This is a genomic window from Massilia sp. Masssp93 (genome assembly GCF_059491295.1).
Genome location: NZ_CP168502.1, coordinates 2,868,284 through 2,925,704 on the forward strand (window position 1 = coordinate 2,868,284; position 57,421 = coordinate 2,925,704).

Genomic DNA, 57,421 nt, shown 5'->3' on the forward strand with positions numbered 1-57,421 from the left:
CGCCATCGAACTGCTGCTGCCGACCTATGGCGAGCAGCTCGGCCTGAAAGGCAAGATCTGCCGCAACTGGACGCTGAACCCGCACCCCACGCTGATCCCCGCCATCGAATCGGGCTGGGTCGAGAGCGTGCACTGCTTCGGCGCCGAACTGGGCATGGAAAACTACACGGCCGCCCGCCCCGACGTGTTCTTCATCGGCCGCGACGGCTCGATGCGCTCGAACCGCGCGTTGTGCCAGCTCGCGGGCCAGTATGCCGTCGACCTGTTCATCGGTTCCACCCTCCAGATGGATGGCCTGGCCAATTCGTCGACCGTCACCCACGGCCGCCTCACCGGCTTCGGCGGCGCACCGAACATGGGACACGATCCGCACGGCCGGCGCCACCCGACGCCCGCCTGGCTCGACCTCGTGGAGACGGACGATCCGCTCGCGCGCGGCAAGAAGCTCGTCGTGCAGATGGTCGAGACGTTCCAGGACGGCAGCCAGCCGACCATCGTCGAATCGCTCGACGCCGTCGAGGTGGGCAAGGCCTCCGGCATGCCGCTGGCGCCCGTGATGATCTATGGCGACGACGTCACCCACGTCCTCACCGAAGAAGGCATCGCCTACCTGTACAAGGCGCAGTCCCTGGAAGAGCGCAAGGCGATGCTGGCGGCCGTCGCGGGCGTCACGCCGATCGGACTGCGCCACGACCCGACGCAGACGGCGCGCATGCGCCAGCAAGGCCTGATCGCGCTGCCCGAGGACATGGGCGTGCGCCGCGCCGACGCCACCCGCTCGCTGCTGGCCGCGAAGAGCATCGCGGAGCTGGTCGACTGGTCCGGCGGCCTGTACGAACCGCCCGCCAAATTCAGGAGCTGGTGATGACGGCGCGCGCACCCATCCTCGTGCCGGCCGCGCCGGATCTTGCCTTGCAGCTGGCCCACCACGCCGTCGGCGCCCTCGTCGACGAAGCCATGCTGACGCCGAAACCGGGCCTCGTCGACCTGCGCGGCGCCGGCGCCCACCGCGACCTCAGTTGGCCGCTGATGTGCGCGTCGGCGTGCGCGCTGCGGCCCGCGTTCGGCCAGATGGCGCTCGCCGGCGCCCTCATCGGCGGCGACGACCTGCTGCTGCGGCGGCGCATCGGCGCCATCGGGCGCGACGCCGAACACGCGATGATGGCGGCCAGCGGCGGCGTCAACACGCACCGCGGCGCCATCTGGGCGCTCGGCCTGCTGGTCACGGCGGCGGCAGCGACGCCTGAGCGCGACGCGGCCGCCATCGCCGCGCGCGCCGGCCACCTGGCCCGACTCATGGACCCCGGCGCGCCGGTGCGCACGGGCCACAAGGGCGAACGCGCCTGCATCGAACACGGCGTCGGCGGCGCCCGCGGCCAGGCCGCCGCCGGCTTCCCGCACGTGATCGACCACGCGCTGCCGATGCTGAAACTGGCCCGGGCCCGCGGCGCCGCCGAACACCACGCCCGCGTCGACGCCCTGCTCGCCGTGATGGCGACGCTGGACGACACCTGCCTGCTGGCGCGCGGCGGCCGCAAGGCCCTGGACACCGCGCAGGACGGCGCGCGGCGCGTGCTGGCATGCGGCGGCGTCGCCACCCCGAACGGCCGCCGCGCCTTCGACACGCTGGAAGGCCGCCTGCGCCGGCTGCACGTCTCGCCCGGCGGCGCCGCCGACCTGCTGGCGGCCGCGCTGCTGCTGGACCGCATCGAACGCGCGCTCGCAACGACTATGGAGATGGATTGATCATGGAAAGACTGGAATACCAATTCGCCGCCGGCCAGCCGGCGCCAGGGCGCACCGTCAGCGGCGTCGTCAGCTCGGGCGACCTGGAAGTGCTGCTGGAGCCGGCCCCCGCCGGGCGCACGACGGTTGCCGTGCAGACGTCCGTGGACGGCTACGGCGGCACCTGGAAGGCACTGCTGGAACGCGTGTTCGGTGCCGGCGACCTGCCCGCCGCCCGCATCGAGATCAACGACAATGGCGCCACGCCGGGCGTCGTGCGCATGCGCATCGAGCAGGCGTACGAACAAGCCAACGACGGAGGCCGGCCATGAACATCGAGAACCTGCTCACGCGCGACAGCTTCATCGAACGGGGCGCCCGCAGCCGCGCGCAGGCGCTGCTCGATCCGGGCTCGTTCCGCGAACTGGCCGGACCGTTCGCACGCCTGCACTCGCCGTGGCTCGCCATGCAGAAGCTCGTCACGCAGGCCGACGACGGGGTCGTCGTCGCCAAGGGCACGCTCGCGGGCCTGCGGACCGTCGTGCTCGCGATCGAAGGCGCGTTCCAGGGCGGCAGCATGGGCGAGATCGGCGCCGCCAAGATCGCCGGCGCGCTGGAACTGGCCGCCCGCGACAACGAACGCGGCATCCCCACGCAGGCCGTGATCGTGTTCGAGACCGGCGGCGTGCGCCTGCAGGAAGCGAACCTGGGCCTGGCGGGCATCGCCGAGATCCAGTCCGCCATCGTCGCCCTGCGCCGCCACCGGCCCGTCGTCGGCGTCAGCGCGGGCACGGTCGGCTGCTACGGCGGCATGTCGATCGCAGCCGGGCTGTGCTCGTACTTCGTGATGACGCGCGAGGCCCGCCTCGGCCTGAACGGCCCGCAGGTGATCGAGCAGGAAGCCGGCGTGGCGGAATTCGACGCGCGCCAGCGCGCCCTGATCTGGGGCCTGACGGGCGGCGCGCAGCGTGCGGCCACGCACCTGGCGGACGCCTGCGTCGACGACGACACGACGGCCATCCGCGCCACCGTCATCGACCTGTTCGCCCGGGGCGTGCCGGCGACCCACCGCAGCGACCGCGCCGCCGGCTTCCTCGCCTGCCTGGACCGGGTCGACACGACGCGCCAGGCGACGGCGGACGACGTACGCGAGATCTATTCGAAAGGACTGGAATGATGGCCCCTCACACCCACCACGCGTCGCGCGGCGCCATGTGGCTGCGCCTGCTCACGGGCGGCGCCCACCCCGCGCACGACTGGACGACCGTCCACGCCTGCGACGCGATCCTCGCCGGCCGGCCGGCGCGCTACATCGCCGTCGTGCCCGACGCCGACAACGCCTTTTCCCGCGCCCGCGACGGCGAAGTGGGCCTCGTCGAAGGCTGGCGCCTGGCGCAGGCCGTGCGCGAGGTGATCGCCATGGACCGCGACGCGCCCGCCAAGCGCCCGATCGTCGCCGTCATCGACGTCCCGAGCCAGGCCTACGGCCGGCGCGAGGAAGCGTACGGCATCCACCAGGCGCTCGCCGGCGCCGTCGCCGCCTACGCGGATGCGCGCCAGGCCGGCCACCCCGTCATCGGCCTGATCGTCGGCCTCGCGATGTCCGGCGCCTTCCTCGCCCACGGCTACCAGGCCAACCGCCTGATCGCGCTGGACGACCCGGCCGTCGCGGTGCACGCGATGGGCAAGGCATCCGCCGCGCGCGTGACCCTGCGTTCCGTCGAGGCACTCGAAAAGCTGGCGGCCAGCGTGCCGCCGATGGCCTACGACATCAAGAGCTTCGCCTCGCTCGGCATCCTGCACGAGGTGCTGCAACTGACGAACCTCGCGCTGCCGGACGAGCAGGACATCGCCCTCGTCCACGGCGCGCTGGAGGCGGCGCTGGCCGACATCCTCGAGGACCCGCGCCGCGACCTGTCGAGCCGCCTGCGAGGACGGCATCGCGGCGCGTCGCGCCAGGTGCGCGCGCTGCTCGCATCGGAATGGGAGGCCGCCAACTAGATATTCGCCGCAGCACCCGGCCGCCAACAACAATACCCACGGCCGGTCCACCTTTTTTGGACGAAGAGGAGACACACATGATTATCTATGGAACCGCATTGCTGGCCGTATGCCACCTGCTCGGCATCTTCCTGGGCGACCTGCTCGGGACGCTGCTGGGCGCCAAGACCAACGTCGGCGGGGTCGGCATCGCCATGATCCTGCTGATTTGCGCCCGCCTGTGGCTGCACAAGCGCGGGCTGATGCCGGCGCAGACGGAGCTGGGCGTCGGCTTCTGGGGCGCGATGTACATCCCGGTCGTCGTCGCGATGGCCGCGCAGCAGAACGTCGTCGCCGCGCTGCGCGGCGGCCCCGTCGCCCTGCTCGCCGCCTTCGGCTCGGTGCTCGTGTGCGCGGTCTGCGTCTCGCTGATCAACCGCGGCGAACGCCCGGCCCCCGGCACCGAACCCGACGCCGAAGCCCGCGTCGCCACCCAACGCGCCTAACGGAGGCCACCATGCTCGAACTCCTTGAAAAGACCGTCAAACACAACGGCCTCGTGCTGGCCTTCGCCCTCGTGGGCTTCGTCATGATCGTATCGATGCAGCTGTCGCGCCGCCTCACGTTCGGCCGCGTGCACGGTTCCGCCATCGCCATCCTCATCGGCCTGGGCCTCGCCTACTGGGGCGGCATCCAGACGGGCGGCCAGAAGGGCCTCGCCGACGTCTCCCTGTTCGCCGGCGTCGGCCTGATGGGCGGCGCCATGCTGCGCGACTTCGCCATCGTCGCCACCGCGTTCGAGGTGCAGGTCGTGGAAGCGAAGAAGGCAGGCCTCGTGGGGGTCGTCGCGCTGCTGCTCGGCACGGTGCTGCCGTTCATCGTCGGCGCCAGCGTGGCGTGGGCGTTCGGCTACCGCGACGCGATCAGCATGACGACCATCGGCGCCGGCGCCGTCACCTACATCGTCGGCCCCGTGACGGGCGCCGCGATCGGCGCCAGCTCGGAGCTCATGGCGCTGTCGATCGCCACGGGTCTCGTCAAGGCGATCATGGTCATGGTCGGCACACCGATGGCCGCGCGCTTCCTGCGCCTGTCGACCCCGCGCTCGGCGATGGTGTTCGGCGGCCTGGCCGGCACGGTCAGCGGTGTCTCGGCGGGCCTGGCGGCCACCGACCGCAAGCTCGTGCCGTACGGCGCCCTGGTGGCGACGTTCCACACGGGCCTCGGCTGCCTCCTCGGCCCGTCGCTGCTGTACTTCGCAGTCCGCGCGCTGGTGGGCTGACATGCCGGCGCCCCGCCCGCACGACCTGCTGTTCACGCATCGCCCGGACGCATTCACGGCCGACGGCGTGCGGCCGGACTGGCTGGACCCGCGCGCGCCGCTCGTCGTGCGGCGGGCGGCCACGCCGCCCGGCATCGTGCCCGCCGGTGCGCGCGGCCTGCAGCGCAACGAGCGCTGCAAGGGTCATCTCGCACTCGACGCCGTCGCGTCCATCGTCACGCCGCGCATGCTGGCGGCACGGACGCAGGCGGCCACCGGCGACCTGCCCTGCATCGCGGCCCTGCGCGCGCTGGCGCCGCGGCTGGACCTGCTGGGCGTCGACTGGTGCCCGACCGGGGGCGCCGGCTACTGTCTCGCGTGCGTTCTGCCGGTGCTGCGCGCGACGAGCTATCTCTATCTGCTCGTGCGCCTGCCGCGCCGGCCGGCCGCCGGCGTGCTCGCCGCATTGGCCGCGCTGCAGGACGGCCAGCCCTGCCGCATCGACATCCAGCTCGACACGGGCGCGGGCGGCTTCGCGCTCGCGGAACATGCGCGCGGGGGACGCGTGCTGCTCAAGACCGATGCCGGCCCGCGCCTCGTCGACGACCCGTGGGAGGCCGCATGAGCGTCCTGTTCACCTTTCCCGGCCAGGGCGCGCAAAAGCCCGGCATGCTGCACGCGCTGCCGGATCATCCGGAGGCGGCGCGCACGCTGGCCGAGGCCACGACGGCGCTGGGCCGCGACGTCCATGCGATGGACGGCGCCGACGCGCTGCGCTCCACGGTCGCCGTGCAGCTGTCCTTGCTGGTGGCGGGCGTCGCGATGGCGCGCGTGCTGGCGGCACATGGCGCGGCGCCGCAGATGGTGGCCGGGCTGTCGATCGGGGCGTGGCCCGCGGCCGTCGTCGCGGGCGTGCTCGACTTCGCGGACGCCGTGCGCCTCGTCGAACTGCGCGCCCGGCTGATGGAGGACGCCTACCCGTCCCGCTACGGCATGACCGCGATCGGCGGGCTCACGCGCCAGCAGCTGGAACCGCTGCTCGCGCAGGTCAATCGTCCGGATCTGCCGGTCTACCTCGCGAACCTGAACGCGCCGCGCCAGCTCGTCATCGCGGGCCGCGATGCGGCGCTGGACGCCGTCGCGGATCGGGCGCTGGCCCACGGCGCCAACCGTGCGGAGCGGCTGGCCGTGCCGGTGCCGTCGCACTGCCCGCTGCTGGACGCGCAGGCGCGCACGCTCGCCTGCGCCGCCGCGCAGGTCGCGTGCCGGCGTCCGCGCATCACGTACATCAGCAGCAGCGCCGCGCGCGCCCTGTTCGACGGCGAACGTGTCGTCGCCGACCTCGCCGCGAACATGGCGCGGCCCGTGCTGTGGGCCGACACGCTGCGCCACGCGTGGGAACGGGGCGCCCGCGTGGCGGTGGAAATGCCCAGCGGATCGGTGCTGACCCGGCTCGCACAGGACGCCGACTTCGGAGCCGGCCGCGCGCTGTGCGCCGACGGCAACCGCCTCGACACGCTCGTGCAGGCGGCGCGCGACGGCCGGTAGCCTGCGCGGTCCGGCACCTCGACGACGACGGCGCGCGCCCCCGAACTCACTGCGGCAGCGAATTCACGTCCACGGCCGGCGGCGTCGCCGTCGCGGGCCGCGTGAAGTTCTGGTTGATGTTCACGTAATCGGCAAAGAAGCCGCCGTTACGCAGGTAGAACTGGCCGCCGTCGACACCGCCCGCGTAATCCTTGCGCTGGCCGTTCGCGGCCGTCGCATCGCCGGTGAAGCGCGCGGTCGCGATCTCGGTCCACTTCCCGGCCGTGTCGCGCGCCCACTGGTTGCCGAAGCGGACGCTGCGTCCCAGATAACCGTTCGTGTCGATGAAGTTCTCGACGAACGAGTACACGCCCGCGTGATAGGTGGTCGTCTGCGGGCGCTTCCACGTCGCGATCAAACGCCACTGGTTGCCCTTTTCGGGTGCGAGGAACCAGGCGCTGAAGTCCGTGTTGCCGGCGCCGTCCGGCCGGGCGCGCGTGAGGAAGCGGTAGGTGTGGCCCGCGACCCAGTCGTAGACGAGGTACGATTGCCCGCCCGTGCCCTCGCCGCCGAAGCCGTTGTCGACGACGTCCGCACCCTTGTTCACGAGTGTCGTCTTCGCCCCGCTGTCCGCATCCCAGACCGAGAACAGCACGCGCCGCTCGTGCGCGCCGTTCACCTGGATGCCGAGATAGCCGCCGACGAAACCGTTAGCCATGAAGTAGGAGCCGATCTTGTCCTGCCCCGGCGGCACCGTTACCTCGTTGTAGAAGTATTCCGTATTCGCCGGCACCTTGTACCCCATGTGGACCGAGGGGCCGCGCCGCGACCAGTAATAATTCTCGGCGTCGTTCGCATAATTCAACGGGACGTCGGTCGTGACGCGCAGCGCGGCGACGTCGCCGAAATAGCCGCCGTCCTTGTTCGCGCCTTTCAGGTCGACGCGCACATAACCGGGCGCCGCGACGGCGATGGTGCCGATCGGGTACGTCGCCAGGGCGGTGCCGGACAGCGTCAGGTCGTAATCCTTGCCCGCCACCGTCGCCCGGATCCGGCTGGTGGAGCTGCCGGCCAGGCGCGCGTCCAGCGCGAGCGTCGCGCTGCCGGCCGTGGCCATGCGGAACCAGATGCTCGTCACGGTGGCGGGACTCGTCCAGTTGGCGAGGCCGCCGTCGTTGATTTCTTCGGTCGCGTTGGCCGGCGCCTGCGTGACGAACGCATTGCCTGCGAGGGCGACGCGGTAATCCGCTGCGCCGGCCGTGGCCGATACGCCGGCGGCCGCCAGCAGCGCAAGGGTGGACAGCATGAGGCTTCTTCGTTTCATCGTCGATTCCTTCGTCATCGTGAAAAGCCGGCTGGATGGACGCGGCTCGCCCGCCGGCATGGCGGCCGCGGGGTGGGGTCAGAAGTTGTACTCGGCCGTGAGGCGCACCGACCGCGGCGCCGCGCGGCTCGCCACCTGCAGGTAGTAGCGGTTGATGGCGCCGGCATCCTCGCGCGTCTCGTTGTAGCGGTTGACGGTCTGGCGATCGAGCACGTTGAAGACGTCGGCACGGAACGTCAGCCCTTTCACGCGCGCCGGGCTCCAGGCCGCGTTCAGGTCCAGCTGCATCTGCCACGGCAGGCGGCCCTGGCTGCCGCGCGGCGCGCTCTGGCCGTTGCAGTAGAAGTAGGCGTCGCCGTAGTCGCCGTCGAAACGCAGGTTGTCGGGCAGCGCGCCGATGCAGTTGCGCGGCGCACCCGAGACCAGCGCCAGGTTGGCGCCCACCGTCACGTCCGGCAGCACCTGGGCGAAGCCGTATGCCTTGATCTGGTGCCGGTGGTCGCTCGGCAGGTAGCCGTAGGCGTTGTACATCAGTTCCTTGTGGTCGTCGCTGACGGTGAGCGCCACGTCGCCGCCGCCGATGGTGTCCGTCTGCCCTTCCATATTGCCCTTCAGCGCCGACAGCGTGTACGTGACCTTGCCGTACCAGCCGTTGCTGAACGGGTGTTCGAGGAACACGGTCAGCGCCTTGTAGGTGCGCTCCGGCAGCGGATTGCCCCACTCGGCCGCCGTGATGTCGACGCGGCGCAGGCCACGGCCGTCGTTGAAGTCGATCATCAGGCTGTTGTCGCGGCCCGGGTTCATGATCGCGCACTGGAAGCCGCCCCACTGGCTCTCGTCGACGTGGTTGCGCGCGGCCCACGCGTCGATCGGGCGCTGGTCGCACGTGTCGTCGTTGGTGTCGTTCAGGCGCCGGTACAGCAGGCTGCCGCCGGCGACGAGCCGGCGCGCCAACGCGGTCTCGAAGCCCAGCGAGAACTCGTCCTGCGACAGCGGCTTCAGGCCCACGGCCGTCACCTCGCGCGCATCGCGGCCCTGGCCGTAGAAGTTGTTCGCCGAGTACGCGTTGCCGATCGGGTGCAGGCCGGTCGGCGCGCCCGTGGCCGGATCGACGCCCGTGTAGGTGAAGAACTGGCTGGTCGAGAGCAGCGGACTCGCCATGTTGCTGGACAGGTTGGACGGCACCGGCAGGTGGTAGCGACCCGCGTTGGCGAACACCTTCAACGAGCTGTCGCCCTTGACGTCCCACGTGGCGCCGACGCGCGGGGCGATCATATTGCGCTGCGCGATGAACGCGTCGCCCTTGGTCGTGTAGTTGGTGAACTGCTCGCGGCGCAGGCCGAGGTCGAGCAGCACGCGCTGCGCCACCTGCCAGTGATCCTGCAGGTATTGCGCCGACTGCACGCTCGTCGGCCGCGCGAGGTTGGTGTTGACGTCGCGGCTGACGTAATAGCCTTGCGCGCCGTAGCCGCCGCCCTGGGCCGGCGTCTCGGACGCGCCGTTGATGGCGCGGTCCGGATCGCTGGCCTTGCGGTAGGTCCAGCGGTAGCCGCCGGCGAGCGTCTGCCCGACGAGCGATTCGACCTCGATGCGGTCGATGCCGGCACGCAGAGCATGACTCCCCAACTTGTACTCGACGTCCAGGCGCAGGCCTTTCTGGCGGTCTTCCGATGCCGGGTCGACGAGGCTGCCCGTGACGGTCTGCGGGTTGTTGTAGACGAGGCCCGGCACCTGCGTCGACACGGTGGACGACGTTTGCGCGAGGCCCGGGTCGTAGCCGTCCGGGATGCGCCGGTGGGTGGTGCGCGAATCGCCGTACAGCGCGGTCACCGTCAGGTCGTCGCGCAGGTAGCCCGTGTACTTGACGATGTCGGCGTTGGCGCCCGGCGCGGAACCGGCGCCGCAGCAGTTGATGGTCTCCTGGCCCGCGCCGCGCGGCGTGCCGTTGCGGGTCAGGGTCGCATAGTCGAAACCATAGGCCTGGGTGCGGCCGACGGTGCGGTCGTACAGCTTCGTGTATTCGAAATGGTGGTCGTCCGTCAGGTTGTAATCGAGCTTGGCCAGGTAGCGGTTGACCGTCGTGTGCGAGCTGCTCCAGCCCGTCGGCGACGTCGTGCCGGCGCTGCTGGCGGCGGCGATCGCCTCGCCGTCCGTGACGGTGCGCTCCAGTGCGACGAAGGCGAACAGCTTGTTGCGGATGAGCGGGCCGCCGCCGTACAGGCCCGCGATGCGGCTGCGCGTCGTGTTGTCGCGGTTCCAGTACAGGAGCTTGCCGTCCGTGTCCGGATAGGCGCCCGTCTGCGGATAGTACGTGTTCTCGGGCGCCGCGCGCAGGCGGGCCGGCAGGTATTGCAGCTTGCCGCCGAATTCGAACCTGTTCCCGCCGCTCTTCGTCGTGACGTTGATGACGCCGCCCGTCGAGCGCCCGAACTCGGCGCCGTAGCCGCCGGACAGCACCTGCATGTTGGCGATCGCGCCGAACGGCAGCTCGGACGCGCCCACCTGCGTGAGGATGTTCGTGACGGGGAAGCCGTTCACGTAGAACGCGTTCTCCGACTGGCCGGAACCGGAGATCTGCGGCGCGTTGCCGTACTGGCTGTTGGTGCCGCGGTTGACGCCCGGCGTCAGCTGCACGACGGACGCCACGTCGTTCGCCACCGGCAGCGCCTTGAGTTCCTTCGCCGTGAACACGACGCCGTTGTTCGTGTTGGAGACGTCGATGTACGAGCGCGTCGCCGACACGACGACGGTCTGCATGCCGCCCGCGCCGAAGCTGGCCTCGACGCCGGAACCGACGACGGCTTCCACCTCGCGGCTCGCCTCGACTGTGCCGCCGCGCAGCACCTTGACGGCATAGCGGCCCGGCGGCATCGACGTGGCGGCATAGCGCCCGGACGCGTCCGGGCTCACGGTGCGCTGCACGCCGGTGGCCAGGTTCTCGATGACGACGGTCGCGCCGGCGGGCGCACGCACCTCGCCGAAGATCGTGGTGGTGGCGTTCGACTGCGCCCAGGCCTGGCCGCCGCTCGCCGCCAGGGCGATCAGGATGGCCGTGGCATGCCGGATGGTGTCGTGCCGCAGTGTGAAGCGCTTGCTGTTCATGCTTGTCTCCTTGTTTGCGGATGCAGCAGCCCCTCCCTGTTCCGGACAGGGGCTGCTGCTCCTCGTTGTAATGATGGTGTGCTGTGGCGGTCGGCGCGCTCAGCGTGGTGTGACGGTCGCGCCCGGACTACCGGTCAGGCGCGCATTGGCCCAGTCGGCGCAGACCTTGCCCGGATGCGCGCCGCGCGCGCCCAGCGTGCGCAGGCTCAGTTCACGCAGGCCGCGCACGTCGATCTCGGGCTTGACGACGGCGGGCGGTGTGACCAGGCCGCTGTCGTACAGCAGCTTCGACCCGCTCCAGACCTGGAACTGCAGGCCGCCGCTGCCCCGGCAGCTGTCGTCGACGCCGAGGTCCGCGCGCAGCAGATCCCAGTCGCCGCCGAGCGCCAGGTCGATGCGGCTGGCCGGGCCGACGCCGACGCCCTTGCGGAAGCGCAGGCCGTTCATGCGCATCTCCGGTGCCGCATTCGCCCCGACCGCGGCCGGCCTGTCGCGCGCCGCGGACTGCGCCAGCGCGAGGTCGGACAGATAGACCTGCCGCTCGGGCCCGTCGGCGCGGCGATGTTCGAGCACGTGGAATTCGGACACCGCGATCGGCGGCACGTCGGGCGGCACCGCCGCGTCGTAGGCCTTGGCCGGTGCCGGTCCCTGCGCCGCCGTGACCATCGGATCGAGCGCGCTGGCGCCGTCACCGTCCGGGTTGTGCACGCTCAGCACGCGGAAGCGCAGCAGGCGCCCGGCCACGGCCGGGAAGTTGATGGTCTGCGTGCCTTGTACCAGTTGCAGGCGGCCGCGCGCGACCGGCGCGCCCCAGTCGCCGTTCGTATCGCCGACATAGACTTCGTAATCGCGCACCTGCCCGCTCTTCCAGTGCTGGTCGTTGCGCGGCGCGATCTCGATGCCGTCCACGAGGCGGCGCTCGGCGAAGCCCAGCACCCATTCGTGCGGACCGCTCTTCACGGCCTGGCTGCGCAGGGTACGGAACCACGTGTCCGGCTTGCCGTCGAACGCACGTTCCAGGCCCTGGCCCGGTTCTTCCGCCGGACGGTTGACGACGACGATGGCGTCGGCCGGAATCGCGCGGCCCGTTTCCGGCGCGGCCGGGAAGGCGTCGTCGGGGCGCATGGCAAGCGCGCCGCGCACGGCGATCTCCAGCGGCTTGCGGATGTCGCGCGCGGCGGTCTTCACGTGCAGCGTCCCGCGCCGCTCGGCCGCATCGAAGAACCAGCCGTCATCGCTCGCGTCCAGCGCGGCGCGGCTGGCGCGGGCCGGCAGCGCGCGGCCGTCGGCCTGCACGGCATCCGGCGCGTGCGCGGCGAGCATGCGCAGGCTGTAGCCCCGCCGCGCTTCCTGGCCGGCGTAGGTGCCGTCCACCGCGCCGACGTCGACGGTCGCGTCGCGGCCGGCCGCCGTCATGCGGATCGTCTGGCGGCTCGATTCGCCCTGCTGGTAGCGGCGCGTGTTGCCGTCGTCCTCATATAACGTGAACGCCGATTCGCCGGCCTGCGGGTAGACGTCGAACGTCACGCGGTCCTTGGGTTTCTGGCCGTCGTACAGCACTTCCGGATACATCGGCAGGATGGCGCCGGCGCGCACGAACACGGGCAGCTTGTCGAGCGTGACCTTCAGGTCGACGTCGCGTCCATCCGCGCCCGCCGTGGCCTGGTGGCCGTCCCAGTAATCGAACCACGTGCCCTGGGGCAGGTGGATGCCCTTGCGCCAGCCGCCGCTCGCCGCCTGGCTGCGGTACACGGGCGCCACCAGCAGGTCGCGGCCCAGCAGGAACTGGTATTTATACTTCTCGGTCCACGCGGCCGGATCGCGCGGGTAGTCCCACATCAGGCCGCGCACGAGCGGCGCGCCGCTGTCCTCGGCCTCGCGCGCCAGCGTGTACATGTACGGCGTGAGGCGCAGCTTGAGTTTCAGGTAGCGGCGGTTGATGGCGCGGTACGGCTCGTCGAACCACCACGGGTGCTTGCGCTCCGCCGCCGACCAGCCGGACATCCCCATCAGCACCGGCGTGAAGCTCTTCCACTGCAGATCGCGGGTGTACGTCTCCGGACTGCCGCCGAAGATGGCGTCGACGTCGCCCGTCGCATACGCCTGGCCGGACAGGCCCGAGCCGATCAGGGTCGGCACGTGCCAGCGGATGTAGTCCCAGCTGGCGCTCTGGTCGCCCGTCCAGGCGACGGCGTAGCGCTGCGTGCCGGCCCAGCCCATCACGGTCCAGATGAACGGCCGGCTGTCGGAATTCTTCAGGATGCCATCGTACGCGGCCTTGTTCGCATCGAGCGAGAACTGGTAGCCCTTGCCGGTCCACGCGACGTCCAGCTTTTGCACGCGCGTGCCGGCCTGGCCGACTTCCCACGCGATCTTGTCGACGCCGTTTTCCGTCCACAGGCCCGTGCGGAAGCCGTAGCCCGCGAGGCCCTTCACCGTTTCGGGCAAATTGGTGTAGCCGCAGCCGTAGCCGTCGTTCGGCAGGATCCAGCCGCCCGGCATGTCGTGCTCGCGGTAGCGCTTGGCGACGCTGGCGACGACGTCCGGCGTCTTCCCGGTCGGGCCGTCGCTCCAGCCCGGCGGCACCGTGCCCGGCTTCCTCGCGTTGTCGCCGTCGTTGTAGCAGTCGGCGTCGCCGAACTCCAGCGCCCAGCGCGGCAGCAGGCGCGCGCGGCCGGTCCATGCCGTGTAGCCGGCCAGTGCGCCGCGCATGTCCGGCGCGACGAAATAATAGGCATCGAAGCGGCCTTCCGCATGCTGCAGCGCGATCTGATCGTCGCCGCGCAGGTCGTAGTCGCCGTCCGACCACGTGTTGCGCAGCATGGCCCATCCCTTGGAGCTGAGCAGGAACGGCGCCGGGTTCGGCCGGTCGCCCTCTTCCCAGCCGCCCGAGTACGACACGGCCAGTTCGCGGCCCTTGAATTCATAGCGTCCGTTCTGCTGGCCGCCGCCGTAGAAGCGCTCGGCGGCATCCGTCGACAGCACCTGGACCGCCTGCTTCGGCGCGATGTCGAGCGGCTGCAGTTCGCGCCACAGCGGCGCCGCCTCGCCCGCGCGGTACAAGGTGAAGCGCAGCGGCTTGCGGTCGATGCGCAGCGCCAGGGCCGCCGTCTTCACCGTGATATGGTCGGGGTGCTCTTCGAGCCCGTACTTCGCATCGTCCGGCGTGCCGACGACGATGGGCGCGGCCTTGTCGCCCGGTCCCGTCAGCTGCGCCGTGGGACTGGCCTGGATATGCAGCACGTCCGCGCGCGGCAGGCTGATTTGCACGTGGGCGCCGCGGTCCGTCACGATATCCCACGTGTGGCCGTCCGCGGCGGCGGCGATGGACCGCACACTACCCAGCGGCGCGGCGCCGGCGGGGATGGCGGTGAAGGCGGATGTCAGCGCCAGGGCGGCGACGACGGGGCGAAAACGAAAAGGTCTCTTTGTCATGGTGGCAGTCGAAATTACGTTTTTGTTTCACTTACTGTAGAAACAAAAACAAGCAAGGTCAACAAAAAGCCGAAGAAACGCGCAAAAGAAGTGTCCCGCGCTAGATCCGGAGGCGTTTTATCTTTCGTATCTATAAATTTCGACCGCGCCAACTTTCGAAGTGTAGCAAAAACCACACGAACAGCGGACGACCAAGGTTTGCCATGTGTTCGAAACGTTGGTTTCGGATCGATTTTGCGTGGTGCATCTTTCGCTTTAACTTTCGTGTTTGACATTTCGAAAAATATTCCCTACTCTTGCCCTACCCGAACCTTTCGAACACGACGATGACCACCTTACTCGAACGCGATGCGCAATCCTGGCGCGACCTCGGCGGCCTTGCCACCGCGGAGGAGATCGTCCAGCAGCCCGCGGTCTGGCGCGCCCTCGCCGGCGTGCTGGCCGCCGAAGGCACGCGCGTCGCGGACTTCCTGGGCGCCTGCCTGGACGATCCACGCCAGCGCGTGATCCTGACGGGCGCCGGCAGCTCGGCGTATGTGGGCGAGATCGCCGCGGCCGAACTGAATGCGCGCTGCGCAGCGGACGTGCGCGCCCTCGCCACGACCAGCCTGCTCACCCACCACGAGCTGTATCTAGATCCGGCCGCGCCGACGCTGCTCGTGTCGTTCGCGCGCAGCGGCGACAGCCCGGAAAGCCTGGCCGCCGTCAACCTCGTGCGCCAGGTCGTGCCTGGCGCGCGCTTCCTCCATATCACCTGCAACGCGGCCGGCAGCCTGGCGACGCAGGCCGGCGGCGATCCCGCGGCCTGCGTGCTGCTGATGCCGCCCGCAAGCTGCGACCGCGGCTTCGCGATGACCAGCAGCTTTACCTGCATGCTGCTGGCCGCCTTGTCCGTGCTCGGGCGCCACGACGATGCCGCCGTACGCCTGGAGCGCCTCGCGCAACTGGGCGAACGCGCCCTCGCCGACTGGTCCGCCCCGCTGGCGCGCCTCGCGCAACGCCCGGCGCAGCGCGTCGTCTACCTCGGCAGCGGCCCGCTGGAAGCGCTGGCAAAGGAAGCCGCACTCAAGATCCTGGAACTGACGGGCGGCCGCATCCTCGCATTGGCCGAATCGCCGCTGGGCTTCCGCCACGGGCCCAAGTCCGTGCTCGACGAACATTCGCAGGTCATCCTGTTCGCCAGCAGCAAGGCGCTGGCCCGCCGCTACGACGACGACCTGCTCGCCGAACTGCGCCGCGACGGCATCGCCGCCGACGTGCTGACGGTCGGCCAGGGCGGCGACTTCGCGGCCGACACGCCGGCATGGTCGGACGCGTGGCTCGCGCCACTGTGGCTCCTGATGGCGCAGCAGTACGCGCTGCAGCAATCGGCCCGCCTGCAACTACGGCCGGACAATCCGTTCGCCGGCGGCACCGTGAACCGCGTCGTCCAGGGAGTGACCATCCATGACCACGCCGCCTGATCGCCTCGACCGCGGCTGCCACGGCATCGACATCGGCGGCACCAAGATCGAGATCGTGTCGTACGACGCCGCCATGCGCGAAGCCTACCGCGAACGCGTCGCCACGCCCGGCCACGACATCGTCGCGTTTTCCCAGGCCGTCCACACGCTGGTCCGGAGCGGCGACGCGGTGCTCGGCGCCCGCGCGCCGGCCGGCATCGGCCTGCCGGGCATCACGGACACGTTCAGCGGCCGCCAGCTCAGCACCAACGTGCCGGCACTGAACGGCCGCCAGGCGCGCCAGCTGCTGCAGCACACGCTGGACCGGCCCATCGTGATCGGCAACGATTGCCAGTGCTTCGCGCTGTGCGAGGCGGCCGGCGGCGCGGCGGACGGCCTGCCGACGATGTTCGGCGCGATCCTCGGCACGGGCGCCGGCGGCGGCTATTGCGCGGACGGAAAGCTGGTGCGCGGCCAGAACGGCATCGCCGGCGAATGGGGCCACTGGTCCGTGCCCGCGCCGCTGCTGGCCCGCCACGGCCTCGCACTGCTCGACTGCCCGTGCGGCAAGGCCGGCTGCACGGAACGCTATGTGTCCGGCCCCGGCATGGCCGCGCTGCACCGCCACTTCGGCGGCGACGGCGCCGAACCGGTCGCGCTGGCCGCACGCGCGAACGCGGGCGACATCGTCGCGGCGCGGACGCTGGACGTGCACCTCGACCTGCTCGGCCACGCGCTGGCGAACGTCGTCCTCGCGTTCGACCCGCACGCGATCGTGCTGGGCGGCGGCCTGTCGAACCTGCCGCACCTGTACGCGCGCCTGCCGGACGCCGTCCAGCGCCATCTGCAGCGCGGCATCCAGGCGCCGCCGATCCTGCCCCCGCGCTTCGGCGACGCCGGCGGCGCCCGCGGCGCGGCCCTGCTGCTGCGCCAGCAACTCAACGCGACTCCCCATCCATGAACACGCAACCCTCTCCGATCCGGCAGGCGATCCAGGCGCACCGGCGCGGCGAACGCGTCGGCCTCGCGAGCATCTGCTGCAGCCACCCGGCCGTGCTGCGCGCCGCCATGCGCGTGGCGCTGGCGCACGACAGCGTGCTGCTGGTGGAAGCGACGTCGAACCAGGTCGACCAGTTCGGCGGCTACACGGGCATGACGCCGGCCGTCTACCGCGACTACGTGCTGGACCTCGCGCGCGAACTCGGCTTCCCGCCCGAGCGCCTCGTGCTTGGCGGCGACCACCTCGGCCCGAATGCGTGGCAAGGCCTCGACGCAGCCGCCGCGATGGCCCATGCGGAGACGCTGATCGCGGCCTATGCCAGCGCCGGCTTCCACAAGATCCACCTGGACTGCAGCATGCGCTGCGCGGACGACCCGCCCGTGCTGCCCGACGCGATCGTCGCCGGGCGCTCGGCGCGGCTGGCGCGCGTGGCCGAGGAAGCGGCGCAGGCGGCCGGGCTGGCCCCGCCCGTGTACGTGATCGGGACGGAAGTGCCGGTGCCCGGCGGCGAGGCGGACCTCGAAGACGCCGGCGCCCCCACGTCACCCGCCGCCGCCAAACGCACGCTGGACGTGCATTGCCGCGCCTTCATCGAAGCCGGCCTGCACGCCGCGTGGCGCCGCGTCGTCGCGATGGTCGTGCAGCCCGGCGTCGACTTCGACACGAGCCGCATCCAGCACTACGACGCCGCCCGCGCCGCCGCGCTGTCCGAGTTCATCGCCGGCCACCCGGGCCTCGTGTTCGAGGCGCATTCCACCGACTACCAGCGCGAAGCGGCCCTGCACGCCATGGTGCGCGACCACTTCGCCATCCTCAAGGTCGGCCCGGCCGCCACGTTCGCCCTGCGCGAGGCGCTGCTCGCGCTGTGCCAGATCGAGGACGAGCTGCTGCCGGCCAGCCAGGCATCGCACCTGATGCGCGTGCTGGACGACACGATGCTGGCGAAGCCCGACCACTGGCGCAAGCACTACCGCGGCAGCAGCGACGAACAGCGCCTGCTGCGCCGCTATGCCCTCAGCGACCGGTGCCGCTATTACTGGGGCGAGCCGCCCGTGGCCGCCGCGCTGGAAACGCTGTACGCGAACCTGGAAGCGGTCGCGATCCCGTTGCCGCTCCTCAGCCAGCACCTGCCGGAACAGTATGCGGACGTCGTGGCCGGGCGCCTCGCCGCGGCGCCGCGCGATCTCGTCGAACACAAGATCGCCCGCCTGCTGTCCCAGTATGCGAGAGCCTGTACGCGCAACACGGCGGCACCGGTCGGCAGCGCCGCCGCGATCTGTTAAGCTCGGCGTTTTCAGACCGACAACCCCAAGCGACCATGCGAAACACCAGCCAACGCCGCGAAACGATCCTGCAAATGCTCGCCCGCCAGGGCTCGGTCCAGGTGACCGACCTGGTCGACCAGCTCGGCGTGTCCGCCGTCACCATCCGCAGCGACCTGTCGGCGCTGGAGGGCCAGGGCCTGGTCACGCGCAGCCACGGCGGCGCGGTCCTCGTGCGCACGCCGCCGCCGGAACAGAGCATCCGCCAGAAGGATGCGCTGCACCATGAAGAGAAGGAGCGCATCGGCGCGTTCGCCGCCTCGCTCGTCGAACCGGGCGACAACATCGTCATCGATTCCGGCACCACCACGATCTCGCTCGCGCGCCACCTGCGCGACGCGCAGGACGTGACGGTGGCGACGAATGGCCTCAACATCGCATGGGAACTGGCGGATTCGCCCGGCGTGGACCTGATCCTGACGGGCGGCCTGCTGCGCAAGCAATCGCTGTCGTTCCAGGGCAGCCAGGCCGAGGCCTGCCTGCAGGTCTACAACTTCGACAAGCTGTTCCTCGGCGTCGACGGCCTCGACCTGCAATTCGGCGTCACGACGCACAACGAGGCCGAGGCGAGCCTGAACCGCAAGATGGTCGAGCGGGCCAAGCGCATCGTCGTCCTCACCGATGCCTCGAAATTCGGCCGCGTGAGCCTGCACCGCATCGCGCAGCTGGACCGCGTCCACACCGTCATCACCGACGCCGGCATCAGCCCCGAATACCGCGACGGGCTGCAAAAGCTCGGCGTCGAAGTCCTCATCGCGGATTAGCGCATGCTCGGCGGCCGCATCCTGACCCCTGACGGCTGGATCGCCGGCACCCTGACGTTCGGCCAACGCATCGATGCCATCGCCGCCGACCCGGCGGCCGCGGACGGCCCGCTGATCCTGCCCGGCTTCGTCGACCTGCACGTGCACGGCGCGGCCGGCGTCGACATCATGCAGGGCGGGGCCGCGGGCGTCACGGTGGCGCGGGCGCACGCCCGCCACGGCACCACGAGCATGCTGGGGACGACGATGACGGCGCATCCGGCCGCGATCCGGCGCGCGCTGGAAGACCTCGCACCCGGCATCGCCGCGCGGCCGCCGGGCGCCGCGCGCATGCTCGGTGTGCACCTCGAGGGCCCCTTCATCAGTCCGCACAAGCTGGGCGCCCAGCCCCCGGAGACGCTGCCCGCGAGCCTGGAGCTCGTGCGCGCATGGCATCGGCTGGCGCCGGTGCGCGCGCTGACGCTGGCCCCGGAGATCGCCGGCCACCTCGACCTGATTCCGCAACTGGCGGCGCTGGGCATCCGCGTGCAGCTGGGCCACAGCGCCGGCACGTACGAGGATGGCGTGGCGGCCCTCGCCGCCGGCGCGTCCGGCTTCACGCACCTGTTCAACGGCATGAGCGGCTTCGCGCACCGCGCGCCCGGCATCGCCGGCGCCGCCCTCGCCCATGCGGAATACGCGGAAATCATTCCCGACCTCGAACACGTGGCGCCGGGCGCGATCCACGCCGCGCTGCGCGCCATCCCCAAACTGTACGGCGTGACGGATGCGACGGCGGCCACCGGCATGCCCGACGGCGAATATGCCCTCGGCAGCCAGCGCGTCTACAAATGCCTGGGCTGCGTGCGCCTCGCCGGCGGCTCGCTGGCGGGCAGCGCCCTCACGATGGACCAGGCGCTGCGCAACTTCGTCGCCATCGGCCTGTCCGTGGCCGACGCGTCGCGCCGCCTGTCGCAGTATCCCGCCGATTACCTCGGCGAGCCCGATCGGGGGCGCATCGCCCCGGGTGCCTGGGCCGATCTCGTTGTGCTCGACGCGGACTTGCGCCCCACCGCGGTGTACGTCGAGGGCGAACCGATCGCCATATAAAAAAACACCAACCGGAGACGACATGACAGCAGCCTTCCCGCGATCCCCCGCCTGGTCCACCCGCTACCTGCTGTTCATCGCCGGCATGGGCGGGCTGTTGTACGGCATCGACGTCGGCATCATCGCCGGCGCGCTGCCCTACCTGGAATCGACGGCCGCGCTGGCGTGGAAGCTCAACGCCCAGCAGCTCAGCTTCGTGGTGGCGGCCGTGCTGCTCGGCTCCGTGCTGTCGTCGCTGTTCGCCGGCGCGCTGGCGGACCTCATCGGGCGCAAGCGCGGCATGGTCGTCGCGGGCGCGCTGTTCGTCGCCAGCATTCCGCTGATCGCGCTCGCGGACGGCTACGTTCCCCTGCTGTGCGGGCGCCTGCTGCAGGGTATCAGCGGAGGCCTCATCGGCGTGATCGTGCCGCTCTACCTCGCCGAGTGCCTGGACGCGGGCAAGCGCGGACGCGGCGCCGCCCTGTTCCAGCTGCTGCTGACGGTGGGCCTCGTGGCGGCCGCCGTGATCGGCCTCGTGCAGGCGCGCAGCGTGCAGGCCGCGACCGACGCCGCCGCCGCGCTGCCGGAAGCGGCGCGCACCGCCGTGGTGCTCGCGGCGAAGGACCATGCGTGGCGCGGCATCTTCTGGATGTGCCTCACGCCAGGCGTCGTGTTCACGCTGGGCTGCCTGCTGCTGGCGGAATCGCCCCGCTGGCTCGCGCAGCGCGGCCGGCTCGACGCCGCGCGCGCCGTGCTGCTGCGCACCCTTGATGCGCGCGAAGCCACGCGCGAACTGGACGAGATCGTCCGTCCGCAGGCGCAGGCCGCGCGCAGCGCCGAGCCGCTGCTGTCGCGCCGCTACGTGCTGCCGTTTTTGCTGGCCTGCCTGATCCTCGCGTGCAACCAGGCGACCGGCATCAATTCCGTGCTGGCCTATGTCGTCAACATCCTGAACCGCGCGGGGCTGTCGGGCGCCAGCGCCAACCTGGCGGACGTGCTGCTGAAAGTGCTGAACGCCCTGATGACGATCGTCGCCGTGCTGCTCGTCGACCGCAAGGGACGCCGCTTCCTGCTGATGCTGGGCACGGCCGGCATCGTCGTCGCGCTGCTCGCGGTCGGCCTGCTGTTCCGCGCCAACGAAACGCAGCAGCGCGACGTGCTCGCGCAGGTGACGCAGCGCGCGCACGACGACGGCCTGTCCCTGCGCCTCGACGCGCCCACGCTGCGCGCGCTGGGCGCCGATCCGGCCGGCACGCCGCAGGTGCTGACGGTGGCGTACGCGTACGGCCCGTTCACGAACGTGGCGACCATCCGCAGCGACGATCCCGCGCTGCCGCCGCTGGTCGCGCGGCGCGCCGACACCGTCCAGCCGGACAGCGTGCTCGGCGCCGCGTTCCGCCGCGTCCACCTGAATCCATTCCCCGATCCGGCGCTGGCCGCGGGCAGTCCGCTCGTGATCGAAACGGCGCAAGTCGGACCGCTGCCGACGCCGGCCCACGGCTGGCTCGTGGCGCTGGCGATCTGCGTGTTCGTCGCCAGCTTCGCCGTCGGACCGGGCGTGTGCGTGTGGCTCGCGCTGTCGGAGCTGATGCCCACGCGGATCCGCTCGAACGGCATGAGCATCGCGCTGCTGATCAACCAGTTCGTGTCGACGGCCATCGCGGCCGTGTTCCTGCCGACGGTCGGGCGCCACGGCTATTCCGCGATCTTCTTTTTCGGCGCCGCCTGTTCCGTCGTCTACTTCCTCGCCTCGGCCTTCCTGCTGCCCGAAACCCGCGGCAAGACGCTGGAAGAGATCGAAGCCTATTTCGCGCGGCCGGCGACCAAATGAGCGGCCGCCGGCACCCGCCGCGTCGTCCCCGCGCAGGCGGGGACCGCATTTGCACGCGTTATCGACACGCACGTAGAACTTGGGTTCCCGCCTGCGCAGGAACGACGGTGGAATTGCACGCGTTATCGACACACGTAGAACTTGGGTTCCCGCCTGCGCGGGAACGACGGTGGAATTGCACGCGTTATCGACACACGTAGAACTTGGGTTCCCGCCTGCGCGGGAACGACGGTGGAATTGCACGCGTTATCGACATGCGCGCAGCACTTGGGTTCCGGCCTGCACGGGAACGACGACGTCACCGTGTCAGGCGTTCAGCAGTGCATCAGGATATTGAGCAGCCGCCCGAACGGATCGCGCACGAAAAATCGGCGCACGCCCCACGGCTCGAGCGCCGGGCCGTATTCCAGGGCCAGGCCGGCGGCGGCCACGCGGCGCAGCACTTCGTCCAGGTCGTCCACCTCTATGGACAGGTCGGGCACGGGCGTGCCGGAGCCGCCTTCCGACGCAAAGCTCAGCTGGGGCGCCGGATTGCCGCCGCCGCTGCCGGCCAGCGTCACGATCCAGCCGTGGTCCATGACGACCTGCATGTCGAGGATGCCGCCGTAGAACGCCTGTGCGGCCACGGCGTCCGCGGCGTGGATGTTGGCGACGATGCGTTTGACCGCCATGTCAATCTCCTTTCGGGGTGCGGGCGCGGCGCCCGATCACGTCGTCGAGCACCGCAAGAATGTCGGCCGCCATCACCGGCTTGACGAAATGGCGGTCGAAGCCCGCGGCCAGCGCCCGGTCGCGGTCGTGCGCCTGGCCGTAGCCGCTGACGGCCACCAGCGGCACGTCCGCCATGCCCGGCTGCGCGCGCAGCCGCCGTGCCAGCTCGTGGCCGTCGAATTCGGGCAGGCCGATGTCGAGCACGCACACGTCCGGCCGGTGCGCCGCCGCGTACGCGAGCGCCTTGCCGGGGCTGTGCCAGACGGTGGCGCGATGGCCCACGGCCTCGATGTACATGGCGAGGATCTGGGCCGCATCCACGTTGTCGTCCACGATCAGGATGTCCAGCGCTTCGGCCGGCGCCGCGGTGCCCGTCGCCACCGGTTCGTCGCCCGCGTCGTCGGCCTCGCCGCGCAGGCGCGGCAGCGCGACGGTGAAGCGGCTGCCCCGGCCCGGTCCCGCGCTGTCGGCGGACACGGTCCCGTCGTGCAGTTCCACGAGGCTCTTCACGAGCGCGAGGCCGATCCCGAGGCCGCCCTGCGACCGGTCGGCGCTGCGCTCGGCCTGCGAGAACAGCTCGAACGCGCGCGCCGTCAGGTCCGGCGTCATGCCGATGCCGTTGTCGCACACGTCCACCTCGACGCACCCGGCCTCCAGCCGCAGGTGCAGGTCGATGCGCCCGCCGTCCGCCGTGTAGCGGGCCGCGTTGCCGAGCATGTTGGCGAACACCTGCACCAGGCGCTTGCGATCCCCGAGTACCTGCGCGTCGTCGGACGGCAGGTGCAGCTCCAGGTGGTGGTTCTTCGCCTTTACCTGGGGCCGCACCTGCTCCACGGCCTCGGCGATCACGCCGGCCAGGGCCACGGGCGCGCGCTCCAGCGTGATCAGGCCGCGCGTGACGCGCGAAACGTCGAGCAGGTCGTCGATCAGCCCCGTCATGTGGCGCGCCTGGCGCGCGATGATCGTCTGCACCTGGCGGATGCGCGGGTCGGCCGAGTGGCCGACCTTGAGGAAGTCGGCGGCCGCCGTGATCGGCGCGAGCGGATTGCGCAGCTCGTGCGCCAGCATCGCGAGGAATTCGTCCTTGCGCCGGTCGGTCTCGCGCAACGCGCGCCGGGCTTCCTGGATCGGCGTGACGTCGATCATCACCGCGAGGCCTTCCGTGGGCGGATCGTCCAGCGTGACGGAGCCCATCTGCACGCTCGCGCGGCTGCCGTCCTTGCGGAAGTATTCCTTGACGAGGTTCTCCACGCGTCCCGTCGTGCGCAACTGCGCCATCGCCCGCATCGTGGTCTCCGTCCACTCGGGCGGCGTCAGCGTACGGGAGTCGAGGCCGCCCTGCTCGAATTCCGCGCGCGTATAGCCCAGCATGTCGAGGAATGCCTGGTTGGCGTCGATGATGGTGCCGTCCATGCGGTAGCGCACCATGCCGACGACGTTCGATTCGGCCAGGCGCCGGAACCGCGTCTCGCTCGCGCGCAGCGCTTCCTCGTTGCGCTTGTGCTGGTGGATGTCCGTGCACGTGCCCATCCAGCGCACGATGTGCCCGTGCGCGTCGCGCACCGGCAGCGCGCGCCCCAGCAGCCAGCGGTATTCGCCGCTGCGGTGGCGCATGCGGTACTCGATCTCGTACGGCGCGCCGGTGGCGAGCGACGCCTGCCAGGTCGCCCAGGTGCGGGCGCGGTCGTCCGGATGCACCATGTCGCTCCAGCCCACGCCATCCGTCGCGCCCACGTCGGAACCCGTGAAATCGTACCAGCGCTCGTTGTAGTAGTCGTGATAGCCGTCCGGCCGCGTCGTCCAGACCATCTGCGGCATGGCGTTCGTGATCGTCCGGAACTCGGCCTCCGCCGCGCGCAGCCGGGTGGTCTCGGCGACGAGGCAGGAAAAGCCGCGCACCACGCCGTCGAGGTCGCGCAGGGGCGCGAACGCCAGGTCCAGCCACGGCGGCGCGCCGGCGCCCTCGCCCAGCGCGTGCGCCGGCAGTTCGACCTGGAAGGCCGCGCCGGCCAGCGCGCGCGCCACGTGCGGCTGCAGCTCGGCCCAGGCCTCCGGCCAGTCGCGCAGGCCGCGGCCGAACATCGCGGGATGGCGCGCGCCCAGCATCGGCACGGACGCATCGTTGTACAGCACGCCCAGCGCCTCGCCCCAGCCGAGGAACATGGGCGTGGCGGCGTCGAACATGAACCGGGCCGCGTGGGCCAGGGCCGGCGGCCAGCCGGACGGGGCGCCGAGGGGGGAGTCCGACCAGTCGCGCTCGCGCAGGCATTGCTCGACGCCGGCCACGCAGGCACCGCCGGAAAAATCGTTCATGATATCCAGTCAAAGGCGCGGGCGGACACCCGCATCCGCCATTCTAGCCGCTTCTCGCCCCACCTTCGGCGCGCCATCGTCACGCGTAGACCGGCATCCCGGGCAGCAGCTTGTCGAGCGTGACGGGATAGTCGCGCACGCGCACGCCGGTCGCGTTGTAGATCGCGTTCGCGACCGCCGCCGCCACGCCGCAGATGCCCAGTTCGCCGACGCCCTTCGCCTTCATCGGCGACGACATCGGGTCCGTCTCGTCGAGGAAGATCACTTCCTGGTGCGGGATGTCGGCATGCACCGGCACCTCGTAGCCGGCCAGGTCGTGGTTGACGAAGAAGCCGACGCGCTTGTCGACGACGAGGTCTTCCATCAGCGCGGCGCCCACGCCCATCGTCATCGCGCCGATCACCTGGCTGCGCGCCGACTTCGGGTTCAGGATGCGCCCCGCCGCGCACACGGCCAGCATGCGCCGCACCCGCACTTCCGCCGTCGCCGCATCCACCGCCACCTCGACGAAGTGGGCGCCGAACGTCGACTGCTGGTATTTCTTTGCCAGGTCGCCGTAGTCCATCGTGTCCTCGCCGGTCACGTCGGCGTCGTGCGACGCCTGGGCCAAAGGCAGCGCCTTGCCCCCGGCGCGCACCATGCCGCCGGAGAAGTCGGCGTGCGCGGGGTCGAGCCCGAGCTTCTTCGCCACGTTCTCGCGCAGCTTGACGCAGGCCGCGTACACGCCGGCCGTCGCGCTGTTGCCGCCCCACTGGCCGCCCGACCCGGCCGACACCGGGTACGCCGAATCGCCCAGCCTGACCGTCACGCGGGACAGCGGCACGCCCAGCATCTCGGCCGCCGTCTGGCCGATGATGGTGTAGCTGCCGGTGCCGATGTCGGTCATGTCCGTCTCGACCGTCACCGTGCCGTCGCGCTCGAGGCGCACGCGCGCACCCGACTTCGTGTTGATGTTGTTGCGGAAGGCGCCGGCCATGCCGTAGCCGACGAGCCAGCGGCCGTCGCGCACCTGGCCCGGCTTCGGATTGCGCTTGTTCCAGCCGAAGCGCTCGGCGCCGATGCGCAGCGTGTCGACGAAGCGCCGCGTCGAGAACTTGCGGCCCGGCTTCTCCGGGTCCACCGTCGTATCGTTCACGATGCGCAGCGTGACCGGGTCCATGTGGAGCTTTTCCGCCAGCTCGTCCATCGCGATCTCCAGCGCCATCAGCCCCGGCGCCTCGCCCGGCGCGCGCATCGCGTTGCCTTCCGCGAGGTCGAGCACGGCCAGCCGCATCTGCGTGAAACGGTTGGCGCCCGCATAGAATAATCGCGTCTGGTTCACGGCCGTTTCCGGCTGGCCGCCCGGCAGGTCGCCCGACCAGCTCTCGTGCGCGATCGCCGTGATGCGGCCCTCGCGCGTGGCGCCGATGCGGATGTGCTGGATCGTCGCCGGCCGGTGCGTCGTATTGTTCATCATGAGCGCGCGCTGCAGCGTCACCTTCACGGGCCGCCCGGCCGCCTTTGCGCCCAGCGCCGCCATCAGCGCCTCCGACCGCAGGAACAGCTTGCCCCCGAAGCCGCCGCCGATGTAGGGCGAGACGAGGCGCACGTTGTGTTCCGGGATGCCCAGCGTCTTCGCCATGTCCTGCACGCCCCAGTGGATCATCTGGTTCGACGTGTACAAGGTGAGCTTCTCGCCTTCCCACACGGCGAGCGACGCATGCGGTTCCATCATCGCGTGGGTCTGGTCCGGGGTCTTGTAGACGGCGTCCAGCCTGACGGGCGCCGTGGCGAACGCCTTGTCGAAGTCGCCCACCCTGGTCGTCGACTTGTCCTTTTGCTTGCCGGCGGGGCCGGCCGCGTTCATCGCCGCCTCGAGGTCGTACACGCCGTTTTGCGGCGCATAGTCGACCCGCACGAGGCTCGCCGCGGCGCGCGCCTGCTCGAACGTCCCGGCGACGACGACGGCCACGGCCTGGTGATAATGCTGGACGTCGGGACCGGCCAGCAGCCGGGCCGTGTTCTTGTCGCCCTTCCCCAGCTTGCCCGCGTTCTCGTGCGTGACGACGGCGATCACGCCGGGCGCCGCGCGCGCGGCGGCCGTGTCGATCTTCGTGATGCGTCCATTGGCGATCGCGGCGCCGACCACCCAGCCGTAGGCGGCGTTCGGCGCCGCCTTGTGCTGTTCGTAGGCGTAAGTAGCGGTGCCCGTCGTCTTGAACGGACCGTCGATCCGGTCGGTCGGCCTGCCGACCACCTGCAGGCGGTCGATGGGATTGGTGGTGGCGGGTGTCGTGAATTTCATGGATCGCTCCTCATGCCTTGCGCGCATCGGCCAGCACGGCGGCCAGCGTGCGCTGGACCAGCGGGACCTTGAACGCGTTGTCGGTCGTGACCCGTACCCCGGCCAGCAACTGGTCGGTGACGGCCCCGGCGCCGTGCGGCAGCGCGCTGTCCGCCGCCGGCACGCGCCACGGCCGGTGCGCGACGCCGCCGAGCGCCACCCGGCCGCTGCCGTCCGGCTGCACGACGGCCGCGACGGACACCAGCGCGAACGCATACGACGCGCGGTCGCGCACCTTGTGGTAATAGTGCCTGCCGCCCAAGGGCTTGGGCAGCGTGACCGCCGTGATCAGTTCACCCGGCGCGAGCGTGTTCTCGATGTGCGGCGTGGCGCCCGGCAGGCGGTAGAAGTCGGCGATGGGAATCGTGCGCGCCGTGCCGTCCGGCCGCACCGTTTCCACGCCCACGTCCAGCAACGCCATCGCCACCGCCATATCGCTCGGGTGGGTTGCGATGCACGCTTCGCTGTGGCCGACGATGGCCAGCTGGCGCGTGTAGCCGCCGATCGCGGCGCAGCCGCTGCCCGGCCTGCGCTTGTTGCACGCCTGGTTCGTATCGTAGAAATACGGGCAGCGGGTGCGCTGCAGCAGGTTGCCGGCCGTCGTCGCCTTGTTGCGCAACTGGGGCGAGGCGCCCGCGAGCAGCGCGCGCGCCAGCACGGCGTAGTCGCGCCGCACGCGCATGTCGGCCGCGAGGTCGGTGTTGCGCACGAGCGCGCCCACGCGCAGGCCGCCGTCCGGCGTCGGCTCGATCCGGTCGAGGCCCGTGCCGTTGACGTCGACGAGGTGCGCCGGCGTCTCGATTTCCAGCTTCATCAAATCGAGCAGGTTGGTGCCGCCGGCGATGAAGCGCGATCCCGGCTGGCGCGCGGCCGCCGCTGCCGCCTCGGCGGGTGTGGCGACGCGCTGGTAGGTGAACGCCTTCATGCGGGATCTCCCTTGCCGGCGGCGCCGGCGACTTCCGTGATCGCATCGATGATGTTCGAATACGCGCCGCAGCGGCAGATGTTCCCGCTCATGCGTTCGCGCAGCTCCATCGGCGACAGCAGCGGCTGCGCGCCCAGGTCGGGGCTCACGTGGCTCGGAATGCCATGCCGCAGCTCGTCCAGCGCCGCCACGGCCGAGCAGATCTGGCCCGGCGTGCAGTAGCCGCACTGGTAGCCGTCGTGCTTCACGAACGCGGCCTGCAGCGGATGCAGCTTTTGCGGCGTGCCGAGGCCCTCGATGGTCGTGATGTCGGCGCCTTCGTGCATGACGGCCAGGCTGAGGCAGGAATTGATGCGGCGGCCGTCGATGAGCACCGTGCAGGCGCCGCACTGGCCCTGGTCGCAGCCCTTCTTGGTGCCGGTCAGGTGCAGGTGCTCGCGCAGCATGTCGAGTACCGTCGTGCGGGTGTCGAGGACCATCTCGTAGCGCTGGCCGTTGACGCGCAGCGCGACCCGCGCCGTCACGGGCGCCGGCGTGGTCGCCGCGCCGCCCCCGCCCGTATCCGGGCCCTGCGCGCAGGCCATCGGCGGCAGCGCGACGGCCGTGGCGGACAGCGCGCCGCCGATCAGCAGTTCGCGCCTCGTCTGGTTGATGTCGCTGGAGTCGATCATGGGTTCGGCCCTCCTGTCGTTCGCTCGTCGTCAGATTGCGCATATTAAGACTGTTTCGCCCGGGACCCGTGCACGGTAGGCGCGGCCGGTATCGGAACACGCTACCGCGCGGCGCATGCCGTGCGCCCGGCGCGTCACGCGCTTGGCCCAGCGCAGCCCCACGGGCAAGATGGCGCCACATTTCACACACGGAGACACCATGAAACGCCTGCTGCTCGCAACCCTGTTCGGCCTCGCCTGCGCCAGCGCCCGCGCCGCCGACCCATCGTCCCCCTCGGAGGCCCTCAGCGAAGCCACGGGCAGTGTCGTCCTCGGATCGATCGCCGTCGTGGGCGTCACGGGCAGCGTGGTGGTCGACAGCGTGACCGCCGTCGGCGACGGCATCGAGGTCGTGCTGGAAGGCGCGGGCCAGGCCAGCCGCGCGACGGTGCGCCTGTCCGGCGCGGCCGCGCGCGGGCTGTCGATCGGCGCCGGCACCGTACTGCAGGTCGTCGCCATGTCGGCCGGCCATGCGCTGGTCCTGTCGGGCAAGGTGATCGCCTTCATTCCGAACGAAATCGGCCGGGCCCTGCTGCACCATGCGCGCGCGTCCTGACCGCCCCCTCGCCGCGCTGGCCTGCGCACTGGCCCTCGCGGCCGCGCTCCCTGCGCACGCGGGCCAGGGCTGCCGCGAAGAACCGCTGAGCGTGGACGAGGTGAGCCACTCGATGGCGCTCGCGCAGCGCACGTTCGCCGCGCTGGACGCCAGCGGCGCCACCGTCGCCATCGTCGCGCGCGCCGGCCAGGATCTCAGCAAATACGGGCTGGAATACTCGCACATGGGGATCGTCGTGCGCGACCATGCGGCCGGGCGCTGGACCGTCGTCCACGAACTGAACACGTGCGGCACGGCGGACTCCGACCTGTACACGGACGGCGTCGGCAACTTCTTCCTCACCGACCTGTATCGCTACCGCGCCCAGGTCGTCATCCCCGGGCCGGACGTGCAGGCGCGCGTGGCGGCACTGCTCGCGGGCCGCACGGCGCGGCGCCTGCACGAGCCGCACTACAACATGCTGTCGTACGTGTACTCGACCCGCTACCAGAACTCGAACCAGTGGGTGCTGGAGACGCTGGCCGCCGCCAGCGCGCCGCCGGGCGCCGTCGAGACCCGCGCCGAGGCCCAGGCCTGGCTGCAGCGCCAGGGCTATCGCGTGCCGACGGTGGAGATCCCGGCCGTCACGCGGCTGGGCGCCCGCATGTTCCGCGCCAACGTCGCGTTCGACGACCATCCGTTCGACCGGCGCATGGCCGGGCAGATCGATACCGTGACCACGGATGCCGTGCTCAATTTCATACGCGGGCGCGACGCGCAGGCGCGGGTGGTCACCGTCGAGTAAGCACGCCGCGCAATCTTGCGAAGATGTGACAATCGTTGAATTTTGCGACACGTTTCCGCTGTTATCCTTGCGACCATTCCGCCGCCGCGCCAAGCGCCGGCCGCGCCACCGACAAGGAGCCGAGATGTCCCCGCAAACCCGACCACGTCCGCTGCCGCGCCTGTGCGGCCGCGCCGCACTTCTCTCCCTCGCCATCGCTCTCGCCGCATGCGGCGGCGGTGGCGGCGGCAGCGCACCCGTGGCAGGCGGCGGGAACACGGGCGGGTCGACGCCCGCCCCACCCGCCGCGGCCGGTCCGGCGATCACGTCCCAGCCGGTCCCGCAATCGGTCGTCGCGGGCCAGGCCGCCACCTTCGGCGTCGCCGCCGACAGCACGACCGTGAGCTACCAGTGGCAGCGCGACGGCAAGGACATCCCGGGCGCCACCGGCCTGACGTACACGCTGGCCCATCCGCAGGCCGCCGACAACGGCAGCACATTCACGGCCGTCGCGACCGGGCCGCGCGGCAGCACGGCCAGTACCGCGGCGGTGCTGAGCGTGTCGGTGCCGAAAGGGCTGGCGCTGGTCGCCGGCACGCCCGGCGGGCCCGGCACCCTGGACGGCACGGACGGCCGCCTGGCGCTGCCCGGCGTCCTCGCCATCCAGCCGTCGGGGGCACTGTACCTCGTCGACGCCGTCGACCTCTCCGCCTTCACGCCGGGCGTGCGAGCGATCGACCTCGCGACCGGCGCGATCGCCACCTTGGCGCGGAACCCGGCGCTGCGCGATGCCGGCGCCATCGCCGTCGACGCCGCCGGCAACCTCTTCGACGCCGCCCGGCCGACCGGGACGGCCACGGCGATATACCGCACGGCGCCGGACGGCACCCGCACGCTGTTCGCCGGTGCCGCCGACCAGGCGGGGAACGCCGACGGCGCCGGCGCGAGCGCGCGTTTCACCGACGCGCGCGGCCTCCCGATGGACGCCGCCGGCAACCTGTACGTCAACGACGGCGGCAAGACGATCCGCAGGGTCGCGCCAAACGGCACCGTCGTCACCCTGGCGGGCGGCGGCGCCGGCGACATGAACGACGGCACCGGCGCCCAGGCGGCATTCCAGCAGATCGGTGCGATCGCGGCCGACCGCGCCGGCAATCTGACGCTGATCGACAACGGCGTACTGCGCAGGGTGTCGGCGGCCGGTGTCGTGACGACGCCCAGGCTCGTCTTCGCCGACGGCGGCACCGCGTACCTGGGCGGCTGGACCCTTGCGGTCGACGGGGCCGGCAACGCCTACGAGCGGGAGCCCGATTACCCGCCGCGGATCCGCAAGATCGCGCCGGACGGCACGGTGACGACCCTGGCCACGCTGCCCGCCTCCGGATCGGGCGGCACCAACTACACCAACCTCGTGGCCGACGCGGCCGGCAACCTGTACGTGGGCGACGACAGCAGCCAGGTCATCCGCCGCATCGCGCCCACCGGCGCCGTGACCGAGTTCGCCGGGCGTGCCGCCGCCCAGGCCAATGTCGACGCGACCGGGGCCGCGGCGCAGTTCGCGCTGACGCCGGCACTCGCGGCCGACGCGCACTACGAACTGGCCACGGACGCCCAGGGCAATATCTACGTGGGCGAAGTCGACCGTGTCCGCAAAGTGACCCCGGGCGGCGCCGTCACCACGCTGCCCCTGCCGCCCGGGAATCGCGCGACCAGCTACTACCCGACCAGCGAGGCCGTCGACCGCAGCGTGCTGGCGGTGTCGAACGGCGTCATCTCGCGGATCGACGCGGCGGGCGTGTCCCATTTCATCGCCGGCCAGGCCGGGGTCGCGGGCGTCGCGGACGGCGTGGGCGCGAAGGCAAGCTTCACGACACCGCAGCGGCTGGTGGAGGACGGGCTCGGCAACATCTGGCTCACGGACACGGTGTACGGCCCGATGACCGACGTGGGCGTCAAGATATATCACCGCAAGATCGCGCCGGACGGCACGGTCACCACGCTGGCCGACGACGCCGTCGGCATCGTGTACTGGGGCAAGGACGGCACGCGCTGGGGCCTTGATGCGGACCGGAACGTGGTCAGGATCGCCGCCGACGGCACGCGCGCCGTCGTCCGCCGGTCGCGCGGCATCGACGAGCAGATCACCGGGATGACGGCCGACCGCGGCGGCAACCTGTACCTCGCGCTGCGCGAGGGGGCGGAGCTGTACTCGGTGCGCAAGATCACGCCGGCCGGCATCGAGACCGTCGTCGCGGGCAATCCGGGGGCCATCGGCGTGCGCGCCGGCACGCCGGGCAGCCTCGGGCCGATCGATGCGATCACGACCGCGCCCGACGGCACCGTCTACGTGATGAGCGAGGGCGCGCTGGTGCGCATCCTGCAGTAGGGTTCCGTTTCCGCGCACAAATGAAAAGCGCGGGCTGTTCAGGATGTGTACGATTGTTGTTTGACCAAACAATCGTTTCAGTTCCATGGCCGGCGAGAACCATTGTCCGCAAGATACGGCACCCGCCTGCGCGCGGCACGCGGGCCGGGTGCCGTCGTGACGGAAAGGCGGACATGACCGACGAGCGGCCCGCACCCGGCGAGGACAAGGACGAGAACGACGACGGCAAACCAAAGGTCTCGCCCGAAAAGAAGCGCAAGATCCGCACCGCGCTGATCGCCGGCGGCGGCGTCCTGCTGCTGGCCGGAGCGGGCTGGTACGCCTACCACGCGCTGGTCGGCAAGTACCACGAGACGACCGACGACGCGTACCTCCAGGCCGACGCGGTGACGGTGTCGCCGAAGGTCGGCGGCTATGTCGACGCCGTCCTCGTGCGCGAGAACCAGGACGTCGCGGCCGGCCAGCCCCTCGTGCGCATCGACCCGCGCGACTACAACGCCCAGGCCGAGCAGTTCCGGGCCCAGGTCGACATCGCCAGGGCCAACGCGGACGCCGTGCGCGCCCAGATCGCCGAGCAGGAATCCAGCGTCGCGGCCGCGCGCGCCCAACTGGCGGCCGCGCGCCAGGCGGCCACGTTCGCCGCGGGCGAGGCGCAGCGCTATGCGCCGCTCGTCGCGATCGGGGCGGAAAACGCGCAGGCGCTGGCCGACCGGCGCAACCAGGCCGCCCAGGCCGCCGACCGGGTGGCCGCGCAGCGCGCCGCCCTGGCCAACGCGGAAAAGCGCATCGCATCGCTGCGCGCCCAGGTGCGCCAGGCCGAGGCGCAGGGCGAAGCGGCGGCGGCCCAGCTGAAGGCGGCCGGCGTGAACCTGCAGGCGACGACGGTCGCCGCCAGCATCGCGGGCCGCATCGGCGACGCCACCGTGCGCCTGGGCCAGTTCGTGCAACCGGGCGCGCGGCTGATGACGCTCGTCCCCGTGGCCAGCCTGTACATCACGGCGAATTACAAGGAAACGCAGATCGGCCGCATGCGCGTGGGCCAGCCGGCCGAGATCAAGGTCGACGCGCTGCCGCACGTGAAGCTGCGCGGCCGCGTGGACAGCATGGCGCCCGGCACCGGCGCCCAGTTCTCGCTGCTGCCGCCGCAGAACGCCACCGGGAACTTCACCAAGATCGTCCAGCGCATTCCCGTCCGCATCGCGCTCGACGCCAGTCCCGAGGTGCGGCGGGTGCTCGTGCCGGGGCTGTCCGTCAAGGTCACCGTCGACACCAGCGACGACAAGGATGCCATCAAGGACGTGCGCAAGGACGAGAAGGCACATCAACGGCGCGAGGACCGCCGATGAGCGGCGCGCAGCGGGCCGACGCCGCCGCCTGGCTCGCCGTGGCCGCCGGCACCCTCGGCGCGCTGATGGCCACGCTGGACATCTCGATCGTGAACTCGTCGCTGCCCACGATCCAGGGCGAGATCGGCGCCAGCGGCACGGAAGGCACGTGGATCGCCACCGGCTACCTCGTCGCCGAGATCGTGATGATTCCCCTGTCCGGCTGGCTCGAACGCGTGTTCGGCCTGCGCACCTTCCTGCTCGCCGTGGCCGCGCTGTTCACGGCGTTTTCCGTGATGTGCGGCCTGTCGACGTCGCTGCCCATGATGATCGCCGGCCGCGTGGGCCAGGGCATCACGGGCGGCGCGATGATCCCGACGGCGCAGACCATCATCGCGACGCGCCTGCCGCGCAGCCAGCAGCCGATCGGCACCGCGATGTTCGGCGCCACCGCCATCCTCGGCCCCGTCGTCGGGCCGCTGATCGGCGGCTGGCTCACGGAAAACCTCAGCTGGCACTACGCGTTCTTCCTCAACGTCCCGATCTGCATCGGCCTCGTCGTGCTGCTGCTCGTCGGCCTGCGCCACGAACCGGCGCGCCTGGACATGCTGGCCGACGCCGACTGGCTCGGCATCCTCGGCCTCGCCGCCTTCCTCGGCGGGCTCACGGTGGTCCTGGAGGAAGGCGAGCGCGAACAGTGGTTCTCGTCGCCTTCGATCGTCTGGATCAGCATCCTGTCGTTCGCGGGCTTCGTGCTGATGATGATCGGGCAGCTGACGGCGCGGCGTCCCGTGATCCAGCTGCGGCTGCTGCTCGACCGCCAGTTCGGCAGCGTCGTCGTCATGGGCATCACGGTGGGCATGGTCATCTACGGGACCTCGTACGTGATCCCGCAGTTCCTCGCCGCCATCGCCGACTACAACGCGCTGCAGGCGGGGAAGATCGTCGCCCTCGGCGGGCTGCCGGCGCTGCTGATGATGCCGCTCGTGCCGCTGCTGATCCGCTGGGTCGACATCCGCCTGGCCGTCGGCTTCGGCCTGTCCGTGCTGGCATTCAGCGCATGGCACGAGACCGACCTGACGGCGCAGGCGGCCGGCGCCCAGTTCGTGTTCTCGCAACTGTTGCGCGGGGTCGGCACGATCTTCGCGATGGTGTTCCTGAACCAGGCCGCGATCCAGTCCGTCACGCGCGACCACGCGAGCGACGCGGCCGGGCTGTTCAACGCGGCCCGCAACCTGGGGGGCTCGCTCGCGCTGGCCGGCATCGCCGTCATCCAGGACCGGCGCCTGTGGCTGCACTCGCGCCGGCTGGAAGAGACCCTGGACGCCAACCGCGTGGCCGTCGGCGACTATCTCGCCGCGCAGGCGCACGGCCTGGGCGGCATGCCGCAGGCGCTGCGCAGCCTCGCCGGCACGATCCGCCTGGAGGCGCTGACGATGACCTACATCGACCTGTTCTGGATCCTGGCCGTGTTCATCGCCTGCGTGATCCCGCTCGTGCTGTTCCTGCGCCCGCTGAACACGAGCGCGCCCATCGCGGGCCATTGACGCCGCCGGAGCCCCGCATGCGACGACACATCGTTCTCGTCCTTCCCATCGCCGCGGCGCTGCTGGGCGGCTGCCGTACCGTGGGCCCCGACTATGCGGGCCCGCCCGCCGCCCCGCCGGCCGCCGCGTTCGCGCGCGCCGGCGGCCAGGCCGGCGCGATCCCCGACGCCGCGCCGTCGCGCTGGTGGACGGCGCTGGGCGACCCGGCCCTCGACCGCCTGGAAGAACAGGCGTTGCGCGCGAACCCGAATCTCGACGTCGCGCGTGCGCGCCTGCGCCAGGCGCGCGCGGCCCTGCGCGGCGCGCACGCGGACACGCTCCCGAACGGCACGGCCACGGCGCTCGCCGCCCACGCGCGGCTGCCGCCGGCGGGCGCCAGGCCGGGCGGAAGCGGAAGCGGCGGCGGCTTCCAGCTCCCGCCGTCGCTGACCCTGTACAGCGTCGGCTTCGACGCCAGTTGGGAAATCGACCTGTTCGGCGGCCAGCGCCGCGCCACCGAGGCGGCAGCGGCGAGCGCGCAGGCGGCCGAGGCGGGCCTCGCCGATGCGCAGGTGAGCCTCGCGGCGGAAGTGGCGCAAGCCTACGTGCAACTGCGCGCCACGCAGGCCCGCATGGCGCTGGCCGGCGCCGCCGTCGCGCGCCAGCAGCGCATCGTCGACCTGACCCGGCGGCGCGTGCAGGGCGGCACGGCGTCGACGCTGGACCTCGTCCGGCTGCAAGGACAACTGGAAGCGACGCGGGCCGAGGCCGAACCGCTCGCCGCCCAACTGGACGCCAGCCGCGACGCGCTGGCCGTGCTGGCCGGCGCGGCGCCGGGCGCGCTCGACGGCGCGCTGGCCGCCGCCGGTCCCGCCACGGTGGATGCCGTGCCGCTGCCGCCGGCCAGCGTCCCCGTCGGCGATCCGGCCGGCCTGCTGCGCCGCCGGCCCGACATCCGCGCGGCCGAACGCACGCTGGCCGCGCGCACGGCCCAGGTGGGCCAGGCGGAGGCCGCGCGCTTTCCGCATCTGACCTTGCTCGGCCTCATCGGCATCGGCGGCACCCACCTGTCCGACCTGGCGCGCCTGGACGATTACTCGGCCATCGCCGCGCCGCGGCTGACCTGGAACGTCCTCGACTTCGGCCGCAACGTGGAGCGCGTCGACCAGGCCGAGGGCGTGCGCGCGGAGGCCGAAGCGCAGTACCGCGCGGCCGTGCTGGATGCGCTGCGCGACGCCGAGGATGCGCTGGCGCGCTTCCGCCAGGGCCGCACGACGGTGGCGACCGTCGCGCGCGCCCGCGCCGCGGCCGCGCAGGCGGCGACGCTGACGCAGGCACGCCGGCGCGCAGGCACGGCGAGCCTCATCGACGTGCTGGACACCGAACGCCAGCTGCTTGCCGCCGACCAGAACCTGGCCGCCGCCCGCGCGGCATTGACCAGCGACTTCATCGCGCTGCAAAAGGCGCTGGGCCTCGGCTGGACCGCGGCCGCGCCGTAGCAGCGGATCCTTGACGAACGCGAAATATCGGTGTTACTGTACTACCCGTACTAGTACAGTGAATGAACCATGAACCGACGTCCCCCTTTGATGCTGCAGATCGTGACCGGCGATCCGCGCCCGATCACCCGCCAGATTACCGACGGAATCAAGCGCCACATCGCCAGCGGCGAGCTGGTGCCCGGCGACGGGCTGCCCAGCGTGCGCGGACTGGCCCAGCAGCTGGCCATCAATCCGAACACGGTGGCCAAGGCCTATGCGGAGCTGACGGCAGAAGGCTGGCTGCTGGCGCGCACGGGCCTGGGCCTGTTCGTGGCCGAGCAGCGCCAGCGGCTGTCGGACGCCGAACGCGAACGCCGCTTCGGCGAGGCGGTGGACCGCTTCGTCAGCGCCGTGATCGGGCTCGATTATGCGCAGCAGACCATCCTCGACCGCATCGCGGCCGAGCTTTCCCACTACGCGACCAAACATTCCGCATGAGCGACTACGCCATCGATACCAAGGACCTGTGCCTGTCCTACCAACACAAGCCGGCACTCGACCACCTGACACTGCGCCTGCCGCGCGGCGGCATCCACGCCTTCGTGGGCGCCAACGGGGCCGGCAAATCGTCGCTGTTCCGCGTGCTGCTCGGCTTCGAGCCGGCCACCACCGGCAGCGCGCGCATCCTGGGCCATGACTGCCACCGGCTCACGCCCGCGCTGCGCGCGCGCATCGGCTTCGTCAACGAGGAGCACACGCTGCCGGCCTGGATGCGCGTGCGCGACCTCGTCGCCATGCAGCGGCGCCAGTACCCGCGCTGGAACGACGCCCGTTACGATGAGGTCGTCGGCCATTTCGACGTCGACCCCGGCCAGCGCATCGGCGGCCTGTCGCGCGGCGAACGCGCGGGCCTGAACCTGGGCGTCGCGCTGGCGCAGGGCCCGGACCTGCTGATCCTCGACGAGCCCACGCTGGGACTCGACGTCGTCGCCAAGCGCGCCTTTCTCGAGGCGATGCTGCAGGTGGCCCTGACCGATGCCGGCAACACGGTCGTCTACTGCTCGCACCAGATGGATGAAATCGAGCGCGTGGCCGACAACCTCGTGATCCTGGAACGGGGCCGCATGCGCTACATGAGCGGCCCGGACGACTTCTGCGACCGCATCCGCATGTGGGTGGCCGCGTTCCCGGCCAGGGTGCCGGAGATCCGCCAGTTGCCCGGCGTGCTGCAGGTCCAGGTGATCGACCACCTGACCCACGTGGTCGTGTTCGACCAGGACGACGGTTTCGGCACGCGGCTCGAGATGCTCGGCGCGCAATCCGTCCACGCCATGCCGCTCGGCCTCGACGGCGCCGTCAACGCCTTCCTCGCCCATGGCCACGCCCGTCCCGCGGCCATGCCCGCCGCCGTCCCTCTTGCCGCATAAGGATCTCCCATGCCCGAATTCTTCCTGGCCGAACTGCGCCGCTTCCGGAACGGCGCCGCCGCGTACGGCCTGGCCAATCTCGTCGCACTGACCGTCCTGCAGCAGATGGTCGACGTGCCCAACGCGCCGGTGGGCCTGCACATCATCATGCTGGGCTTCTACATGCTCTCCGGCCTTGCGCTCGCCGTCTTCCAGTTCGGCAGCTACCGCCAGCCGAGCCGCTGGATCTGGCTGCAGCACCGGCCCGTGCACCGCGCCCGGCTGCTCGCGGCGCTCGTGCTGGCGGCCGTCGCGCTGATCGCCCTCGCCGTGGCGCTGCCGCTGTGCGCCGCGCTGCTCATGCAGGACCATTACACGCGCGGCGTCATCGACGCACGCCACTACGCCGGCGCTGCTTACCTCGCCCTCTCGGCACTGTGCGCCTGGCTCGCCGGCGGCTACATCATGCTGCACCGGAGCCGCTGGGCCTTCGTCGTCCTCGTGCTGCCCGTCGTGCTGACGATGCGCCTCGCGACCGCCGCGACGGTGCTGGGCCTGACGGCGGCCTGCGCCGCCGTGCTGCTGGCGCTCCTCTACACGGTGTTCCGCCCCAACCGCAGCGCGGCGGACGACACCGTCGCCACCGCCGCGTCGGCCATCCCGCTGCAGGTGTGCTGTTACGTCGCCCTGTTGTGGGCCGGATCGATGCTGTACCAGGCGGGCCTGGTCGCCGCCGGCGCCCATCCGCAGGTGCGGGAACCGGCGCCGGCCGGTGGCCTGACCGAAACGCGCCGTTTCAAGCCGGTGGAAACGCTGCGGGCCGGCCTGGCGGGGAGTGCGGACCCGCGCGCGGCCGCGTGGCGCGCCGCGCTCGACCCGCATGCGATCGCGAGCCTCGCGCCGATCTTCCGCCAGTACGGCGTGCGCGACCTGATGACGACGCAAGGCATGGCCCGATTCGTCCAGGGCGAAACCATCTGGACCTTCAGCCACGACCGCATGCTGTTCCGCGGCGTCGACGCGCGCAACCGCACCGACCAGGGCGTGTTCGGCGCGGGTGGTCCCGGCACGCGCGAGCGCTTCGATACCGTGCCCGAGACCCTGGGCGGCATCCATGGCGTCCAGTGGTTCTTCGACGCCCACAACCTGTACCGCGTCGACGAGCCGGGCATGCGCCTGCGCCACGTCCTGCGCGTGAACGGGCAGGAACAGCTGGGCGCCGTCACCGTGCTGGAGCAGCGCATCCTCGTGCTCACCAACCATCGCCTCGCATTGCTCGCACCGGCGACCGGCACGCCGTCGTCTTCGGCCGACGTGAGACTGCCGCTCCCGTTCGGCGATCTCGATCGCGTGTACGTCGCCCAGGTCGCGGAAGGCACGCTCGTCTCCTTCGTGTACGGCCACCGCGAGTTCGACGGCGCGCTGCCGGCGCAGCAGATCACGTACCTCGTCGACCCGTCGGCGCGGGTGCGGGAGGTGGGACGGCGCGACCTGGCGCACGACTTCGCGCCGCTGTACGAGCACCGGGCCTGGTGGATCTCGCCGGCGCTGCACGCGCTGGTCGAGCTGCCCGACCTGCTCATCGACGCCGGCGCCATTCCCGACTACGGCCTGAACCGCTTCGCGCCGCTGCTGCAGGCGCGGCCGGCGACCGTCTGGGCCGCCGCGCTCGCGGCCGCGCTGCTGGCCGGCGCCGGCGCCGTCTGGTGGACCCGGCGCACGCACCTCGGCCGCACGGCGCGTGCCGTGTGGTGCCTGGCGTGCCTGCTGCTCGGCGTGCCGGCCCTGCTGTCGCTGATGATCCTGCAACCGCGCCTGCGCGGCGCGCCCGTGGCCGCGGCCGCGCCGGAGCGGTTGCCGGTCCGGGCGGGCTGATGAAAAGATGACAAAGGACTTCCTGGCGCATTTATACTGCCGGTTTTACCCGCCGCCAAGGAAGTCATGACCCGTCTCTCCCTGCCCGCACGCCTGCCCCTGCTTACCCTGCTGGTGGCTATCGCGTGCTCCGCCCTGCCCCCGGCCGCCGTCCACGCGGCCGACGACGCCAGGCCCGCCCCGCGCGACCTGCGCGAGACGTACACCAAGTACGAGTACCGCATCCCGATGCGCGACGGCACGAAGCTGTTCACCGTCGTCTACGTGCCGAAGGATGCGTCGAAGGCCTATCCGTTCCTCATCAACCGCACGCCGTACAGCGCGGGCGTCCAGGCCGAGGGCGAGCTGCACTACGGCGAGGACTGGTATCCGAAGCAGATCGGGCCATCGAAGGAATTCGAGGACGCGGGCTACATCTTCGTCAAGCAGGACGTGCGCGGCCGCTACATGTCGGAAGGGAAGTGGCAGGAGATGACGCCGCACGTGAACCCGCGGCGCGCCGGCGGCGAAGGCCAGGAAAGCCAGGACATGTACGACACGATGGAGTGGCTGCTCAAGAACGTCCCGAACAACAACGGCAAGGCCGGCATATGGGGCATCAGTTATCCGGGCTTCTACACGTCGGCCAGCATCATCGACTCGCACCCGGCCATCAAGGCCGCGTCGCCGCAGGCGCCCGTGACGGACCTGTACATGGGCGACGATTCGTACCACGGCGGCGCCTTCATGCTGGCCGCGAACTTCGGTTTCTATGCGTCGTTCACGGAGCAGCAGAACCCGACGCCGCTGCCGAAGACGTGGGCCGACTTCGACTACGGCGCGGCCGACGCCTACGACTTCTTCCTCGAGCACCGCACGCTGCCCCGCATCCTCGGCACGCTGACGGACAGGCAGCGCGCCCTGCTGGCGCCCACGATCGAGCACGACACGTACGACGCGTTCTGGCAGACCCGCGCCATCGCCCCGCACCTGAAGAACGTGAAGGCGGCCGTGCTGACGGTGGGCGGCTGGTTCGACGCGGAGGACCCGCAAGGTCCGTTCACCACCTACCACGCCATCAAGAAGTACAACCAGGGCAGCTTCAACGGCCTCGTGATCGGACCGTGGGTGCACGGCGGGTGGGCGCGCTACGACGGCAGGCAGCTGGGGCGCGTCTCGTTCGACAGCAAGACGGGCGAGTACTTCCGCCAGCATATCCAGTTCCCGTTCTTCGAGCAGCAGCTCAAGGGCGTGAAGCCCGCGCAGCCCATCGCGGAAGTGACGGCCTTCGAGACGGGCAGCAACGTGTGGCGCCGCTACTCGGCGTGGCCGCCCGTGCAGGCGCAGGCGCGCACCTTGTACTTCGGCCCGCACGGCACGCTGACGTGGCAGCAGCCGCCGGCGGCCGGCGGCTTCGACGAATACGTGTCCGATCCAGGCAAGCCGGTGCCGTACATCGGCTACCCGGCGACGTCCGTGCCGCAGGAATACATGGTGTCGGACCAGCGCTTCGCCGCGACGCGCCCGGACGTGCTGGTGTACCGGAGCGCCGTGCTGGAAGACGACGTCACCGTCGCCGGCCCCGTGACGCCGCGGCTGTTCGTCTCGACCACGGGCACCGATTCGGACTGGGTCGTGAAGCTGATCGACGTCTACCCGGCCGACTATCCCGTGGGCGACCAGCCTGCGCGCGGCAGCGACGTCGCGCCGCCGCGCGGCACGATGGCCGGCTACCAGCAGCTCGTGCGCGGCAATCCGCTGCGCGGCAAGTTCCGCAACGGCTTCGAGAAGCCGGAGCCCTTCGTGCCCGGCAAGGTCGAAGCGATCAGCTACCACCTGGGCGACGTGAACCACACGTTCCGCCGCGGCCACCGCATCATGGTGCAGGTGCAGAGCTCCTGGTTCCCGCTCGTGGACCTGAACCCGCAGACGTTCGTCACGATCCCGCAAGCGAAGCCGGAAGACTTCAAGGCCGCCACGCAGCGGGTCTACCACGCCGCGCAGACCCCATCCGGGCTGCAGCTCCTCGTGCTGCCCGCGCACTGACGCCGCGGGCGGACGTCACGCCCCGATGCGCACGCTGCGCGTCACGGCGCCCGTGGCGTCCATCTCGTCCAGGTAGGCGCAGCGGCGGCCGTCCTGCTTGCCGCGGTACAGCGCCCGGTCGGCCAGCGCCACGGCGTGCTGCCAGTCGATGGCGCCGTCGCCGCCGGCCGGCAGCGTCAGCGCGCCCGCGGTGATGGTCACGTCGACCCGCTGGCCGTCCGCCGTCGTCACGGCGCCGTCCGCGACGGCGGCCAGCAGCGCGCGCACGAGCGCCGCGTGGCCGGCCGGATCGCCGCCGTCCACGTGGACGAGGAATTCCTCGCCGCCCCAGCGCAGCGCGAGTCCGCGCTCGGCCACGGTGGCGCGCAGCCGGCGCGCCACTTCCACCAGGACCTCGTCGCCGGCCGTGTGGCCGAGGCCGTCGTTGATCGCCTTGAAGTGATCGATGTCGAGCAGGATGAAGCAGTGACTGGCGCCCGGCGCGCGCGCGGCCATCGCAGCGCGGAACGAGCGCCGGTTCAGGAGCCCCGTCAGCGCATCGTGGGTCGAGTGGAACGCCAGTTCCTCGTTCAGTTCGCGCAGGCGGCGGCTGGTGCGCACCGAACGGCGGTACAGCACCCAGACGAAACCGCACAGCAGCAACGCCACCCCGGCGCCGGTCGAGGCGATCAGCTGCCACACGCGGCGCTTGCGGATCTGGACATCCTTCATCGCGTTCTCGCGGCGCAGGCTCTCGATCTGGATGGCGCGGCGCTGGGCCTCGAACTGCTCCTGCAGCACCTTGGCCGTGTGCTCGTGTTCCGCCGCGGCCAGCCTGGCCGCCACCTCGCGCTGCTCCTGCAGCGCCTGCAACGCCTGGCGCACGAGGCCGGCCTTGTCCAGCATGCGGCTTTTTTCGAGCAGCACGTTCGCCATGTCGGGCAAGGCGCCGTCCGCACGCTGCTCGGCCAGCACGCGGTCGATGTACGCGAGGCCCTGCGGCAGGTGGCCCTGCCCGGCCAGCGCGAAACCGAGGTTGGCCTCGGCGATGCGCCGGGTGGCCGGGTCGCCCGCCTTCGCGGCGAACGGCACCGCGGCGCGCGCGGCGCGCTCGGCCTCCACGTAGTTGCGGTCCTCGAGCCAGCTGTCGGCGATGTTGCCGAGCGCGTTCGCTTCGAACAGCGCGAGGCCGTGCGCGTGCGCGATGGCGAGGCCCTTGTAGTAGGCGGTGCGGCCCTGGTCCGGGTGGCCCTGCATGACGTGGGCAATGCCCTCGATGACGAAGCGCCGTGCGGCCGACGGCGGCGGCAGCGCCCCGCCGTCCGGACCGATCGCGGCCAGCGTGGCCAGCACCTTGTCGGGCGAGCGCGTGTACACGTAGACCTTCGCGATCGCGAGCAGCAGGCCATTCGCGCTCGTCTCCAGCAGCTCCGGATGCCGGCGCGCGATCTCCAGCGCCTTCAGGTAATGGCTGTGCGCGAAGTCGTACTGCCCCAGCTCGAGGTAGCCGTCGCCGTAGGCCTGCTGCAGCGCGGCCGTGAATTCCGGATCGCGCAGGTCGGCGTGGCGGATGTCGATGTCGTTCACGGCGGCCAGCGCCGTCGACTGGCCAAGGCCGCCCGTCGCGCCGGCGCGCGCCAGCCGCCCGAGCGCCGTGTTCAGCGCGTCGCCCTGCGCCCGCGCCATCCGCACGATCCGCTCCGCGACCTGCCCGGCCGCGGCGGTGTCGCCGCGATCCGCGTACGCGCGATGCAGCAGCTTCAGGTACGCGATGCGGTCCGCGTACGGGCCCGCCATCGCATCGCCCTGCGCCGCCAGCAGCGCCGGCAGCGCGCCGGCGTCGGCCGCGCGCACGAGGCGTTCCAGCCGCGCCAACTCCGCGGCGCCGCCGTCCGCCCGCGCCCCCGGCGCCGCGCACCCCAACGCCAGCAGCAGGGCCAGCGCAGCGCTGGCGGCCCGGCGGCCGGCGGCGTGATTCGGAGGGGATGGGCTCATGGTCGTTCGAAGTGGACAGGACCGGCAACGCGTGTGCGGGGCCGGACAAGTCCACTATAGCATCGGCGACGCCGGATGCTTTACGACGGGCAACTAATTTTCAGGATGCGTCGTCGAATCCAACACATTCTTGCCAGACATGCATGATTCTCGGTACGGAATGCCGCACATCATCGTCATTTCCGTCAATGCGCAGGCCATGCGTCTGGCCGTGCCGGCAAACGCTAGCGCTTGTTCAGGGCCGCCACCGTGGCGGCCAGCGTGGCGCGCGCCTGCTGCCACGGCGTACCGGCAAGCGCCTGCGCGCACTCGGCGCACGGCTCGAACGGATTGCAGGCATGGGGGAGCTCGACGTAGTTGGCGCCGACGACGGGCCTGGCGGCGGCCGAATCGACGCGCCCGCCGCCGTCTCCCTCCTTGAGCCATTTCTGGAAGGGGTCGAGCGCGACGCCGGCCGGCACGTACCAGCGCTTGCGGCCGGGATTCCAGCGGGCGCCGAGGGCGCGGGCTTCGTCTTTTTCTGCGTAGGGAACGTTCAGGAAAGTCATCTGGCTTCTTCGTCGGACGGCCGCGCATGGCGGGCGCCGGCGCGGGATGCCGATCCTAACCGATCCGGCGCCCGCGCGCAAACGGCCGTCATCCCAGCCGCGCCAGCATGGCGCGCAAATCGTCCAGCCGGTAGGGCTTGGCGACGACGTCGTACGCGAAGCCGAGCGCGCCCCGGTCCGGCGCACCGTAACCCGACGCGAACACGACGTGCAGCCGCGGATGCAGTGCCCGCGCGCGGCAGGCCAGGTCGACGCCGGACTTGCCGGCCAGGTCGATGTCGGTGAACAGCACGTCGCACGCCCCATCCTCCAGCCGCGCCAGCGCCTCGTCGAAGCTGACGGCGCCGCGCGCATCCTGGCCCAGCGCGTCGAACAGGCTGCACGCCATGTCCAGCAGGTCCGGATTGTCTTCCGCGATCAGGATGCGGGTGCGGCGCGGCGCGGCCGCCGCGGCTGCGCCCGGACGGTTGGCCAGCACATGCCGCACCTTGCGCGCCAGCTGGTCGCGGCCATAGGGCTTGGACAGCAGCTCGACGCCCGGATCGAGCCGGCCGCCGTGCACGATGGCGTTCTGCGTGTAGCCGGACGTGAACAGCACGGCCAGGTTCGGCAGCAGTGCCTTGGCCAGGCGCGCCAGTTCCGGGCTGCGCATCGGGCCCGGCATGACGACGTCGGTGAACAGCAGGTCGATCGGCAGGCCGCTCTTGACGATGCCGTAGGCGTCGGTCGCATTGTCGGCCTTGAGCACGCGGTAGCCCAGGCTGCCCAGCATCTCGACGACCGTGCCCTGCACGGCCGGATCGTCCTCGACGACGAGCACCGTCTCGCTGCCGCCCTGCGGGGCGACGTCGGACAGGCGCGCGGTCGCGTCCTCGGCCTCGAAGGTGCGCGGGAAGTACAGCCGCACCGTCGTGCCCTCCCCGACTTCGCTGTAGATGCGGAAGTGGCCGCCCGTCTGCTTGACGAAGCCATAGGCCATCGACAGGCCCAGGCCCGTGCCCGCGCCTTCCGGCTTGGTCGTGAAGAACGGCTCGCACGCGCGCTCCAGCACGTCGCGGGCCATGCCGCAGCCCGTGTCGGACACGGCGATCATCACGTACTGGCCCGGCCGCACGTCCGGCTCGGCGGCGACGTAATCGTCGTCGAGCATGGCGTTGGCGATCTCGATCGTGAGCCGGCCGCCGTTCGGCATCGCGTCACGCGCGTTGATCGCGAGGTTCAGGATCACGTTTTCCAGCTGGTTCGGGTCGACCACCGTATGCCACTGGCCGCCGGCACGCACGGTCTCGATGTGGATCGTTTCGCCGAGCGCGCGCCGCAGCAGGTCGTCCATGTCCGCCACGATGCGGGCCGGATTCACGACGACGGGCTGCAGCGGCTGCCGGCGCGCGAACGCGAGCAGGTGCGAGCACAGCTTGCCGCCGCGCTCGACGGCATGCAGCGCCACCTGCAGCAGGTTCTGCACCCGGGGGTCGCCGCCGCGGTGCTGCAACAGTTCGAGGTTGCCGCCCACGACCTGCAGGATGTTGTTGAAGTCGTGCGCCACGCCGCCCGTCAGCTTGCCGATGGCTTCCAGCTTGTGCGAGCGCTGCAGCGCTGCCTGCGCCGCCGTCAGCTCGGCCGTCCGCTCGGTCACGAGCGTTTCCAGCTCGGCCTGATGGTGGCTCAGCGCATCCTGCGCGACCTTTTGCTCGGTCACGTCGCTGCCCTGCACGAAGATGCCGATGACCTGGCCGGCCGGATCGAGCACGGGCTGGTAGATGAAGTCGAGGTAGCGCAGCGCCGGTCCCTGCGCGGGATCGTTGTGCAGCTCGACCGGCACGGCGCGGCCGATATACGGCCGGGCGCTGCGATACACGCTGTCCAGCAGATCGCCGAAGCCCTGGCGCTCGACCTCGGGCAGCACCGCGCGCAGGGACTTGCCGAGCAGGTCGCGGCCGCCCACCAGGCGGCGATAGGCGGCGTTGGCCAGTTCGTACACGTGGTCCGGGCCGCGCAGCACGCAGATGAAGCCGGGCGCCTGCTCGAACAGGCGCTGCAGATGCATCTTGTCGCCCTGCAGCTCGGCCGCCAGCTTGAGCGCCGCGTGCGCGTCGGCCAGCGCGCGCGTGCGTTCCTCGACCATGCGCTCCAGTTCTTCCTGCTTGCGACGCAGCTGTTCCTCGGCCAGCACGCGCTCGGTGACGTCGTTCCCCTGCGAGAAAATGCCGACGACGGCGCCGCCCTCGTCGACGATCGGCTGGTACACGAAGTCGATGTAGCGCAGCGTCGCCGGACCGCCGCCGGCCGGCGCGACGGCGAGCGGCAGCGCCTGGCCGACGAACGCCTGGCCGCTGGCGAACACCTGGTCGAGCAGCTCGAAGAACTGCTGTCCTTCCAGCTCGGGCAGCGCCGCGCGCACCGGTTTGCCGATGATGTCGCGGAAGCCGGCCAGCCGGTGGTGGGCCTGGTTCTGCAATTCGTACACGTGCTGCGGACCGCGGAAAAAGCATACGAAGCCCGGCGCCTGTTCGAACAGGCGCAGGAGCTCGCGGTAGGGTCGGCTGGACTTGACCTGCTCGACGGACGACAGCTCGGACGCGGCCGCCGGGGTGGCGCCGGCGGGCGCGTTCGTGGCTGGATTCATAAGCGTGAAATCTTACCCTCCGGCGCACCGCGTTGACAATATGTTTACGCCTTGCGTGCGCGCCCGTTGTCGGCGTTGCATGCCCGCGCGCGGCGCGCTTGCCATTGTGTCAAGGCACGTGTTCCACTATGATCGACTTTCCCCATTACCGGACAACGCCATGCCGCTCGACCGCCATCCGCCCGCCATCCGCACCCTGCATCCCGCCGACTGGGCCGCCTACCGTGCCCTGCGCCTGCGCGCGCTGGCCGATGCGCCAAATGCCTTCTGCAGCACGCTGGCGGAGGAATCGCAACGCCCGGACGACGTCTGGGCCGCGCGCCTCGCCGCACCCGCGCTGGGCGCGCATCAACAGGGTTGGCCGTTCGTCGCGGAACTGGACGGCACGCCCGTCGGCCTGGCGTGGGTGAAAATGGAAGGCGCCGGCGCGAGCCTGTACCAGGTGTGGGTGGCGCCCGAGGCGCGCGGCCGCGGCGTCGGCGCGGCGCTTCTCGACGCGGCCATCGCATGGGCGCGCGCACGCCGGGCGCAAGCGCTGCACCTCGGCGTCACGGCGGGCGACGGCGCAGCCGCGCGGCTGTACCGGCGCACCGGCTTCGTCGACGTCGGCACACCCGTGCCGCGCGCGGGCACGGCGCTGTCCGAACAGGCGATGGTGCTGGCGCTGGGAGACGCGTGAGCGCCCCCGCGCCTGGTCAACGGCACAGGGCGTCCAGATTGCCGACCGGTTCGACGGCCGGCAGTCCGGACAGGTCGATCCCTGCATCCTGCGCGCGGCGCTCCATCAGCGCGCCGTTGCCGGAACGCGGGCTCGGCGTGCGGTACGCGGCATCGGACTGCGCCTGGTCCAGCGTCACGTAGCGCGCGCCCGCCGCCTCCATGCGCTTCATCACTTCCGGCAGCGTGGCCGCGCTCCAGGCCCCCATGTGCGTGAGCAGCACCTGCGGGATCATGCGGCCGTACACGCGCTGCGACATGGCCCTCATGCGCACGAGCTGCTGGTCGACGCGGCGGTAGTAGCCCGCCTTCATGCCGTCGATGGCGGCGGTGTCGCCCTTCGCGAGGCAGCGCGCATACGTTTCCGTGTATGCCCAGTCGTCGAAGCCAAGGCTGACGTCCGCGATGCGGTAGCCGCGCCTGGCCAGCCAGTCCAGCGCGCCGTCGTGGCGCGCGCCGCTGCCGCCCGCATCGAGGAACGGGTAGCGCAGCACGTGCCAGTCCTTGCCGGCCATGTGCTTCTCCAGCACCGCCTCGCCCGCGCGCGCGTCGGCCTCCCAGGCTTCCAGCGACGGCGCCTGCGACAATCCCATGTGGCTGTACGTGTGGTTGCCCAGCGGGTAGCCGGCCTGGCGCCAGACGTCGAGCGCCGCTTCGCTGTGCGGGTCCTCGGCGATACGCTTCGCGTTGACGAGCCCCCAGGCCTCGGCAACGCCATGCGCATGCAGCGTGCCCACATACGAACGGGCGATGCCGGCCCAGGTCATCCCCGCGGGCAGCGTGCCATGTGCAGGCAGGTCGTCGGCCGTGACGGCGACGTCGAAACGGTCCGAAGCGGAGGCAGCGGCCGCGCCGGCGCCAAGCAGCAGCGCGCACAGCAAGATACGTGGTTTCAAGGGAGTCCTCTCGATGACATTGTGAGTGTGGGCAATTGGTTCGACCGATGCAATTATTGCCCGGATCGCGTGGCCGAGGCAACGGCCGTAAAACGTTTTATCGTGCCGGCGCGCGCCGTGCGCCGGGACGAACGGCGCCCGTATTGACGGGCGTTCTTTCGATCCGGCGATTGACTTTGCTTTTCCTGGCAAGGTACGATGAAATCGATTACAACTACAACCGAACTTCCCTGGAGATCCCATGCATCGTCCCACCCTGCTCGCCTGCGCCGCGTTCCTCGCGGCCGGCACCGCGCACGCCGCCGCCGGCATCGAAGTCAACCAGCTGGGATTCCTGCCCGCCGCGCAGAAGCTGGCCGTCGTGCCGGCCGGCGCGGGCGACGGCGCGTCGCCGCGTTTCACGGTCGTCGACGCGGCAAGCGGCAAGATCGCGTTCGAAGGCACGCTGGGCCCGGCCGCGACGTGGGACGCATCCGGCGAGCGCGTACGCATCGCCGATTTTTCCGCGCTGCGCACGGCCGGCAACTACCGCATCGTCCGCGCGGGCCTGCCGGATTCGCCCGCGTTCGCGATCGGCGCGGAACCCTATCGCGCGCTGGACGCGGGCGCCATCCACGCCTACACGCTGCAGCGCGCCGGCATCGCGCTGGGCGCGCGCATCGCGGGCCCGTACGCACGCGCGCTCGGTCATCCGGACGACAAGGTGCTCGTGCACGAATCGGCGGCGTCGGGCAAGCGTCCGGCCGGCACCGTGATCAAGAGCCCGAAAGGCTGGTACGACGCGGGCGACTACAACAAATACATCGTCAACTCCGGCATCAGCACGTACACGCTGCTGGCCGCGTACGAACACTTCCCGGCCTGGTTCGACAAGCTCGCCGTGAACCTGCCGGAAGCCGGCAACGGCGTGCCGGACATCCTCAACGAAGCGTTGTGGAATCTCGACTGGATGGTCACGATGCAGGACCCGGCCGATGGCGGCGTGTACCACAAGCTGACGAACAAGGCCTTCGACGGCATGGTGATGCCGGACCGCGCGACCGCCCCGCGCTACGTCGTGCAGAAGACGACGGCGGCGGCCCTCGATTTCGCGGCCGTGATGGCGACGGCGAGCCGCGTGCTGGCGCCGTTCGACGCGCAGGCGCCGGGCCGCTCGCAGCGCTACCTGGCCGCGGCGGAAAGCGCGTGGCGCTGGGCCGTCGCCAACCCGGCCGTCCTGTACCGCCAGCCGTCCGACATCCAGACCGGCACCTATGGCGACGACAAGGTCGACGACGAGTTTTCCTGGGCTGCGTCCGAACTGTATATCGCCACGGGCAAGGACGAATACCGCACCCGCGCCCTCGCCGCCGCGCCGGCCGTGCAGACGGCGCCCGGCTGGAGCGACGTGCGCCCGCTCGGCTGGATCTCGCTCGCGCAGCAGCGCGCGCGCCTGAAGAAGCCGGGCGACGCCGACGGCGCGCGCCGCCAGATCCTCGCCGCCGCCGACAGGCTGCTGGCGCAATGGCAGGCGTCGCCGGCACGCCTGGCGATGGCGCCGTCCGACTTCGTCTGGGGCAGCAACGCCGTCGTGCTGAACCAGGCCATGATGCTCGTGCAGGCTTACCGGCTCACGCACAAGGCCGACTACCTGAACGCCGCGCAGTCGGCGCTCGACTACACGCTGGGCCGCAATCCGCTCGGCATGAGCTATGTGACCGGCTTCGGCGCCCGCGCGCCCATGCATCCGCACCACCGGCCGTCGGAAGCGGACGGCATCGCGGCGCCGGTTCCCGGCTGGCTCGTGGGCGGACCGAACCCGGGCCAGCAGGACGCCAAGGATTGCCGCGTCGCGTACGCGTCGAAGGCGCCGGCGACGTCCTACCTGGACAATGCGTGCAGCTACGCCAGCAACGAAGTCGCCATCAACTGGAACGCGCCGCTCGTGTACGTGGCGGCCGCGCTGCAGGCGCTGGAGCGCTGAGCGCGGCCACCCAGCCGGAACGGCAACCGTCCGTGCCGGTCCGGTGCGCCCACCACCGTCCCGGACGCGGGAAGGCAGACCGGCGGTGCAGCACTTAACAGATCGACCCGTATGTACTTTTGCCGGTCGGTACATCGAGACCGAAATAGCAAACGTATCCGTCGCCTTTGTCCCAGATGCAGGCAAGATCGCGCCTGAACCGTATTCGACGATCGGGGCCGGCCCCACAGGTGTCCTTCCTGTCTGGCCCGATCTGGTCGAACAGCTCCTTGGCGAGTGGTCCCTTGAACGTGAATGCCACCTTCATGTTCTTTTTCGTTGGCGGCACGGTATCGCCCAACTCCCCGCCGTATATCCAGTACTCGCCCTTGAGCGGCTTCGGACCAGCGCCCGTAGTCTCCGGCTTCTCCGCAGCCTGAGTCAGAGAGCACAGGGCGAGGGCCGCGGCAATGAATACCGAGCGCGCGCTCATGATGCGTACCTCGGCCAGAGCTCGACGTGGAAGTGGTTATTATGGCCCATGAGGGACTTGACCCGTGCGCGACCCAGTGCTTTTTGCACTTCGTCGTCGTTGAAATAAACAATTTTCACCCACGGATCATCCAGGAACAGGCGAATTAGTTTGATCGTGGCATCCCGATCATATGCCTTGTCCCTGTACGAGCAGCGCGCGCCTTGACCGGTCATGTAGTCTTTGCGCACCGGACGACAGTCCACCTCGATGCCCAACTGGTGGGACTTGTGGTTGTCGTAGGCAAAACCACCGTCGATGCTGATATTCCCGATACCGAATTTTCGGTCACAAATGGCCTGCCACTCCCGCTCGACCCGAAAAATCACCGTGAGCAGGTTCGGGTGCGCGTACTGCGCCAGGTGACCTGTCCCAGGTGCATCGTGCAGGGTACCGTACACATAGTATCCGGCCTCCTCGGGGGCTTGGGGCAACATGAAATATCCACGCCGGTCTTTCGGTTGGATTGGAACTCCGCCACTCATCGTCGCCCCCTCTCACACACAGCACTTTTTCGCGGCCAGATCCCAGCCGCCGGCCGTGCTGCCGCCGACGCCGCCCCCGATCTTCTGCTGCGTGTACGTCCACTTGACCTTCGAGAAGCAGAGTCCGATCGCGTCCTCCAGGACACCGCCGCCGTCACCCAACACCTGATCCATGTCGGACAACATCACGTTCTCCAGTTCGACCTGATAATACTTCACCCGCTTGCCGTCGCCGTCGGCGCGCATGAATTCGATCCTGGCCCTCGGGATTGTCTTACCCATCGAGCAGTGCTGCATCAGGATTGGTGAAGCGAGATCCGCGAGCTTGGTAATCGACAGGGTACGGTGCCCGGAATGACCGGTCGTGTGGCCGCCTGCGGTGGAAACACTCGCGCTCATCGGCTGCGTCACGCCCCAGTGAGCGGACTTCAGTTCGATCCAGCCTTGATGCGCAGAGTCGGTCGATTCGCCTTTGATGCCGTCGATCTGCAAGTATGCGTCGATCATGTTGCCTCTCCTGATGGTGATGAGACGCTGATTCTTGCTCAGCAGAGGCCGACACAGATTGGGGCGGCGCAATGACCGGCATTGCCCGGAACTTCTCCCTTGCGTGACGACGAACAGCCGAAGCACCGCCCGGGCGCGGGCCGGCCGCCGCAAGAACCGGGCCCCGGCGCCCCGCCGGCGGCGCTGCTTACCAGCCCATCTTCTTCCGGATGAACGCCGTCAGGATCTCGGCATTGTTGCGCTGGTGCTTGAGGCGCGGATGCTGGCCGTAGCCGGTGAACGGGAAGAACACGGTGTCGATGCGCGCATCGCCGTTCTTGCGCATGTCTTCCACCGCCGACTTGATATAGCCCGGCCACACGGAGCCGGGACGCGTCGCATCCATGCTGCCCAGCGCGCACACGATATACGCGTGCGGGTACAGCTGGCGGATGCGCTTGGCGAACGTCTCGTACGCGGCCACGCGCTGCGCGTCGTTCGGCTCGGGCTGCAGCTTGTGGTGCTGGCCGATCAGCCAGCTGTCGTTCTGCAGCAGATTGATGACGACGACGTCCGGCGTCCAGCTCGCGAAATCCCAGTGCGTGTCGTTGTTGCCGACGGCGCTCAGCTGGTCGTAGAAGTCCGGCATCGTGAACGGGAACCAGCTGATCATGATGCCGATGCCGCTCTGCGACGTCTGGTGCAGTTCCGCGTTCAGGTTGCGCGCCGTGATGCCGGCATACGACAGATAGCTGTTCTTGTCGCGGACGACGTCGTCGCGGCCGTTCATCGGCGCCTCGTCGCCCATGCCGCTCGTGATGGAATCGCCGAAGAATTCGATGTGGCGCTTGAGCCGCGCGGGCGGCGCCAGCATCTGGCCGCCGTCCGCCAGTTCCAGCCCGCGGAAGACGGTCGCGCCCTCCTCGCCTTCGGTACGCTTGGTGATCAGGAAGCTGTGCTTGCCCGGCGCGAGGCCGGCCGCCACGTCGTATTTCTTCGTGCCCTGGCCCGCCTCGATGATCAGCGGACTCGCGGTGTCGCCGTCGAGGAATACGTTGAAGTAGTTCTTGCCCTTGTCGTCGTCCAGCGTCACGGCCAGCGACGTACCGGTGAAATTGCCGGCGATGGTCGTGTTCGGCCACGTGATGACGGGTGCGTCGGGCTTCGAAAAATCGATGCGGCCGGTATACGACAGGTTCTTGTCATCGGGTGCGACGGCGACGCCGGCGCATGCCAGGCCCGCATGCAGCAGCGCGGCCAGGGCGAAAGTGGTAGTGAGTCGTTTCATTGGGGAGCTTTCAGGAAGGCGGGCAGTTTGTCGAGGGTGATCACGTCCGGATGGTGATAGACCTTCGCCTTGTGCGCCGCCGTGTTGTAAAAATCGCCGGTCCAGAAGTTGTCCTTGTCGGCCGTGCCGGCGGGCGCGCGGCCGTCATTCCACGTCAGGAACCAGAGCCAGCGCGCACCGTCCCGCTTCATGTTGTCGGGATCGGGGATGTAGCTGTTCTCGCTCATGGCCACCGGCTTGATCGCGGTGCCGACGGCAGCCATGCGGCGGTACGTGTCGGCCTGCGACCTGTACGACTTGGCATCGCGCTCGTCGTACACGTCGTAGCCGACGATGTCGACGACGTCGTCGCCCGGATACCAGGCCGCGTCCTGGCCATTCCACACCCAGATCAGGTTGTGCAGGGCGTGCCGGTTCACGAGCCGGTCGAACATGTGGCGGTACAGCAGCACGTACGCCGCGGCGTTCGACGCGCCGTCCGTACGCGTGCGGCCCCACCAGAACCAGCCGTCGCCCCGGTTCCCGGACGCCTCGTGCAACGGCCGCCAAAGCACCGTCACGCCGGCCGCCTGCAGCTTCGCGAGCTCGGTCGCCAGGCGGTCGATGTCCGCGTCGATCCGGCGTCCGGCGCTGCTCGCCGTGTCGAGACGGCCGTCGCGCAGCGGGATCGTGAACGCCGTGTTCTTGCGCGCATCCGGCTCGCGCGCATAGAAGTTGGCGGTCGCACCGGACGGGTCGCGCCAGTGCCAGCAGAACGTCACGAGGCCGCCGCGGCGCGCCCAGGCGATCGCCTCGTCGACCTGGTGCGCGCCGTCGCCCTTCGTCCACGTGTTCATGAAGTCGAAGCCCATCAGCGCGGGATAGCGGCCCGTGTCGTCGAATACGCGCCGCGCCATGTCGACGCTGTCGTTCCACGTCAGGTCCTGCTGGCCGGCGATGGTTTGCCGGCCCCAGGTCGCGCGCAGCCAGGCAAACGCCGCGCGGGTGCGCGCGTCCGCCCGCGCGTCGACGGGCGCGTCGGGCGCGTCAGCCCGGGCCGCGGCGCACGCCAGGCACTGTGCGCCCGCCAGCAGCAGCGCGGCCGCCACGCGTCGCTTCACAGCTTGACCGTCACGGGCTTGCCGTCATAGGTCACCGTCTTGTCGAACGCGTCCATGTCGGCGCTCGTCGCCACGCCGGGACGCAGCATGCGCACCTTGATCTGGCGCGTCTGCGGCATGCCCTTGTACGCGCCGCTGCGCGCGCCGATGGTGACCGTGCCCGTCTTGTCGTCGTAGGTGAACGGGATGCGGCTGTACTCGCCCCGTTCGTACGCGTTCGTCACGCCGTCGTCCTCGTACAGGCTCGATTGGCCGCTGGCGCCCGCGTACACCTGCAGCACGAGCGGCGCATCCGGCTTCTCGTCGACGTATTGCGTGACGGGGCCCGTCGGGACCACGGCGCCCGTGCGCACGAACACGGGGATGCGGTTCAACGGCGCCGGCACCGTCGCGCTGGTACCGCCCGCGTAGCGCTTGCCGGTGTCGAAGTCATACCAGTCGGCGCCCGCCGGGAAGTAGACGGTGCGCTCGCGTGCGCCGTAGCTCGTGACCGGCGCCACCATCAGCGCGTGGCCGAACAGATACTGGTCCTTGATGTCCTTGACCTTGTCGTCGTGCGGGAAGTCCATCACGAGGCCGCGCATCATGGTGCCGCTCTGGTAATGCGTGTCGGCCGCCATCGAGTAAATGTAAGGCATCAGGCGGTAGCGCAGCTTCAGGTAACCCACCATCGAATCGCGCATCGCGTCGTCGCCGGCCGCGATGTTGTAGATCTCGCGCTTGACCACTTCGCCGTGCGAGCGGAACAGCGGCGAGAACGCGCCGAACTGGAACCAGCGCAGGTTCAGCTCGCGCCATTCCTTCATGTCTTCCGGCTTGGCCTGGTGGCTGGACGTCACGCGGTTTTCCTGCGCCGAACCCACGTCGCCGTACTGGTAGCGGTTTTCCTGCGCATAGCCGCCGATGTCGTGCGTCCAGTTCGGGATGCCGGACATCGAGAAGTTCACGCCCGCCGCGATCTGGTCGTACAGGTTGTTCCAGCGGCCGGCCGTGTCGCCGCTCCACACGGCGACCGAATTGCGCTGGATGCCGGCGAAGCCCGAGCGCGACAGGATGAACTGGCGTTTATCCGGCTGGTCGCGGCGCAGGCCGTCGATCATGCCGCCCGAGTGCACGAGGCTGTACGGGTTGAACGTGATCTCGCCGGGGCCGTAGACGGTCGGGCCGATCAGCTTCTTGAAATCTTCCAGGCGCGAATTCGACAGCACGTCGGGTTCCGTGTTGTCCATCCACCAGGCGTCGAAGCCCTTGTCGACCAGCTTGTGCTGCAGCTGGCGATAATAGATGTCGCGCGCTTCCTTCGTGTACGGATCGTAGTGGCTGTTCTTGTAGCCCTTGCCCACCCAGTCCAGCGCGCCGTCCTCGACGTTCTTGGTCCACATATGGCCCTTGGCCGCCAGCTCCTTGTAGTTGTCGGTATTGGCGTAGAACTTGCCCCAGATGGAGATCATGATGTGCGCGTGCTGCTTGTGCACGGCGTCGACCATCCCCTGCGGATCGGGAAAGCGGACCTTGTCGAAGTCGTGCGAACCCCAGCCGTCTTCCGGCCAGTAGAACCAGTCCTGCACGATGTTATCGAGCGGCCAGCCGCGCTTGCGGTATTCCGCGACCGTGTCCAGCAACTGCTGCTGCGTCTCGTAGCGCTGGCGCGACTGCCAGAAGCCGTAGGCCCACTTCGGCATCATCGGCTGCTGTCCGGTCAGCGTGCGGTAACCGCCAATGACGTTGTCCATGCTGTCGCCGCTGATCACGTAGTAGTTCACGGCTTCCGCGATCTCCGACGACATCGTCAGCGAATGGCGTTCGGGCGCGGGCAGCGGGTCGTTGTGCGTCATCGCGACCATGCCGCCCGACGGTTTCCACTCCAGGTGCAGCTTGACCGGCTTGTTCGGTTCGAACCTGACTTCGAAGTTGTGATACCACGGGTTCCACCCCTGGCGCCACACGTCCATGACCTGCTTGCCGGCGACGGTGAGCGTCGCGTAGTCGGAAGCGTACAGCTGCATCTTGTGCACGCCCGCTTTCGGGCTCGCCATCGCGCCGTCCCACACGACCTTGACGTCGTGGCCACCCAGCGCCTTCATCGGCGGGAGTTCTTTCGGCCAGTTCTCCGCGACGTCCTTCAGGTACTGGTAGGCGATGTCCTTTTCCTGGCGCGTGAACGCCAGCTTGCCGTCGATATAGTAGCTGGCCGTGAGTCCGCCCGGCTTGCCCTGCGCGTCGGTCAGCGTCAGGTCGCGCGACAGCCACGCGTACGGCTTCGCGTCGCCGAAGCGCGTGATCGCATTGTTGTCCCACAGGAGGCCGTAGTTCTTGTCCGAGACGACGAACGGCACCGAGGCGATCATATTGTGCTGCTGCAGCAGCACGTCCTCGCCGTTGTAGTTCATCTGCGCGTTCTGGTGCTGGCCCAGGCCGTAGAACGCGTCCTTCGTGCCGTAGTTGAAGCCTTCCTTGATCGCGAAGAACGGCTTGCCGCCGACCTGGATCGGGGTCATGGTTTCCGCGGCCTGCGTGAGGAAGGGCTTGCCGGCGGCGTCGAAGAACGCCACCCGTCCATCCTTCAGCGATACCTGGGCCGAGATGTGCGCCGCCTTGAGCGTGACGGCATCCTTGCCGTTGGCGACCGTGAAGCCGCAGGCGCACGGTTTCGCCACCGTCATCAGGGACGGCGTCAGTTGCTTGTTCGCTGCGTCCAGCTTCACGACGTGGACGATGTTA

At 70.4% G+C, this 57,421-nt stretch carries 45 protein-coding genes (2 of these 45 cut by a window edge); 27 read left to right on the forward strand and 18 right to left on the reverse strand.

Features of this window, described 5'->3' with window-relative positions; genetic code table 11:
- The 9 genes from mdcA to mdcH form a co-directional block, all read left to right on the forward strand.
- Positions 1-865 carry the 3' portion of a malonate decarboxylase subunit alpha gene (gene mdcA / locus ACEN9Q_RS11875; RefSeq protein WP_495628552.1) on the forward strand. 797 nt of this gene lie to the left of the window's left edge, so the window shows 865 of its 1,662 coding nt (coding positions 798-1,662); its start codon lies beyond the left edge, outside the window; it ends in the stop codon at positions 863-865.
- Positions 865-1,746 carry a triphosphoribosyl-dephospho-CoA synthase gene (locus ACEN9Q_RS11880; protein WP_495628553.1) on the forward strand — a complete coding sequence of 294 codons (882 nt, stop codon included), beginning with the start codon at positions 865-867 and terminating at the stop codon, positions 1,744-1,746. The genes mdcA and ACEN9Q_RS11880 overlap by 1 nt, the downstream gene beginning before the upstream one ends.
- 2 nt (positions 1,747-1,748) lie before the next feature.
- Positions 1,749-2,057, forward strand: a complete 309-nt coding sequence (locus ACEN9Q_RS11885) for a malonate decarboxylase subunit delta (RefSeq protein WP_056444298.1) — start codon at positions 1,749-1,751, stop codon at positions 2,055-2,057.
- Positions 2,054-2,902 carry a biotin-independent malonate decarboxylase subunit beta gene (locus tag ACEN9Q_RS11890; RefSeq protein WP_495628554.1) on the forward strand — a complete coding sequence of 283 codons (849 nt, stop codon included), beginning with the start codon at positions 2,054-2,056 and terminating at the stop codon, positions 2,900-2,902. Before ACEN9Q_RS11885 ends, ACEN9Q_RS11890 begins: the two co-directional genes overlap by 4 nt.
- Entirely contained in the window at positions 2,899-3,726 is an 828-nt protein-coding gene (mdcE, locus tag ACEN9Q_RS11895) for a biotin-independent malonate decarboxylase subunit gamma (protein WP_495628555.1), read from the forward strand. The genes ACEN9Q_RS11890 and mdcE overlap by 4 nt, the downstream gene beginning before the upstream one ends.
- 77 nt (positions 3,727-3,803) lie before the next feature.
- Complete coding sequence (gene madL, locus ACEN9Q_RS11900; protein WP_056444289.1) at positions 3,804-4,211, forward strand: malonate transporter subunit MadL; 408 nt, start codon at positions 3,804-3,806, stop codon at positions 4,209-4,211.
- Positions 4,212-4,222: 11 nt separating this feature from the next.
- Positions 4,223-4,987, forward strand: coding sequence for a malonate transporter subunit MadM (madM, locus tag ACEN9Q_RS11905; protein ID WP_056444286.1), 765 nt, complete (start codon positions 4,223-4,225; stop codon positions 4,985-4,987).
- A gap of 1 nt (position 4,988) precedes the next feature.
- Positions 4,989-5,591, forward strand: coding sequence for a malonate decarboxylase holo-ACP synthase (locus ACEN9Q_RS11910; protein WP_495628556.1), 603 nt, complete (start codon positions 4,989-4,991; stop codon positions 5,589-5,591).
- Complete coding sequence (gene mdcH / locus ACEN9Q_RS11915; protein ID WP_495628557.1) at positions 5,588-6,514, forward strand: malonate decarboxylase subunit epsilon; 927 nt, start codon at positions 5,588-5,590, stop codon at positions 6,512-6,514. Before ACEN9Q_RS11910 ends, mdcH begins: the two co-directional genes overlap by 4 nt.
- Positions 6,515-6,560: 46 nt before the next feature.
- Here mdcH and ACEN9Q_RS11920 read toward each other — a convergent pair whose 3' ends face one another.
- The 3 genes from ACEN9Q_RS11920 to ACEN9Q_RS11930 all read right to left on the reverse strand — a co-directional run bounded on the left by ACEN9Q_RS11920 (position 6,561) and on the right by ACEN9Q_RS11930 (position 14,354).
- Positions 6,561-7,817 (reverse strand): DUF3472 domain-containing protein, encoded by a 1,257-nt coding sequence (locus ACEN9Q_RS11920; protein WP_495628558.1) that lies wholly within the window; start codon positions 7,815-7,817, stop codon positions 6,561-6,563.
- Positions 7,818-7,895: 78 nt separating this feature from the next.
- On the reverse strand, positions 7,896-10,919 hold the full coding sequence (locus tag ACEN9Q_RS11925; RefSeq protein ID WP_495628559.1) for a TonB-dependent receptor: 3,024 nt from the start codon (positions 10,917-10,919) through the stop codon (positions 7,896-7,898).
- A 99-nt stretch (positions 10,920-11,018) separates the two neighbouring features.
- The gene (locus ACEN9Q_RS11930; RefSeq protein ID WP_495628560.1) at positions 11,019-14,354 is read right to left on the reverse strand and encodes a TIM-barrel domain-containing protein; all 3,336 of its coding nucleotides are present in this window, start codon (positions 14,352-14,354) and stop codon (positions 11,019-11,021) included.
- A 326-nt stretch (positions 14,355-14,680) separates the two neighbouring features.
- Here ACEN9Q_RS11930 and ACEN9Q_RS11935 point away from each other — a divergent pair, with 326 nt between their 5' ends.
- Genes ACEN9Q_RS11935 through ACEN9Q_RS11960 form a run of 6 tightly spaced genes read left to right on the forward strand, consistent with a single transcriptional unit; the run spans position 14,681 to position 21,781 of the window.
- The gene (locus tag ACEN9Q_RS11935) at positions 14,681-15,817 is read left to right on the forward strand and encodes an SIS domain-containing protein (RefSeq protein ID WP_495628561.1); all 1,137 of its coding nucleotides are present in this window, start codon (positions 14,681-14,683) and stop codon (positions 15,815-15,817) included.
- Positions 15,801-16,757, forward strand: coding sequence for an ROK family protein (locus tag ACEN9Q_RS11940; protein ID WP_495628562.1), 957 nt, complete (start codon positions 15,801-15,803; stop codon positions 16,755-16,757). Before ACEN9Q_RS11935 ends, ACEN9Q_RS11940 begins: the two co-directional genes overlap by 17 nt.
- On the forward strand, positions 16,754-18,079 hold the full coding sequence (locus ACEN9Q_RS11945) for a D-tagatose-bisphosphate aldolase, class II, non-catalytic subunit (RefSeq protein WP_495628563.1): 1,326 nt from the start codon (positions 16,754-16,756) through the stop codon (positions 18,077-18,079). Before ACEN9Q_RS11940 ends, ACEN9Q_RS11945 begins: the two co-directional genes overlap by 4 nt.
- Entirely contained in the window at positions 18,073-18,882 is an 810-nt protein-coding gene (locus ACEN9Q_RS11950; protein ID WP_495628940.1) for a DeoR family transcriptional regulator, read from the forward strand. Before ACEN9Q_RS11945 ends, ACEN9Q_RS11950 begins: the two co-directional genes overlap by 7 nt.
- A 3-nt stretch (positions 18,883-18,885) precedes the next feature.
- Positions 18,886-19,971 (forward strand): N-acetylglucosamine-6-phosphate deacetylase, encoded by a 1,086-nt coding sequence (gene nagA / locus ACEN9Q_RS11955; protein ID WP_495628564.1) that lies wholly within the window; start codon positions 18,886-18,888, stop codon positions 19,969-19,971.
- Between the two features lie 22 nt (positions 19,972-19,993).
- Positions 19,994-21,781 (forward strand): MFS transporter, encoded by a 1,788-nt coding sequence (locus tag ACEN9Q_RS11960; RefSeq protein ID WP_495628565.1) that lies wholly within the window; start codon positions 19,994-19,996, stop codon positions 21,779-21,781.
- A 314-nt stretch (positions 21,782-22,095) separates the two neighbouring features.
- Here ACEN9Q_RS11960 and ACEN9Q_RS11965 read toward each other — a convergent pair whose 3' ends face one another.
- From ACEN9Q_RS11965 to paoA, 5 genes are all read right to left on the reverse strand, one after another.
- Complete coding sequence (locus ACEN9Q_RS11965; protein ID WP_495628566.1) at positions 22,096-22,452, reverse strand: VOC family protein; 357 nt, start codon at positions 22,450-22,452, stop codon at positions 22,096-22,098.
- A gap of 1 nt (position 22,453) precedes the next feature.
- A complete protein-coding gene (locus ACEN9Q_RS11970; RefSeq protein WP_495628567.1) occupies positions 22,454-24,805 on the reverse strand; it encodes a hybrid sensor histidine kinase/response regulator in 2,352 nt (783 codons plus the stop codon).
- Positions 24,806-24,884: 79 nt separating this feature from the next.
- On the reverse strand, positions 24,885-27,089 hold the full coding sequence (gene paoC / locus ACEN9Q_RS11975) for an aldehyde oxidoreductase molybdenum-binding subunit PaoC (protein WP_495628568.1): 2,205 nt from the start codon (positions 27,087-27,089) through the stop codon (positions 24,885-24,887).
- Between the two features lie 10 nt (positions 27,090-27,099).
- Positions 27,100-28,053 carry an FAD binding domain-containing protein gene (locus tag ACEN9Q_RS11980; protein WP_495628569.1) on the reverse strand — a complete coding sequence of 318 codons (954 nt, stop codon included), beginning with the start codon at positions 28,051-28,053 and terminating at the stop codon, positions 27,100-27,102.
- Entirely contained in the window at positions 28,050-28,724 is a 675-nt protein-coding gene (gene paoA, locus ACEN9Q_RS11985) for an aldehyde dehydrogenase iron-sulfur subunit PaoA (RefSeq protein WP_495628570.1), read from the reverse strand. Before paoA ends, ACEN9Q_RS11980 begins: the two co-directional genes overlap by 4 nt.
- Positions 28,725-28,923: 199 nt before the next feature.
- Between paoA and ACEN9Q_RS11990 the strand changes: the two genes are divergently transcribed.
- The 10 genes from ACEN9Q_RS11990 to ACEN9Q_RS12035 all read left to right on the forward strand — a co-directional run bounded on the left by ACEN9Q_RS11990 (position 28,924) and on the right by ACEN9Q_RS12035 (position 42,106).
- Positions 28,924-29,319 (forward strand): hypothetical protein, encoded by a 396-nt coding sequence (locus ACEN9Q_RS11990; RefSeq protein ID WP_495628571.1) that lies wholly within the window; start codon positions 28,924-28,926, stop codon positions 29,317-29,319.
- On the forward strand, positions 29,303-30,103 hold the full coding sequence (locus ACEN9Q_RS11995; RefSeq protein WP_495628572.1) for a DUF2145 domain-containing protein: 801 nt from the start codon (positions 29,303-29,305) through the stop codon (positions 30,101-30,103). The genes ACEN9Q_RS11990 and ACEN9Q_RS11995 overlap by 17 nt, the downstream gene beginning before the upstream one ends.
- A gap of 124 nt (positions 30,104-30,227) precedes the next feature.
- Positions 30,228-32,468: a hypothetical protein gene (locus ACEN9Q_RS12000; protein WP_495628573.1), complete on the forward strand. Its 2,241-nt coding sequence runs from the start codon at positions 30,228-30,230 to the stop codon at positions 32,466-32,468.
- A 173-nt stretch (positions 32,469-32,641) separates the two neighbouring features.
- The gene (locus ACEN9Q_RS12005) at positions 32,642-33,814 is read left to right on the forward strand and encodes an HlyD family secretion protein (protein WP_495628574.1); all 1,173 of its coding nucleotides are present in this window, start codon (positions 32,642-32,644) and stop codon (positions 33,812-33,814) included.
- Entirely contained in the window at positions 33,811-35,340 is a 1,530-nt protein-coding gene (locus ACEN9Q_RS12010) for an MDR family MFS transporter (protein ID WP_495628575.1), read from the forward strand. Before ACEN9Q_RS12005 ends, ACEN9Q_RS12010 begins: the two co-directional genes overlap by 4 nt.
- A gap of 17 nt (positions 35,341-35,357) precedes the next feature.
- Positions 35,358-36,818, forward strand: coding sequence for an efflux transporter outer membrane subunit (locus tag ACEN9Q_RS12015; protein WP_495628576.1), 1,461 nt, complete (start codon positions 35,358-35,360; stop codon positions 36,816-36,818).
- 69 nt (positions 36,819-36,887) lie between these two features.
- Positions 36,888-37,298, forward strand: coding sequence for a GntR family transcriptional regulator (locus tag ACEN9Q_RS12020; RefSeq protein ID WP_056444222.1), 411 nt, complete (start codon positions 36,888-36,890; stop codon positions 37,296-37,298).
- On the forward strand, positions 37,295-38,227 hold the full coding sequence (locus ACEN9Q_RS12025) for an ABC transporter ATP-binding protein (RefSeq protein WP_495628577.1): 933 nt from the start codon (positions 37,295-37,297) through the stop codon (positions 38,225-38,227). The genes ACEN9Q_RS12020 and ACEN9Q_RS12025 overlap by 4 nt, the downstream gene beginning before the upstream one ends.
- 9 nt (positions 38,228-38,236) lie before the next feature.
- Positions 38,237-40,081 carry a hypothetical protein gene (locus tag ACEN9Q_RS12030; RefSeq protein WP_495628578.1) on the forward strand — a complete coding sequence of 615 codons (1,845 nt, stop codon included), beginning with the start codon at positions 38,237-38,239 and terminating at the stop codon, positions 40,079-40,081.
- 66 nt (positions 40,082-40,147) lie between these two features.
- Positions 40,148-42,106: a CocE/NonD family hydrolase gene (locus ACEN9Q_RS12035; RefSeq protein ID WP_495628579.1), complete on the forward strand. Its 1,959-nt coding sequence runs from the start codon at positions 40,148-40,150 to the stop codon at positions 42,104-42,106.
- A 15-nt stretch (positions 42,107-42,121) separates the two neighbouring features.
- Here ACEN9Q_RS12035 and ACEN9Q_RS12040 read toward each other — a convergent pair whose 3' ends face one another.
- The 3 genes from ACEN9Q_RS12040 to ACEN9Q_RS12050 form a co-directional block, all read right to left on the reverse strand.
- Complete coding sequence (locus ACEN9Q_RS12040; RefSeq protein WP_495628580.1) at positions 42,122-44,080, reverse strand: diguanylate cyclase; 1,959 nt, start codon at positions 44,078-44,080, stop codon at positions 42,122-42,124.
- Between the two features lie 224 nt (positions 44,081-44,304).
- Positions 44,305-44,628, reverse strand: coding sequence for a DUF5710 domain-containing protein (locus ACEN9Q_RS12045; protein WP_056444207.1), 324 nt, complete (start codon positions 44,626-44,628; stop codon positions 44,305-44,307).
- A gap of 88 nt (positions 44,629-44,716) precedes the next feature.
- Positions 44,717-47,254 carry a hybrid sensor histidine kinase/response regulator gene (locus ACEN9Q_RS12050; protein ID WP_495628581.1) on the reverse strand — a complete coding sequence of 846 codons (2,538 nt, stop codon included), beginning with the start codon at positions 47,252-47,254 and terminating at the stop codon, positions 44,717-44,719.
- A gap of 160 nt (positions 47,255-47,414) precedes the next feature.
- Here ACEN9Q_RS12050 and ACEN9Q_RS12055 point away from each other — a divergent pair, with 160 nt between their 5' ends.
- Positions 47,415-47,933 (forward strand): GNAT family N-acetyltransferase, encoded by a 519-nt coding sequence (locus ACEN9Q_RS12055; protein ID WP_495628582.1) that lies wholly within the window; start codon positions 47,415-47,417, stop codon positions 47,931-47,933.
- A gap of 16 nt (positions 47,934-47,949) precedes the next feature.
- On the opposite strand, the gene ACEN9Q_RS12060 is transcribed toward ACEN9Q_RS12055, so the two are convergent.
- Complete coding sequence (locus ACEN9Q_RS12060) at positions 47,950-48,867, reverse strand: polysaccharide deacetylase family protein (RefSeq protein WP_495628583.1); 918 nt, start codon at positions 48,865-48,867, stop codon at positions 47,950-47,952.
- 241 nt (positions 48,868-49,108) lie between these two features.
- On the opposite strand from ACEN9Q_RS12060, the gene ACEN9Q_RS12065 reads away from it, so the two are divergent.
- The gene (locus ACEN9Q_RS12065; RefSeq protein WP_495628584.1) at positions 49,109-50,830 is read left to right on the forward strand and encodes a glycoside hydrolase family 9 protein; all 1,722 of its coding nucleotides are present in this window, start codon (positions 49,109-49,111) and stop codon (positions 50,828-50,830) included.
- 94 nt (positions 50,831-50,924) lie between these two features.
- On the opposite strand, the gene ACEN9Q_RS12070 is transcribed toward ACEN9Q_RS12065, so the two are convergent.
- From ACEN9Q_RS12070 to ACEN9Q_RS12095, 6 genes are all read right to left on the reverse strand, one after another.
- Positions 50,925-51,302 carry a hypothetical protein gene (locus ACEN9Q_RS12070; protein ID WP_056444196.1) on the reverse strand — a complete coding sequence of 126 codons (378 nt, stop codon included), beginning with the start codon at positions 51,300-51,302 and terminating at the stop codon, positions 50,925-50,927.
- Positions 51,299-51,778: a penicillin-insensitive murein endopeptidase gene (locus ACEN9Q_RS12075; protein ID WP_056444194.1), complete on the reverse strand. Its 480-nt coding sequence runs from the start codon at positions 51,776-51,778 to the stop codon at positions 51,299-51,301. The genes ACEN9Q_RS12070 and ACEN9Q_RS12075 overlap by 4 nt, the downstream gene beginning before the upstream one ends.
- Before the next feature lie 60 nt (positions 51,779-51,838).
- Complete coding sequence (locus ACEN9Q_RS12080) at positions 51,839-52,333, reverse strand: Hcp family type VI secretion system effector (RefSeq protein ID WP_495628585.1); 495 nt, start codon at positions 52,331-52,333, stop codon at positions 51,839-51,841.
- Positions 52,334-52,520: 187 nt separating this feature from the next.
- Complete coding sequence (locus tag ACEN9Q_RS12085) at positions 52,521-53,600, reverse strand: SGNH/GDSL hydrolase family protein (RefSeq protein ID WP_495628586.1); 1,080 nt, start codon at positions 53,598-53,600, stop codon at positions 52,521-52,523.
- Positions 53,597-54,700 carry a glycosyl hydrolase gene (locus ACEN9Q_RS12090; protein ID WP_495628587.1) on the reverse strand — a complete coding sequence of 368 codons (1,104 nt, stop codon included), beginning with the start codon at positions 54,698-54,700 and terminating at the stop codon, positions 53,597-53,599. The genes ACEN9Q_RS12085 and ACEN9Q_RS12090 overlap by 4 nt, the downstream gene beginning before the upstream one ends.
- Positions 54,697-57,421, reverse strand: partial view of a glycoside hydrolase family 31 protein gene (locus ACEN9Q_RS12095; RefSeq protein WP_495628588.1) — the 3' portion only. The gene runs 149 nt beyond the window's last position; only the last 2,725 of its 2,874 coding nucleotides appear in the window; the start codon falls outside the window, past its right edge; its stop codon occupies positions 54,697-54,699. The genes ACEN9Q_RS12090 and ACEN9Q_RS12095 overlap by 4 nt, the downstream gene beginning before the upstream one ends.

Bases quoted from the DNA above. Each gene is read 5' to 3' on its own strand.
- ACEN9Q_RS12035 (WP_495628579.1), top strand. From the start codon at position 40,148: ATGACCCGTCTCTCCCTGCCCGCACGCCTGCCCCTGCTTACCCTGCTG.
- paoC (WP_495628568.1), bottom strand. From the start codon at position 27,089: ATGAAATTCACGACACCCGCCACCACCAATCCCATCGACCGCCTGCAG.
- ACEN9Q_RS11885 (WP_056444298.1), top strand. From the start codon at position 1,749: ATGGAAAGACTGGAATACCAATTCGCCGCCGGCCAGCCGGCGCCAGGG.
- ACEN9Q_RS12085 (WP_495628586.1), bottom strand. From the start codon at position 53,600: ATGAAACGACTCACTACCACTTTCGCCCTGGCCGCGCTGCTGCATGCG.
- ACEN9Q_RS11890 (WP_495628554.1), top strand. From the start codon at position 2,054: ATGAACATCGAGAACCTGCTCACGCGCGACAGCTTCATCGAACGGGGC.
- paoA (WP_495628570.1), bottom strand. From the start codon at position 28,724: ATGATCGACTCCAGCGACATCAACCAGACGAGGCGCGAACTGCTGATC.
- ACEN9Q_RS12030 (WP_495628578.1), top strand. From the start codon at position 38,237: ATGCCCGAATTCTTCCTGGCCGAACTGCGCCGCTTCCGGAACGGCGCC.
- ACEN9Q_RS12025 (WP_495628577.1), top strand. From the start codon at position 37,295: ATGAGCGACTACGCCATCGATACCAAGGACCTGTGCCTGTCCTACCAA.
- ACEN9Q_RS11930 (WP_495628560.1), bottom strand. From the start codon at position 14,354: ATGACAAAGAGACCTTTTCGTTTTCGCCCCGTCGTCGCCGCCCTGGCG.
- ACEN9Q_RS12020 (WP_056444222.1), top strand. From the start codon at position 36,888: ATGAACCGACGTCCCCCTTTGATGCTGCAGATCGTGACCGGCGATCCG.
- ACEN9Q_RS11960 (WP_495628565.1), top strand. From the start codon at position 19,994: ATGACAGCAGCCTTCCCGCGATCCCCCGCCTGGTCCACCCGCTACCTG.
- ACEN9Q_RS11970 (WP_495628567.1), bottom strand. From the start codon at position 24,805: ATGAACGATTTTTCCGGCGGTGCCTGCGTGGCCGGCGTCGAGCAATGC.
- ACEN9Q_RS12080 (WP_495628585.1), bottom strand. From the start codon at position 52,333: ATGATCGACGCATACTTGCAGATCGACGGCATCAAAGGCGAATCGACC.
- madM (WP_056444286.1), top strand. From the start codon at position 4,223: ATGCTCGAACTCCTTGAAAAGACCGTCAAACACAACGGCCTCGTGCTG.
- ACEN9Q_RS11880 (WP_495628553.1), top strand. From the start codon at position 865: ATGACGGCGCGCGCACCCATCCTCGTGCCGGCCGCGCCGGATCTTGCC.
- mdcH (WP_495628557.1), top strand. From the start codon at position 5,588: ATGAGCGTCCTGTTCACCTTTCCCGGCCAGGGCGCGCAAAAGCCCGGC.
- ACEN9Q_RS11945 (WP_495628563.1), top strand. From the start codon at position 16,754: ATGAACACGCAACCCTCTCCGATCCGGCAGGCGATCCAGGCGCACCGG.
- ACEN9Q_RS12055 (WP_495628582.1), top strand. From the start codon at position 47,415: ATGCCGCTCGACCGCCATCCGCCCGCCATCCGCACCCTGCATCCCGCC.
- ACEN9Q_RS11940 (WP_495628562.1), top strand. From the start codon at position 15,801: ATGACCACGCCGCCTGATCGCCTCGACCGCGGCTGCCACGGCATCGAC.
- ACEN9Q_RS11995 (WP_495628572.1), top strand. From the start codon at position 29,303: ATGCGCGCGCGTCCTGACCGCCCCCTCGCCGCGCTGGCCTGCGCACTG.
- ACEN9Q_RS11910 (WP_495628556.1), top strand. From the start codon at position 4,989: ATGCCGGCGCCCCGCCCGCACGACCTGCTGTTCACGCATCGCCCGGAC.
- ACEN9Q_RS12005 (WP_495628574.1), top strand. From the start codon at position 32,642: ATGACCGACGAGCGGCCCGCACCCGGCGAGGACAAGGACGAGAACGAC.
- ACEN9Q_RS11990 (WP_495628571.1), top strand. From the start codon at position 28,924: ATGAAACGCCTGCTGCTCGCAACCCTGTTCGGCCTCGCCTGCGCCAGC.
- ACEN9Q_RS11925 (WP_495628559.1), bottom strand. From the start codon at position 10,919: ATGAACAGCAAGCGCTTCACACTGCGGCACGACACCATCCGGCATGCC.
- ACEN9Q_RS12075 (WP_056444194.1), bottom strand. From the start codon at position 51,778: ATGTTGCCCCAAGCCCCCGAGGAGGCCGGATACTATGTGTACGGTACC.
- ACEN9Q_RS11935 (WP_495628561.1), top strand. From the start codon at position 14,681: ATGACCACCTTACTCGAACGCGATGCGCAATCCTGGCGCGACCTCGGC.
- ACEN9Q_RS11965 (WP_495628566.1), bottom strand. From the start codon at position 22,452: ATGGCGGTCAAACGCATCGTCGCCAACATCCACGCCGCGGACGCCGTG.
- ACEN9Q_RS12010 (WP_495628575.1), top strand. From the start codon at position 33,811: ATGAGCGGCGCGCAGCGGGCCGACGCCGCCGCCTGGCTCGCCGTGGCC.
- ACEN9Q_RS11920 (WP_495628558.1), bottom strand. From the start codon at position 7,817: ATGAAACGAAGAAGCCTCATGCTGTCCACCCTTGCGCTGCTGGCGGCC.
- ACEN9Q_RS12000 (WP_495628573.1), top strand. From the start codon at position 30,228: ATGTCCCCGCAAACCCGACCACGTCCGCTGCCGCGCCTGTGCGGCCGC.
- ACEN9Q_RS12070 (WP_056444196.1), bottom strand. From the start codon at position 51,302: ATGAGCGCGCGCTCGGTATTCATTGCCGCGGCCCTCGCCCTGTGCTCT.
- ACEN9Q_RS12045 (WP_056444207.1), bottom strand. From the start codon at position 44,628: ATGACTTTCCTGAACGTTCCCTACGCAGAAAAAGACGAAGCCCGCGCC.
- ACEN9Q_RS12040 (WP_495628580.1), bottom strand. From the start codon at position 44,080: ATGAGCCCATCCCCTCCGAATCACGCCGCCGGCCGCCGGGCCGCCAGC.
- nagA (WP_495628564.1), top strand. From the start codon at position 18,886: ATGCTCGGCGGCCGCATCCTGACCCCTGACGGCTGGATCGCCGGCACC.
- ACEN9Q_RS11980 (WP_495628569.1), bottom strand. From the start codon at position 28,053: ATGAAGGCGTTCACCTACCAGCGCGTCGCCACACCCGCCGAGGCGGCA.
- ACEN9Q_RS12065 (WP_495628584.1), top strand. From the start codon at position 49,109: ATGCATCGTCCCACCCTGCTCGCCTGCGCCGCGTTCCTCGCGGCCGGC.
- ACEN9Q_RS12050 (WP_495628581.1), bottom strand. From the start codon at position 47,254: ATGAATCCAGCCACGAACGCGCCCGCCGGCGCCACCCCGGCGGCCGCG.
- mdcE (WP_495628555.1), top strand. From the start codon at position 2,899: ATGATGGCCCCTCACACCCACCACGCGTCGCGCGGCGCCATGTGGCTG.
- madL (WP_056444289.1), top strand. From the start codon at position 3,804: ATGATTATCTATGGAACCGCATTGCTGGCCGTATGCCACCTGCTCGGC.
- ACEN9Q_RS12015 (WP_495628576.1), top strand. From the start codon at position 35,358: ATGCGACGACACATCGTTCTCGTCCTTCCCATCGCCGCGGCGCTGCTG.